General features: G+C 64.8%; 55 protein-coding genes, 1 pseudogene and 1 riboswitch (2 of these 57 cut by a window edge). Of the genes and pseudogenes, 28 read left to right on the forward strand and 28 right to left on the reverse strand.

Annotated elements, in window-relative coordinates:
• The 3 genes from ACIOVF_RS19455 to ACIOVF_RS19465 all read right to left on the reverse strand — a co-directional run.
• On the reverse strand, positions 1-1,570 hold the 5' portion of the coding sequence (locus ACIOVF_RS19455) for a U32 family peptidase (RefSeq protein WP_401291715.1). The gene continues 428 nt to the left of window position 1, outside the view; 1,570 of the gene's 1,998 nt are visible here — the first part of the coding sequence; it begins with the start codon at positions 1,568-1,570; its stop codon lies beyond the left edge, outside the window.
• A gap of 203 nt (positions 1,571-1,773) precedes the next feature.
• Positions 1,774-2,154, reverse strand: coding sequence for a RidA family protein (locus ACIOVF_RS19460; RefSeq protein ID WP_123567614.1), 381 nt, complete (start codon positions 2,152-2,154; stop codon positions 1,774-1,776).
• Positions 2,155-2,205: 51 nt separating this feature from the next.
• Positions 2,206-3,918, reverse strand: coding sequence for an amidase (locus tag ACIOVF_RS19465; protein WP_401291718.1), 1,713 nt, complete (start codon positions 3,916-3,918; stop codon positions 2,206-2,208).
• 333 nt (positions 3,919-4,251) lie between these two features.
• Between ACIOVF_RS19465 and ACIOVF_RS19470 the strand changes: the two genes are divergently transcribed.
• The 4 genes from ACIOVF_RS19470 (at position 4,252) to ACIOVF_RS19485 (ending at position 8,485) form a co-directional block, all read left to right on the forward strand.
• The gene (locus ACIOVF_RS19470; RefSeq protein ID WP_401291721.1) at positions 4,252-5,481 is read left to right on the forward strand and encodes a hypothetical protein; all 1,230 of its coding nucleotides are present in this window, start codon (positions 4,252-4,254) and stop codon (positions 5,479-5,481) included.
• 55 nt (positions 5,482-5,536) lie between these two features.
• On the forward strand, positions 5,537-6,529 hold the full coding sequence (locus tag ACIOVF_RS19475) for a GlxA family transcriptional regulator (RefSeq protein WP_045201301.1): 993 nt from the start codon (positions 5,537-5,539) through the stop codon (positions 6,527-6,529).
• A gap of 115 nt (positions 6,530-6,644) precedes the next feature.
• Entirely contained in the window at positions 6,645-7,847 is a 1,203-nt protein-coding gene (locus ACIOVF_RS19480) for an NAD(P)/FAD-dependent oxidoreductase (RefSeq protein ID WP_045201300.1), read from the forward strand.
• 83 nt (positions 7,848-7,930) lie between these two features.
• On the forward strand, positions 7,931-8,485 hold the full coding sequence (locus tag ACIOVF_RS19485; protein ID WP_045201299.1) for a UPF0149 family protein: 555 nt from the start codon (positions 7,931-7,933) through the stop codon (positions 8,483-8,485).
• A gap of 89 nt (positions 8,486-8,574) precedes the next feature.
• Here the strand turns inward: ACIOVF_RS19485 and katG are convergent, their stop codons facing one another.
• A complete protein-coding gene (gene katG / locus ACIOVF_RS19490) occupies positions 8,575-10,845 on the reverse strand; it encodes a catalase/peroxidase HPI (protein ID WP_401291726.1) in 2,271 nt (756 codons plus the stop codon).
• A gap of 203 nt (positions 10,846-11,048) precedes the next feature.
• Here katG and ACIOVF_RS19495 point away from each other — a divergent pair, with 203 nt between their 5' ends.
• Entirely contained in the window at positions 11,049-11,660 is a 612-nt protein-coding gene (locus tag ACIOVF_RS19495) for a hypothetical protein (RefSeq protein WP_401291729.1), read from the forward strand.
• A 43-nt stretch (positions 11,661-11,703) separates the two neighbouring features.
• Here ACIOVF_RS19495 and ACIOVF_RS19500 read toward each other — a convergent pair whose 3' ends face one another.
• Positions 11,704-12,207 carry a GNAT family N-acetyltransferase gene (locus ACIOVF_RS19500; protein ID WP_045201297.1) on the reverse strand — a complete coding sequence of 168 codons (504 nt, stop codon included), beginning with the start codon at positions 12,205-12,207 and terminating at the stop codon, positions 11,704-11,706.
• A gap of 120 nt (positions 12,208-12,327) precedes the next feature.
• Positions 12,328-12,741, reverse strand: a complete 414-nt coding sequence (locus ACIOVF_RS19505) for a RidA family protein (protein ID WP_401291733.1) — start codon at positions 12,739-12,741, stop codon at positions 12,328-12,330.
• Positions 12,742-12,886: 145 nt separating this feature from the next.
• Here ACIOVF_RS19505 and ACIOVF_RS19510 point away from each other — a divergent pair, with 145 nt between their 5' ends.
• Positions 12,887-13,312, forward strand: coding sequence for an SUKH-3 domain-containing protein (locus ACIOVF_RS19510; RefSeq protein ID WP_213601679.1), 426 nt, complete (start codon positions 12,887-12,889; stop codon positions 13,310-13,312).
• 90 nt (positions 13,313-13,402) lie between these two features.
• The gene (locus ACIOVF_RS19515) at positions 13,403-13,732 is read left to right on the forward strand and encodes a hypothetical protein (protein WP_045201294.1); all 330 of its coding nucleotides are present in this window, start codon (positions 13,403-13,405) and stop codon (positions 13,730-13,732) included.
• Here the strand turns inward: ACIOVF_RS19515 and ACIOVF_RS19520 are convergent.
• Positions 13,707-14,177 carry an NUDIX hydrolase gene (locus ACIOVF_RS19520; RefSeq protein WP_093384276.1) on the reverse strand — a complete coding sequence of 157 codons (471 nt, stop codon included), beginning with the start codon at positions 14,175-14,177 and terminating at the stop codon, positions 13,707-13,709. The genes ACIOVF_RS19515 and ACIOVF_RS19520 overlap by 26 nt on opposite strands.
• Positions 14,178-14,234: 57 nt before the next feature.
• On the opposite strand from ACIOVF_RS19520, the gene ACIOVF_RS19525 reads away from it, so the two are divergent.
• Both ACIOVF_RS19525 and ACIOVF_RS19530 read left to right on the forward strand, forming a co-directional pair.
• Positions 14,235-14,660: a GFA family protein gene (locus ACIOVF_RS19525; protein ID WP_045201292.1), complete on the forward strand. Its 426-nt coding sequence runs from the start codon at positions 14,235-14,237 to the stop codon at positions 14,658-14,660.
• Between the two features lie 31 nt (positions 14,661-14,691).
• The gene (locus ACIOVF_RS19530; RefSeq protein WP_401291738.1) at positions 14,692-15,084 is read left to right on the forward strand and encodes a lysozyme inhibitor LprI family protein; all 393 of its coding nucleotides are present in this window, start codon (positions 14,692-14,694) and stop codon (positions 15,082-15,084) included.
• A 45-nt stretch (positions 15,085-15,129) separates the two neighbouring features.
• Here the strand turns inward: ACIOVF_RS19530 and ACIOVF_RS19535 are convergent, their stop codons facing one another.
• From ACIOVF_RS19535 to ACIOVF_RS19575, 9 genes are all read right to left on the reverse strand, one after another.
• Entirely contained in the window at positions 15,130-16,266 is a 1,137-nt protein-coding gene (locus tag ACIOVF_RS19535) for an AAA family ATPase (protein ID WP_401291741.1), read from the reverse strand.
• A gap of 1 nt (position 16,267) precedes the next feature.
• The gene (locus tag ACIOVF_RS19540) at positions 16,268-17,137 is read right to left on the reverse strand and encodes an RNA ligase family protein (RefSeq protein WP_401291744.1); all 870 of its coding nucleotides are present in this window, start codon (positions 17,135-17,137) and stop codon (positions 16,268-16,270) included.
• 401 nt (positions 17,138-17,538) lie between these two features.
• Positions 17,539-18,885: an MFS transporter gene (locus tag ACIOVF_RS19545; protein WP_401291747.1), complete on the reverse strand. Its 1,347-nt coding sequence runs from the start codon at positions 18,883-18,885 to the stop codon at positions 17,539-17,541.
• Between the two features lie 71 nt (positions 18,886-18,956).
• Complete coding sequence (locus ACIOVF_RS19550; protein ID WP_258716848.1) at positions 18,957-19,889, reverse strand: 3-keto-5-aminohexanoate cleavage protein; 933 nt, start codon at positions 19,887-19,889, stop codon at positions 18,957-18,959.
• A gap of 59 nt (positions 19,890-19,948) precedes the next feature.
• On the reverse strand, positions 19,949-20,737 hold the full coding sequence (locus ACIOVF_RS19555) for an SDR family oxidoreductase (RefSeq protein WP_401291751.1): 789 nt from the start codon (positions 20,735-20,737) through the stop codon (positions 19,949-19,951).
• Positions 20,734-21,453: a GntR family transcriptional regulator gene (locus ACIOVF_RS19560; RefSeq protein WP_045201285.1), complete on the reverse strand. Its 720-nt coding sequence runs from the start codon at positions 21,451-21,453 to the stop codon at positions 20,734-20,736. The genes ACIOVF_RS19555 and ACIOVF_RS19560 overlap by 4 nt, the downstream gene beginning before the upstream one ends.
• A 427-nt stretch (positions 21,454-21,880) precedes the next feature.
• Complete coding sequence (locus ACIOVF_RS19565) at positions 21,881-22,138, reverse strand: hypothetical protein (protein WP_045201284.1); 258 nt, start codon at positions 22,136-22,138, stop codon at positions 21,881-21,883.
• A 204-nt stretch (positions 22,139-22,342) separates the two neighbouring features.
• Entirely contained in the window at positions 22,343-22,798 is a 456-nt protein-coding gene (locus ACIOVF_RS19570) for a GNAT family N-acetyltransferase (RefSeq protein ID WP_045201283.1), read from the reverse strand.
• A 55-nt stretch (positions 22,799-22,853) separates the two neighbouring features.
• The gene (locus ACIOVF_RS19575) at positions 22,854-24,242 is read right to left on the reverse strand and encodes an MFS transporter (RefSeq protein WP_401292062.1); all 1,389 of its coding nucleotides are present in this window, start codon (positions 24,240-24,242) and stop codon (positions 22,854-22,856) included.
• Positions 24,243-24,365: 123 nt separating this feature from the next.
• Here ACIOVF_RS19575 and ACIOVF_RS19580 point away from each other — a divergent pair, with 123 nt between their 5' ends.
• The gene (locus ACIOVF_RS19580) at positions 24,366-25,262 is read left to right on the forward strand and encodes a LysR family transcriptional regulator (RefSeq protein WP_401291756.1); all 897 of its coding nucleotides are present in this window, start codon (positions 24,366-24,368) and stop codon (positions 25,260-25,262) included.
• A 153-nt stretch (positions 25,263-25,415) separates the two neighbouring features.
• Positions 25,416-26,651 (forward strand): DUF1835 domain-containing protein, encoded by a 1,236-nt coding sequence (locus ACIOVF_RS19585; RefSeq protein WP_401291759.1) that lies wholly within the window; start codon positions 25,416-25,418, stop codon positions 26,649-26,651.
• Between the two features lie 25 nt (positions 26,652-26,676).
• On the opposite strand, the gene ACIOVF_RS19590 is transcribed toward ACIOVF_RS19585, so the two are convergent.
• Positions 26,677-27,432 (reverse strand): SDR family oxidoreductase, encoded by a 756-nt coding sequence (locus tag ACIOVF_RS19590; protein WP_401291762.1) that lies wholly within the window; start codon positions 27,430-27,432, stop codon positions 26,677-26,679.
• A gap of 151 nt (positions 27,433-27,583) precedes the next feature.
• On the opposite strand from ACIOVF_RS19590, the gene ACIOVF_RS19595 reads away from it, so the two are divergent.
• The 3 genes from ACIOVF_RS19595 to ACIOVF_RS19605 all read left to right on the forward strand — a co-directional run bounded on the left by ACIOVF_RS19595 (position 27,584) and on the right by ACIOVF_RS19605 (position 28,592).
• Entirely contained in the window at positions 27,584-27,919 is a 336-nt protein-coding gene (locus ACIOVF_RS19595; RefSeq protein WP_038994655.1) for a hypothetical protein, read from the forward strand.
• 175 nt (positions 27,920-28,094) lie between these two features.
• Positions 28,095-28,406 carry a hypothetical protein gene (locus tag ACIOVF_RS19600; RefSeq protein ID WP_045201278.1) on the forward strand — a complete coding sequence of 104 codons (312 nt, stop codon included), beginning with the start codon at positions 28,095-28,097 and terminating at the stop codon, positions 28,404-28,406.
• A 3-nt stretch (positions 28,407-28,409) separates the two neighbouring features.
• Positions 28,410-28,592, forward strand: a complete 183-nt coding sequence (locus tag ACIOVF_RS19605) for a DUF1289 domain-containing protein (RefSeq protein ID WP_045201277.1) — start codon at positions 28,410-28,412, stop codon at positions 28,590-28,592.
• 4 nt (positions 28,593-28,596) lie between these two features.
• Here the strand turns inward: ACIOVF_RS19605 and ACIOVF_RS19610 are convergent.
• The 4 genes and pseudogenes from ACIOVF_RS19610 to ACIOVF_RS19625 all read right to left on the reverse strand — a co-directional run.
• Positions 28,597-28,692, reverse strand: a pseudogene (locus ACIOVF_RS19610) (LysR family transcriptional regulator); the annotation flags it as partial.
• Between the two features lie 35 nt (positions 28,693-28,727).
• Positions 28,728-29,822, reverse strand: coding sequence for a carboxylate-amine ligase (locus tag ACIOVF_RS19615; RefSeq protein WP_045201276.1), 1,095 nt, complete (start codon positions 29,820-29,822; stop codon positions 28,728-28,730).
• The gene (locus ACIOVF_RS19620; protein WP_401291768.1) at positions 29,819-30,769 is read right to left on the reverse strand and encodes a methyltransferase; all 951 of its coding nucleotides are present in this window, start codon (positions 30,767-30,769) and stop codon (positions 29,819-29,821) included. Before ACIOVF_RS19620 ends, ACIOVF_RS19615 begins: the two co-directional genes overlap by 4 nt.
• Positions 30,770-30,782: 13 nt before the next feature.
• Positions 30,783-32,126 carry an iron-containing redox enzyme family protein gene (locus tag ACIOVF_RS19625; protein ID WP_401291771.1) on the reverse strand — a complete coding sequence of 448 codons (1,344 nt, stop codon included), beginning with the start codon at positions 32,124-32,126 and terminating at the stop codon, positions 30,783-30,785.
• 158 nt (positions 32,127-32,284) lie between these two features.
• On the opposite strand from ACIOVF_RS19625, the gene ACIOVF_RS19630 reads away from it, so the two are divergent.
• On the forward strand, positions 32,285-33,007 hold the full coding sequence (locus ACIOVF_RS19630) for a GNAT family N-acetyltransferase (RefSeq protein WP_401291774.1): 723 nt from the start codon (positions 32,285-32,287) through the stop codon (positions 33,005-33,007).
• Here ACIOVF_RS19630 and ACIOVF_RS19635 read toward each other — a convergent pair.
• Entirely contained in the window at positions 33,004-33,891 is an 888-nt protein-coding gene (locus ACIOVF_RS19635; protein WP_401291777.1) for a LysR family transcriptional regulator, read from the reverse strand. The genes ACIOVF_RS19630 and ACIOVF_RS19635 overlap by 4 nt on opposite strands.
• 111 nt (positions 33,892-34,002) lie before the next feature.
• Between ACIOVF_RS19635 and argC the strand changes: the two genes are divergently transcribed.
• From argC to ACIOVF_RS19650, 3 genes are all read left to right on the forward strand, one after another.
• Positions 34,003-34,935, forward strand: a complete 933-nt coding sequence (gene argC, locus ACIOVF_RS19640; RefSeq protein WP_401291780.1) for an N-acetyl-gamma-glutamyl-phosphate reductase — start codon at positions 34,003-34,005, stop codon at positions 34,933-34,935.
• Positions 34,936-35,114: 179 nt separating this feature from the next.
• Entirely contained in the window at positions 35,115-37,766 is a 2,652-nt protein-coding gene (locus ACIOVF_RS19645) for an excinuclease ABC subunit A (protein ID WP_401291783.1), read from the forward strand.
• A 58-nt stretch (positions 37,767-37,824) separates the two neighbouring features.
• Entirely contained in the window at positions 37,825-39,267 is a 1,443-nt protein-coding gene (locus ACIOVF_RS19650; RefSeq protein WP_401291785.1) for a SulP family inorganic anion transporter, read from the forward strand.
• Between the two features lie 6 nt (positions 39,268-39,273).
• Here the strand turns inward: ACIOVF_RS19650 and ACIOVF_RS19655 are convergent, their stop codons facing one another.
• Positions 39,274-40,125 (reverse strand): CAP domain-containing protein, encoded by an 852-nt coding sequence (locus ACIOVF_RS19655; RefSeq protein ID WP_401291788.1) that lies wholly within the window; start codon positions 40,123-40,125, stop codon positions 39,274-39,276.
• A gap of 134 nt (positions 40,126-40,259) precedes the next feature.
• On the opposite strand from ACIOVF_RS19655, the gene ACIOVF_RS19660 reads away from it, so the two are divergent.
• Complete coding sequence (locus tag ACIOVF_RS19660) at positions 40,260-40,874, forward strand: cell wall hydrolase (RefSeq protein WP_401291791.1); 615 nt, start codon at positions 40,260-40,262, stop codon at positions 40,872-40,874.
• Between the two features lies 1 nt (position 40,875).
• Here ACIOVF_RS19660 and ACIOVF_RS19665 read toward each other — a convergent pair whose 3' ends face one another.
• Both ACIOVF_RS19665 and ACIOVF_RS19670 read right to left on the reverse strand, forming a co-directional pair.
• Positions 40,876-41,571, reverse strand: coding sequence for a DUF1963 domain-containing protein (locus ACIOVF_RS19665; protein WP_401291794.1), 696 nt, complete (start codon positions 41,569-41,571; stop codon positions 40,876-40,878).
• A 96-nt stretch (positions 41,572-41,667) separates the two neighbouring features.
• Entirely contained in the window at positions 41,668-42,258 is a 591-nt protein-coding gene (locus tag ACIOVF_RS19670) for a TetR/AcrR family transcriptional regulator (protein ID WP_401291797.1), read from the reverse strand.
• Between the two features lie 89 nt (positions 42,259-42,347).
• Between ACIOVF_RS19670 and ACIOVF_RS19675 the strand changes: the two genes are divergently transcribed.
• Positions 42,348-42,947, forward strand: coding sequence for an NAD(P)H-dependent oxidoreductase (locus ACIOVF_RS19675; protein ID WP_401291799.1), 600 nt, complete (start codon positions 42,348-42,350; stop codon positions 42,945-42,947).
• A 6-nt stretch (positions 42,948-42,953) separates the two neighbouring features.
• Here ACIOVF_RS19675 and ACIOVF_RS19680 read toward each other — a convergent pair whose 3' ends face one another.
• Complete coding sequence (locus ACIOVF_RS19680) at positions 42,954-43,463, reverse strand: Rrf2 family transcriptional regulator (RefSeq protein WP_045201334.1); 510 nt, start codon at positions 43,461-43,463, stop codon at positions 42,954-42,956.
• 192 nt (positions 43,464-43,655) lie between these two features.
• Here ACIOVF_RS19680 and ACIOVF_RS19685 point away from each other — a divergent pair, with 192 nt between their 5' ends.
• Positions 43,656-44,861 carry an NAD(P)/FAD-dependent oxidoreductase gene (locus ACIOVF_RS19685; protein ID WP_401291803.1) on the forward strand — a complete coding sequence of 402 codons (1,206 nt, stop codon included), beginning with the start codon at positions 43,656-43,658 and terminating at the stop codon, positions 44,859-44,861.
• A 5-nt stretch (positions 44,862-44,866) separates the two neighbouring features.
• Here the strand turns inward: ACIOVF_RS19685 and ACIOVF_RS19690 are convergent, their stop codons facing one another.
• Positions 44,867-45,760: a GNAT family N-acetyltransferase gene (locus ACIOVF_RS19690; RefSeq protein ID WP_401291806.1), complete on the reverse strand. Its 894-nt coding sequence runs from the start codon at positions 45,758-45,760 to the stop codon at positions 44,867-44,869.
• Between the two features lie 164 nt (positions 45,761-45,924).
• On the opposite strand from ACIOVF_RS19690, the gene ACIOVF_RS19695 reads away from it, so the two are divergent.
• The 3 genes from ACIOVF_RS19695 (at position 45,925) to ACIOVF_RS19705 (ending at position 49,948) form a co-directional block, all read left to right on the forward strand.
• Positions 45,925-46,431 carry a sigma-70 family RNA polymerase sigma factor gene (locus ACIOVF_RS19695; protein ID WP_045201262.1) on the forward strand — a complete coding sequence of 169 codons (507 nt, stop codon included), beginning with the start codon at positions 45,925-45,927 and terminating at the stop codon, positions 46,429-46,431.
• On the forward strand, positions 46,428-47,411 hold the full coding sequence (locus ACIOVF_RS19700; RefSeq protein ID WP_401291810.1) for a FecR domain-containing protein: 984 nt from the start codon (positions 46,428-46,430) through the stop codon (positions 47,409-47,411). The genes ACIOVF_RS19695 and ACIOVF_RS19700 overlap by 4 nt, the downstream gene beginning before the upstream one ends.
• An 86-nt stretch (positions 47,412-47,497) precedes the next feature.
• A complete protein-coding gene (locus ACIOVF_RS19705) occupies positions 47,498-49,948 on the forward strand; it encodes a TonB-dependent receptor (RefSeq protein ID WP_045201260.1) in 2,451 nt (816 codons plus the stop codon).
• A gap of 267 nt (positions 49,949-50,215) precedes the next feature.
• Here the strand turns inward: ACIOVF_RS19705 and thpR are convergent, their stop codons facing one another.
• Positions 50,216-50,755 carry an RNA 2',3'-cyclic phosphodiesterase gene (thpR, locus tag ACIOVF_RS19710; protein WP_401291814.1) on the reverse strand — a complete coding sequence of 180 codons (540 nt, stop codon included), beginning with the start codon at positions 50,753-50,755 and terminating at the stop codon, positions 50,216-50,218.
• A gap of 245 nt (positions 50,756-51,000) precedes the next feature.
• On the opposite strand from thpR, the gene lpxO reads away from it, so the two are divergent.
• From lpxO to ACIOVF_RS19730, 4 genes are all read left to right on the forward strand, one after another.
• On the forward strand, positions 51,001-51,900 hold the full coding sequence (gene lpxO / locus ACIOVF_RS19715) for a lipid A hydroxylase LpxO (protein WP_045201333.1): 900 nt from the start codon (positions 51,001-51,003) through the stop codon (positions 51,898-51,900).
• 166 nt (positions 51,901-52,066) lie between these two features.
• Positions 52,067-52,411 (forward strand): carboxymuconolactone decarboxylase family protein, encoded by a 345-nt coding sequence (locus ACIOVF_RS19720; protein WP_401291817.1) that lies wholly within the window; start codon positions 52,067-52,069, stop codon positions 52,409-52,411.
• 92 nt (positions 52,412-52,503) lie between these two features.
• Entirely contained in the window at positions 52,504-53,061 is a 558-nt protein-coding gene (locus ACIOVF_RS19725; protein ID WP_401291820.1) for a GNAT family N-acetyltransferase, read from the forward strand.
• A 172-nt stretch (positions 53,062-53,233) separates the two neighbouring features.
• Positions 53,234-53,440: riboswitch (cobalamin riboswitch) on the forward strand.
• Between the two features lie 108 nt (positions 53,441-53,548).
• Positions 53,549-54,719, forward strand: the 5' portion of a protein-coding gene (locus ACIOVF_RS19730) for a TonB-dependent receptor (RefSeq protein ID WP_401291823.1). Its footprint extends 971 nt past the window's final position; 1,171 of the gene's 2,142 nt are visible here — the first part of the coding sequence; it begins with the start codon at positions 53,549-53,551; its stop codon lies off the right edge, out of view.

The following is a 54,719-nucleotide window of genomic DNA, read 5'->3' on the forward strand; positions in this document are numbered from 1 at the left end:
CGGCCTTGCGGCCACCGCGCGGGTGGGCCTGGATGCGCGCGGCGGTCAGCGCTTCGATGACCTCGCGGCGCAGGGCCTTGAGCTGCGAATTGGGAATGAAGTACGCCTGCGGCGCATCGAGCTGAACGGCGGTGGCATGGTACTCGGTGGTGCCCAGCTGGCCGAGCAGGTCGCGCAGTTGCTCCAGCGCCTGCTCCGGCTTGTTGGCCAGGCCGAACGGGCCGTCCAGGGCGACGCTGGCACTGATGCCCTCTTCGCTGGTGGCGGTCAGGGCCAGGCGCTGTTCATCAAGCTTGGCCACCCAGGCCAGGCCGATACGGCGCTCGGCCGAGGTCTTTTGCAAAGCCTGCTGCCAGTTGTGGTCGAGGTTGCGGCTCAGCGGGTGGTTGGGCCGCAGCTGGTGCATGCCCTTGGGCATCTCGTTGGGCTCGACGCGGTAGCGGTAGCGTTTTTCGCCGTCTTCATCGAACTCGCCTTTCGGCTCGGCGATGTTGGCGCGAAAGCCCACCACTTCGCGCTTGACCAGCACGTTGAGGCCGTCGCCGTTGGACAGCGGCTCGTGGGTGAGCACCTGCAGGTCGCGCTTGCCGACTTTCTCGACCACGCCCACCGGCAGGCCGGTGAAGGTCGGCGAGTCGAAGGCGCCGATGTCGATCTTACGCTCGCTGACGAAGTAGTCGGTGCTGCCGCGGTGGAAGGTTTTGTCCGGGTCGGGCAGGAAGAAGTGCGCGGTACGGCCGCTGGAGGCGCGGGCCAGGTCCGGGCGGTCTTCGAGCACGGCGTCCAGGCGCTGGCGGTAGTAGGCGGTGATGTTCTTCACATAGCCCATGTCCTTGTAGCGCCCTTCGATCTTGAACGAGCGCACGCCGGCCTCGACCAGGGCGCGGATGTTGGCGCTCTGGTTGTTGTCCTTCATCGACAGCAGGTGCTTCTCGTAGGCGATCACCCCGCCCTTTTCGTCCTTGAGGGTGTACGGCAGGCGGCAGGCCTGGGAGCAGTCGCCACGGTTGGCGCTGCGCCCGGTCTGGGCGTGGGAGATGTTGCACTGGCCGGAGAAGGCCACGCACAGCGCACCGTGGATGAAGAACTCGATCGCCGCGTCGGTCTCGTCGGCGATGGCGCGGATTTCCTGCAGGTTCAGCTCGCGGGCCAGCACCAGCTGGGAGAAGCCGGCCTGGTCGAGGAACTTGGCCCGGGCCAGGGTGCGGATGTCGGTCTGGGTACTGGCGTGCAGCTCGATCGGCGGGATGTCCAGCTCCATCACCCCCAGGTCCTGGACGATCAGCGCGTCGACGCCGGCATCGTACAGTTCGTGGATCAGCTTGCGCGCCGGCTCCAGCTCGTTGTCGTGGAGAATGGTGTTGATGGTGGTGAACACCCGCGCGTGGTAGCGGCGGGCAAATTCCACCAGCTGGGCGATATCGCTGACTTCGTTGCAGGCATTGTGGCGCGCACCGAAGCTCGGGCCGCCGAGGTACACGGCATCGGCGCCATGCAGAATGGCCTCGCGGGCGATGGCGACATCGCGGGCGGGGCTGAGCAATTCCAGGTGATGCTTGGGCAGGGACATGTTTTTTTAGTCAGGCTGTCACGGTCGAGGCGCGCATTGTAGCGGCGAAACGCCTGAACGGCACCCGTAGCCTGCCCGGTGGCCTGTGTAGGTCTATCGCTGGCAAGCCAGCTCCCACAGGTTCGGCGCTGTTCCCAGGATTAGCGCAAGACCAGTGGGAGCTGGCTTGCCAGCGATGAGGCCAGTGCAGCCACCGCAACAACTCAGGCCTTGGCCGCCATCGCAGTCACTTCCACACGCATGCCTTCCACCGCCAGCGACGCCACGCCCACTGCAGCGCGCACCGGCCAGGGCTTGGCGAAGAAGCGCTGGTAGACCTCGTTGAACGCCGCCCGCTCGGCCATGTCGGTGAGGTAGATGGTCAGGTGCAACACCCGGTCCATGGAGCTGCCAGCACGCTCCAGAGCGACTTTCAGCGCTTGCAGGGTACATTCGCTCTGGGCGGTGATGTCGCCCAGTTCCAGGCTGCCGTCGGCACGCGTGGGGATCTGGGTCGAAACCAGGATGCCGCCGAAACCGGCGACGTCGGAAGAGATCGACTCGGCGTCCGGGTCGGGGATGAAGCTGATGTCTTGGTTAGCCATGGGTATCTCGTGTCTGGGGAATAAAAAAGGGCGGTTACCCGCCCCTTCTGCTTACTTGCCGCCGGCCAGCGCTGGCGTGCGCGGTGGCACCAGGCGCCTGGAGCCGGTCGACTCGAAGGCAGCCGCCAGGCGCAGCAATGACGAATCGTCGTAGGCGCGACCGGCAAAGGTCAAGCCCACCGGCATGCCGATATCGGCCATCACGCCCATCGGCACGGTCACCGTCGGCACGCCCAGGTGACGGATCGCCAGGTTGCCGTTGGCCACCCACACGCCGTTGCTCCAGGCAATGTCGGCCGATGCCGGGTCGACATCGGCATTGGCCGGGCCGACGTCAGCGACGGTCGGGAAGATCACCACGTCGAGCTTGAGCGCATCCATCCAGTCTTCGAGGTCTATGCGCCGGGTCTGTTCCAGGCCGCGCAGGCCGTCCGGCACAGTGCTGATCTGGTCCCACGGGGTGATGCCGCGCTCGGCCATGCGCACGTATTCGTCCATGCCCGCGGCCAGGTCGCCTTCGCGGTTGGGCAGCGTACCCGGATCATGCGGGAAAATCTTCGGCCCGTCGACATCGACCAGGCGGTTGAGCTTGGGGTCGCCGTTGGCCTGGAGGAAATCATCGAAGGCCCAGGCAGTCAGGTCCCACAGTTCGTGGTGAAGGAACTCCTTGGACACCAGGCCGCGATTGAACACGGTCGGCGCGCCCGGGCGGTCGCCCTCGCAGTTGGACACCAGCGGGAAATCGACTTCGATGACGTCGGCACCGGCCGCTTCCAGCGCCTTGCGCGCCTGCTCCCAGAGGGCGATCACCGATGGCCGGGTGTTGATCCGCTGGCCGGTCGGGCCACCGATGCCCGGGGCTTCGCTGGTGCCGGCTTCAGGGTCGGCATTGATGTACATGCGCGGCACGCCGAAACGCTTGCCCTTGAGCGCTGCGGCATCGGCTGCAAGCTCGTGGTAGGAGGCCGGGCGCACCGAGTCGACGCTGGGGATTGGCACCCAGGGCTGCAGGCGCCACAGATCGCCGCGTTTGTCCGGGTCTTGGGCGACGACGATGTCGAGCACTTCGAGCAGGTCGGCCATGGTCCGGGCAAAGGGCACCACCACGTCCATGGTCGGCGTCAGCGGCCAGTTGCCACGCACCGAGATCACCCCACGCGAGGGCGTGTAGGCGCACAGGCCGTTGTTCGAGGCCGGGCCGCGACCACTGGACCAGGTTTCTTCGGCCAGGCCGAAGGCGGCGAAGCTGGCCGCCGTGGCAGTACCGGCGCCGTTGGACGAGCCGGAGGCAAACGGTGCGGTCAGGTAGTCGGCGTTGTACGGGCTTTCGGCGCGGCCATAAACGCCGCGCTGCATGCCGCCGTTGGCCATCGGCGGCATGTTGGTCTTGCCCAGGCAGATGGCGCCGGCAGCGCGCAGGCGCTCGATGGTGAAGGCGTCGCGATAGGCCACAAGGTCAGCGAAGGCCGGGCTGCCGGAGGCGGCGGTCAGGCCCTTGACCAGGTAGCTGTCCTTGGCGGTATACGGGATGCCGTCGAGCGGGCCGAGGGTCTGGCCCTGGGCGCGGCGTTCGTCAGAAGCCTGCGCTTCGTTCAGCGCTTCGGGGTTGCGCACCACTACAGCATTGAGCTTGGTGGCAGTGTCCGCGCCATCGTAGGCGTCGATGCGCGCCAGGTAGGCCTTGACCAGCTCCACCGCGGTGGTCTGGCCGGACTCGAGCGCAGCGCGCAGCTGGGCAATGGAAACCTCTGTGACTTCGATCATGCTGCTACCGCCGAGGGTTGATGGCTGACTGGGTTAAGGCTTGCACCACACGGGGTCTGGAGCACGGGGATTTCACGGCTTTGAAGATGGGTTCGCATAGTTGTTCTCATTGCACGGCATGACGCTGCAGGGTCTGGACGAATTACCTGAGCGGCCTATTTAGCACCAAAATTGCCCACAGCGGAACGGGGAGCCAGCGGGCAGCGGTGCATTCAGCCGCGTGCGAAGGTGCAAAATCGGCCGCCAGGCCTGGGCGAGGCGCAGATATTCAGCTTTACCCCTCCCACCACCACGAGCATCATGCGCACTTCGCGTTCACGGAGGATTTCGCACATGTTCAGGGCACTTTTCGACACGCTGTTCAAGCGCACACCTACCGAGGAAGGCTTTGCCCGTACCTTCATCAAGGCCGCGCGCGCCGGCGGTTATGCCGAGCCACTGGACTATCAGGCCGACGACTTTCGCCTGCGCTACGGCGCCGGCAGTTACTTCAACCTGCACAACGCCTACCGTGACTACCTGAACGCCGACAAGGGCCGCAAAACCGAGGTACTCAACAGCTACCTGCGCGGCCTGATCGACAGCCGCAACAGCAGCGCAGTGCAGCCCCTGGAGCAGGTTAGGCCGCTGTTGCGGCCGGTGATCCGCAACCTGGCCATGCTCGAAGAGATCCGCCTGCATCAGGTCCGTCATCAAGGCTGGGACTCGCCCTGCCCCATGGCCTGGCAGCCGTTCTGCGAAGACTGCGTGACCTTGCTGGCCATCGACTACCCCGACACCACCTCGACCCAGACCGCCGGCCCGCCACAGGACTGGGGCATCAGCCTGGAGCAGGCGCTGGCGATTGCCCTGGACAACCTGCGCGACGCCAGCCCCGATGCCTTCGAGGCGATCCTCCCCGGTTTGTACCAGGGCGCCTGGAAGGACGGCTATGACACCAGCCGCGTGCTGCTGCCCGACGTGCTGCAGCGCTTGGCGCTCAAGGGCCAGCCGGTGTTCATGATGCCCAGCCGCGATTTGCTGATGGTCACCGGCGACAAGGACGCCGACAACCTGCGGCAGATGGTCGAGCTGAGCTTCCAGGCGCTGGAGCACGGCCGCGCGCAGTCGAGCCAGATCTATACCTATCACGACCGCCGCATCGTGCCCTTCCAGGTCCAGGACGCGCACCTGCAAGCGCGCCTGGGCGACCTGCAGCGGCTGCTGCGCCACGGCATCTATAGCACGCAAAAAGAGTTTCTCGACAAGATCCACGAAGCCCATCCCGAGGACATCTTCGTCGCCACCCACAGGCTTTACAGCGACACCGAAAACGGCAATAGCAGCTTTTCGATCGCGGCCTGGACCGAGGGCGTGTTCACCTCGTTGCCGCAAACCGACCGGGTGATCCTGGTCCAGCCCCAGGCAGACGGCTCGGCCCAGACCCAGGTGGTGGCTTGGCACGAGGTCGAGACGCTGCTGGGCGAGCTGCTGGCTAAAGACGGCGAGCTCTATCCGCCACGCTTTCGCACCCTCGGCTTTCCCAGCGCCGAGCAGTTGAGCCAGCTGACGCCCATGGGCTGAAGCCGCCATTCTGGTAAAGTTTGCCCACCGCTATTAACAACCAAGAACAATCGCGATGAAGCCCCTGAACCAGCCTCGCCTCATTGTGTTCGTCGCCTACCCGCAGATGGGCCTGCTTGACCTGACCGGTGCGCAAACGGTGTTCTGGGCGGCGTCCAGGGCCATGCAGGCGCGTGGCCTGCCCGGCTACCAACTGCATACCGCCAGCCTTGAAGGCGGCCTGATGGCCAGTGCCGAAGGCCTGGCCGTGGATACCTCGCGCCTGGAGCAACTGGCCGCAGCAGCCGTTGATACCTTCATCGTCCCCGGCGCCCCGGCGATCTGCCAGACCCTGGGCGACTACGGCGCGCTCACCACCTGGCTGCAGGCCAATGCCGCTCGCGCCCGGCGCATCGCCTCGGTGTGCAGCGGGGCCTTTCTGCTGGCCAAGGCCGGCCTGCTCGACGGTCGCCGCGCCGCCACTCATTGGGCCATGTGCGACAGCCTCAGGCAGACATTCCCGGCCATCGAGGTGGACGCCGATGCGATCTTCATCCAGCACGGCACGGTGTGGACCTCGGCCGGGGTCAGTGCCGGCATCGACCTGGCCCTGGCCCTGGTAGAAGCCGACTGTGGGCGCGAGGTGAGCATGGCCGTCGCCCGTGAACTGGTGGTGTACCTCAAGCGCCCCGGCGGCCAGGCCCAGTACAGCACCCTGCTGCAATCACAAAGCCAGGACGCCGCCGCGTTCGAGCAACTGCACCTGTGGCTCGGCGAAAACCTCGGCGACCCGCGCCTGAATGTCGAGCGCCTGGCCGAACAGGCGTGCATGAGCCCGCGCAATTTCACCCGCCTGTACAAGCTCAAGACCGGCCGCACGCCGTCCAAGGCCATCGAACTGTTCCGCCTGGAAGCCGCCCGGCGGCTGCTGGAAAGCTCGACCCGCAATATCGAACAGATCGCCCGCCAGTGCGGTTTTGCCGATGAAGAACGCATGCGCAACACCTTCCAGCGTCACCTGTCGATCTCGCCGCGCGACTACCGCAGCCGCTTCAGCGCTACGGTCTGAACAACCTGGCTGAAACTCAGGGGTATTTGGCCTGGGGCCGCCGCCGCCCTGCCCTTACGATCATGCCATCGGCAGTCAACCTGCCCCGTGGTCACTCGTCGTCAGGAGCTCTCCCATGCAACAGCACATTGTGGTTATCGGCGCAGGTTTTGCCGGCGTCTGGAGCGCCTTGAGCGCAGCACGGCAGCTGGACCTGCAAGACCGGCAGGACGTCACCATTTCGGTACTCGCCCCGCAAGCCGAACTGCGCATGCGCCCGCGCTTCTACGAAGCTGACGCGCATACCCTGTTCGCCCCGCTGGGGGCGTTGTTCGAGGCGGTTGGCGTGCGCTTTGTCCAGGGTTCGGCAACAGCCATCGACACCCAGGCCAGGACCGTCGGCTACCGCAACGCAAGCGGCGCCCTGCAGCAACTGCGCTACGACCGCCTGGTGCTGGCGGCCGGCAGCCAACTGATGCGCCCGAACCTGGCCGGCATGCACCAGTACGCCTTCGATGTCGATGAAATCGAATCGGCAGTGCGCCTTGAGCAGCACCTCAAGCGCCTCAAGTCCCAGCCCTCGAGCCTTGCGCGCAACACCGTGGTGGTCGCCGGCGGCGGCTTTACCGGCATCGAAACCGCCACTGAAATGCCCGCACGCTTGCGCGCGGCGCTGGGTGACGACAGCGAGGTGCGGGTGATCATTGTCGACCGCGGCAGCAAGGTGGCCGCAGCCATGGGCGAGGCCATCGCCCCGGCGATTGTCGAGGCCAGCGCACAACTGGGCGTCGAGTGGCTGCTCGATGCCATGGTGGAGTCGGTCGATGCCCACGGCGTGACCCTCGCCGATGGCCGGCGCATCGAGGCCAGCACGGTGATCTGGACCGTCGGTTTTCGCGCCAACCCGCTGACCGCGCAAGTGCCTGGCGAGCGCAACGGCCAGGGGCGCCTGCAAGTCGATGCCAACCTCAAGGTCATCGGCCAGGAGCATGTGTATGCCGCAGGTGATGTCGCTTGCGCCGCCACCGATGAGCTGGGCAATTACTCGCTGATGTCCTGCCAGCACGCCATCGCCCTTGGCCGTCACGCCGGCAACAATGTCGCCGCCGACCTGCTTGGCGTCGCCCCGCTGCCCTACCGCCAACCCAAGTACGTGACCTGCCTCGACCTTGGGGCCTGGGGTGCGGTGTTCACCGAAGGCTGGGAGCGTCAGCTGAAGTTGGTGAAGGAAGAAGCCAAGGCCCTCAAGACCCAGATCAATACCCTGTGGATCTACCCGCCGGTGGCGGATCGCGCTACCGCCCTGGCCGCCGCTGATCCGATGATTCCGGTAGCCTGAGGTACGGGGGCTGGATAAAAGCGGTGCAAAACGGCATCCTCCCGGCCTTTTGCCCGCCTGCCTGACCGGCCAAGGAGTTACCCATGCACGACCAGCCACTCGCCGCTGCCGACTTCGCGTTCCTCGACGCCACTTTGCAGCAGTACGGCGATGACCACTCGGTGCTCAACGCCTCGGAGCTCGACGGCTACTTCACTGCGCTGGTGTCAAGCCCGGTGCAGGTGGACATCAGCGAGTGGTTCCCGGCGATCTGGGGTGGGCAGATGCCGGAATGGCAAAACGCTGCTGACTGCCAGCGCTTCGTCGAGCTGTGTGCCCGTCACCTGAACAGCCTGGCCACCCAACTGGTTGAAGCGCCGCAGGCATTTGCCCCGCGCCTTGAGCAGACCGAACACCAGGGCCAGCCGCTGCCATTGGCAGAGGAATGGTGCTTTGGTTATTTGCGCGGTATCGCCATTGCCAACTGGCCGGTGCTGCCTGAAGCGCAAATGCAGGCCTTGCAGGTGATTACCGGCTGGGCCGAGCAGGATGAATTCGAGCTGCCGGCGAACCTGGACGTAGCCTTGCATCGTCAGCGGGTGGTGGCGATTGCCCCGGCGGCGCGGGCGCTGCATGACTACTGGCTGGCGCAGCGCTGATTGGCTCTGTGGTGCATTACGACCGCTTTGCGCTCGATCGCGGGCAAGTCCCGCTCCCACAGGGGAGCGGAATTGACCCGCGATGAGGCTTACTTGAGATCGAACCGGTCCAGGTTCATCACTTTCGTCCAGGCCGCGACAAAGTCCTTGATGAACTGCTCCTTGGCGTCGCTGCTGGCATAGAACTCCGCCAGCGCCCGCAGTTGCGAGTTGGAACCAAACACCAGGTCGACCCGGGTGCCGGTCCATTTCACCGCGCCAGTCTTGCGGTCACGCCCTTCGAACGTTTCGTTGGCCGCCGACACCGGCTTCCACTCCACGCCCATGTCCAGCAGGTTGACGAAAAAGTCGTTGCTCAGCGTACCCGGCTGCTGAGTGAAGACGCCGTGCTTGCTTTGCCCGGCATTGACCCCCAGCACCCGCAGGCCGCCCACCAGCACGGTCATTTCCGGCGCGCTCAAGGTCAGCAGTTGCGCTTTGTCGATCAGCAAGGCCTCGGCCGGCACCCGGTAGCTGTTCTTCAGGTAGTTGCGAAAACCATCGGCATTGGGCTCAAGAAAACCGAACGACTCGACGTCGGTCTGCTCCTGCGAGGCATCCATGCGCCCCGGGGCAAACGCCACGCGGATATCGACCCCGGCGTTCTTGGCCGCCTGCTCGACCGCGGCGCTGCCTGCCAGCACGATCAGGTCGGCCAGGGAGATTTTCTTGCCACCGGCCTGGGCACTGTTGAAGTCGTTCTGGATGCCTTCCAGCACGCTCAGCACCTTGGCCAGTTGCTCAGGCTGGTTGGCCTGCCAGAACTTCTGCGGCGCCAGGCGCAGGCGCCCGCCATTGGCCCCGCCGCGCTTGTCGGAGCCGCGGAAGGTCGAGGCCGCCGCCCAGGCCGTGGACACCCGTTCGGCCACCGACAGCCCCGAAGCCAACAGCCTGGCCTTCAGTGCGGTCACGTCGCTGTCATCGACCAGGGCATGGTCGAGCGCCGGGATCGGGTCTTGCCAGAGCAGCTCTTCGCTGGGCAGTTCCGGGCCCAGGTAACGCGACAGCGGGCCCATGTCGCGGTGGATCAGCTTGTACCAGGCACGGGCAAAGGCATCGCTCAATTGCTCGGGATTGGCCAGAAAGCGCCGCGAGATCGGCTCGTAGATCGGGTCGAAGCGCAGCGACAGGTCGGTGGTGAGCATGGTCGGGTTGCGCCGTTTGTTCGGGTCGTGGGCATCGGGGATGATCCCGGCGCCAGCGCCGTTTTTCGGCGTCCACTGGTTGGCCCCGGCCGGGCTCTTGGTCAGTTCCCACTCGAAGCCGAAGAGGTTTTCCAGGTAGTTGTTGCTCCAGCGCGTTGGCGTGGTGGTCCAGGTCACTTCCAGGCCGCTGGTGATGGTGTCGGCGCCCTTGCCCGTGCCAAAGCTGTTGCGCCAGCCCAGGCCCTGTTCTTCAAGACCGGCGGCTTCCGGTTCCGGGCCGACGTTATCGGCAGGGCCGGCGCCGTGGGTTTTACCGAAGGCATGGCCGCCGGCGATCAAGGCCACGGTTTCTTCATCGTTCATGGCCATGCGTGCGAAGGTTTCGCGGATGTCCTTGGCGGCGGCGACCGGGTCGGGGTTGCCTTCCGGGCCTTCCGGGTTGACGTAGATCAGGCCCATTTGCACCGCGGCCAGGGGGTTTTCCAGGTTGCGGCCCTGGTCGGTGCGGCTTTCTTCGTTGCCATGCTGCTCGGGCTCGGCCACCAGGGTACCCTCGCCCGGCTCCTGCATTGGCTGCGGGCCCTTGCCGTAGCGGGTATCGCCGCCCAGCCACTTGTTTTCCGAGCCCCAGTAGACGTCTTCATCCGGCTCCCAGACATCCGCGCGCCCGCCAGAAAAACCAAAAGTCTTGAAGCCCATGGACTCCAGCGCAACGTTGCCGGTGAGCACGATCAGGTCGGCCCAGGAAATGCTCCGGCCATACTTCTGCTTGATCGGCCACAGCAGGCGCCGGGCCTTGTCCAGGCTGACGTTGTCAGGCCAGCTGTTGAGCGGCGCGAAGCGTTGTTGTCCTGAGCCTGCGCCGCCACGGCCATCACCAGTGCGGTAGGTGCCGGCGCTGTGCCAGGCCATGCGGATGAACAGCGGCCCGTAATGACCGAAATCCGCTGGCCACCAGTCCTGGGAATCGGTCATCAGCGCATGCAGGTCTTGTTTCAGGGCTTGAAAGTCCAGGCTCTTGAAGGCCTCGGCATAGTTGAAGCCATCGCCTTGGGGATCGGACTGCGGCGAGTGCTGGTGGAGGATCTTCAGGTTCAGTTGGTTCGGCCACCAGTCGCGGTTCGTCGTACCACCGCCAGCGGCATGACTGAACGGGCATTTCGATTCAGTAGACATGGGTGAGCTACCTTTGTATCCAGCGTTTTAGTTATCTCCACATCAGGTCCGGCCGGCACCCGCCAGCGCATCATCAAGGCTAGTCCCGGCCCCGGCAGTCAGCAAATAGACGCAGTATTGCCCGCCGATAGCCATAATCTCTTATACCAACCCCAGGGAAGGAGCAGATCGTAGCGATAGCCGCCTCACCTGAGGTCATGACCATGAACAGCCGTCCGCGTCGCACCGCCTACCACGAAGCCGGCCATGCCCTGGCCTTCTGGTGGAACGGCCTGGCGATCCGGCGGGTAACCGTGCGCACCCGGGCAGAAGCGCTGATCGGGCCGATGGTGGATTTGCGCGGCAACCTGCAGGCGGTCAAGGGCCTGGTCGAGGCGGACTACCTGGTGCCCCTGCCCGCCTTCGAGCCGCCAGGCATCGCCGAACACCTGCCGTCGATGATCGAGCTGATCGAACGCGACCTGCTCAACTGCTTCGCCGGCCCCGTGGCCGAGGCAATTTACCGTCACAGCGCCGATGATCGCTTTCTCACCACCAGTGGCGCCGGCGACCTGCGCCGGGCCCATGAACTGATCGCCCTGCTGCCGGCGCGCCAGGTTGCGCAGGCCGGGCCCGTGGCCCTGGTTCGCTGTCACAGCCTGCTACGCGCTTACTGGCCGGTGCTGCGGGTGCTCGCCGAACGGCTGCGCGAGCAAGGCGTACTGGACGGCGAAACACTGATCGAGCTGCTGTGCCAGTTGACCGGCGAGACCCCGCAACGGCTCGGCAATCCGCTGGCAAGCCTGGACAGGCGCTGGCAACAACGGTCGGTGTGAGCTTCAGCCCGAGGGCGGCGCAGATGCTGGCGATCGTGCCAGCTCAGTGCAAGGCCCGGGTCACGAGGAAGTTCACCAGCTCCGGCTCGTCGTCCAGCTCGATCGAGCGTACCGGCCGCGGCAGCTTGTCGAGCACCGCGCGCCAGAAGGCATGGGCGGTTTCGTCCTGGTCGTAGTAACGCACCAGCCACTGGTTCTGCCCGCTCGCCAGCACCTGGCTGGCCAGGGCGCTGGCGATGCCCTTGCGCCGGTAGCGCTTGAGGATGAACAGGTCGGCCAGCTCCAGGGCGTCTAGGCCGGGCAGTTCGCTGCGCTCGATCAGCAGGAAGCCGGCGATGTAGCCATCGACCAGGATCAGGTTGGCGCTCCACTGCAGCTCTTGCCAGTAGCGTTGCAGGTGCTCGTCATGCACATAGAAACGGCCATCGACCTCAACGTCTTCCTGTTCCCAGTCCGACGACTCGTAGGCGTAAAACTGGTAGAGGTTGCGGATCAGCTCGATCTGCTCGGGGCCGGTTTGCAGGAGCTCGACAGTAAGGTCGCTCATGGCTGGACCTCATACAGCGGAAGAATCGACGGCATTGGTATCTCGATAAGTGAACGAACAGCGCGTTTTGCGGGCGCTATTGTTTACAAAAGCCGGGGCCAATGCCATCGCTAAAACATGTCACCCGGCAGCTAGCGCGGCGACCGCGTCGATTTCGATCATCATGCCGTCGAGCGCCAGGCGCGGCACCGGGGTCAGCGTGCAGGTCGGGGTCATGTTGCTGCCCCAGGCCCGCTTGGCCTCGCTACCCCAGATACGCAGCCTGGCCTCGTCGTGGTCGACGATCAGCAGGGTCAGCTTGAACACATCGGCCAGGCTTGCGCCTCTGGATGCCAGGGCAATCTGCAGATTGCCCAGGGCCTGGCGTGCCTGCTCGGCAAAGTCACTCGACAAGCGGCCTTCAAGGTCTTCACCACCCTGCCCGGCGATGTACAGCAGCCGGGCATTGGCGGCGACTTCAGCCACATGGGAGTAGGCATTGGCGCTGGGATCATAGAGGCCTTCGGGGTTGGACAGGTGGAAAGCTGCGGTCATGGTGCTGCTCCGAATGATGGGAGCGGCGAGTATCAAACCTCGACTTAAGTAGAGGTCAAGCCTGATGTTGCCAGCGCTGCGCAGGGGGCAATGATGACTGGCGTGTTAATCTGGCCCCTCGCACGGATTCGACCAGAGAGCAGACATGCCAATCGACCTACCTGACACCCTACGCCCACTGTTCATTGCCGCCGGATGGCCGGCCAACAACCCGCTACCGGCCAGTGTGCCGACCAACCATCCGGCGGCCACGCTGCTGCTGAGCCTCAACGGCCTGTGCGTCGGCCACTGCGGCGCCGGTGAAGAATGCGCTGCCGGCGACATCGAGTTCAGGGCCAAGCCCGCCCTGCACGACGACAAAGTCATCGTGAGGATGCAACACAAGCTCAACACCACCCTGGTGTGCATCGGCGATGTCCACCACGGCCATGGCGCGCTGTTTGTCGACAGCCAGGGCGCCTGCTACCTCATGAGCCAGGTTCACGATGCCTTCTGGCTGCTGGGCAGCACCTTCGTCGTTGCTGCAGAAAGCCTGCTGCTGGGCCGTCAGCCACAAGCGCAACTGCTGTGAAATTCAGGCGCAAATAAGGCAAATTGCTGGCCCCCTGCTAGCCGCTTCGTTGGCAAACTCGCTTTCTTTTCAGCAAGTTAGGTAGGTGCTATGCGGGCTTATGGATTAACCCTGGCAGCGTTTTTTCTGCTCGCCCTCCCGCTCGGTGCCCAAGCCAAGGCCCTGGGCAACAATGACCGCTACATGTGCAGTTGGGGTTCGCAGATTGCCGCCGGCGCGCAGCAGTCGAAGCTGTCCGGAGTGACCCTGTACGCCGCGCGCAAGCGCCTGCAGGTGCGTAAGTTCAACAAGCCGTGGATGCGCATGACCGCCATGGGCATCACCGAACAGACCTACAACAGCCAGTCACGCCTCAAGCCCGCAGCCATCCAGCAGACCTACTACGAGCAATGCGTCAGCCATGCGCTGGCGCGGCGCTGAACACCCCGGCCGACTCAAGGGTTTCAATCAGCCGCTCGGGCCACACTATGTCGGTGGTTTGCCGCAGTTCCTCGGCCGACCACCAGCGATGATCGGCCATTACCTCGACCTCCGAAGCCGTCCAGCCCTGGCGGCACAGCTGCTGGTTTTGCGCCTGGATCAGGTAGTACTGCTCGACCGACGTGACCCACTCGCCGCTGGGTAGCTGCATGGTAAAGCGCCGCTCGCTCAAGTGCGCGCCCACGGCGTCGACCTCGATGCCGGTTTCTTCGCGCAGCTCGCGAATGGCGGCCTGTTCGAAGTTTTCGCCCTCCTCCACACCGCCTCCGGGCGTTGCCCAGTAATCGTCACCGGCCAGCGCGCCGTTGCGATGGACGAAGCGAAACAGCAACACGCTGCGGGAGGGGCTGATGACTAACAGCCGGGCTGATTTACGTTCACGCATCGTGGTGTTCCTGTCCTTGGTTTATGATCGCGGGCGAAATTCTACCGGGCTCCAGGGATGAACAACGACAAATCTGCGCCGACAACCAGCGATTTTCACGGCAGCTGCCTGTGCGGCGCCGTCAGCTACCGCATCAACACCCCGCTAAAAGCCGTCAGCCACTGCCACTGCAGCCAGTGCCGCAAAGCCCATGGCGCAGCCTTCGCCACGTACGCCAGCGTGCCGGCTGCGGCCCTGAGCTGCAACGATCCGCAGGGCATGTTGCAGGTGTTCAAGTCATCACCCACGGTCAGCCGCAGCTTTTGTTCAGGCTGCGGCGCGAGCCTGTTCTGGGCCAATGCCAGTGGCGAGTATCCGGACTGGATCAGCGTTGCGCTGGGCACCCTGGATACGCCGTTCGAGCCTGCCCGGCAAAAACATGTGCATGTACAGTCCAAGGCCTGCTGGCTGGTAATTGGCGATACCTGGCCGCAACACCAATAAACTGAAATAACTTCAACGCAAGGACGCCCCCATGTATCGCTTGATTTATGCCGGTTTCAGCGTGCTGCTGGCGCTGGCTACCCCGGCCCAGGCAAGCAGCCTGTGCCCCGGCGCCAACACCGAAGTGCAGATGCTTGAATGCATGCAGCGCTCGCTGAAAAAATCCGATCGGCAATTGAATCAGCTCTACCAGGAGCTGGTTACACGTTTCAAGGACGAGGGCGCGTCACCCGGGCGCCCGACCCAGGACGTGGCGCTGAAAAAAGCCCAGCGCACCTGGATTGCCTTTCGTGATGCCAGCTGTGAACTGGAGACGTATGAGTCGGTTGGCGGCAGCGGCTACGCCACCATCCATACCCATTGCCTGTTGAAGCAGACGCAAGCCAGAGTCCAGTACCTGAAGCGGATTTCCGGGATGCCCTGATGGGTCATGGATGGCTGCCTGCAGTCCCACATAACCTGCATGGCCTCACACCTGGTACTCAAGCCGATCCGCTTCCACCGGCGTCGGCACTTCCCAGCGAAAGTACATGCGCTCGATGTCCTTGTTGCGCAGCGTGGTGTCGCGACGGGCGTTGCGGCGCATCAGCTCGCGCTCGCTCTGCTCCAGGTACACCAGGCGCACGTCGGCGTCATAGCTGTAGAGCAGGTCGAGGGTCTTCTTGCGCATCTGTTGCGACAAGTGCGTGCTGTTCCACACGAAGGGCTCACGGCGCCGTAGCAAGGTCTTGGCCTTGTCGATCGCGTACTGCGCCACCGGGCCTTTGTCACCATGGCTCAGGCCCAGCTCCTGGCGGGCATCGTCGAACGACACCACGGCCAGATCCGCTGCGTGCTGGTTGACCCAGGTGTCCTTGCCGCTGGCCGGCAGTCCCGCCAGCATGATCACCTGCGAGCCCTGCACCTCGCGGTACAGGCTGTACTGCGGCAGCACCGAGGCACCGCGAAAGTAGCAGCGCCGGGTGTAATCGTCGGCAAAGGCCTTGGGTCGATCCAGGCAGCCTTCGTCTTCGGCCAGCAGGCGAAATACTTCGATGTCATCGAGCAGCCCCTGCTTGCCGGCAAAGCCGCGGCCCTGCATGTCGGCGCTGGCCACGGCGCAGAGCATCCACACCGGCAACTCCCACGACAGGCGATGAAGGATCTGCTCGGCCGAACGCCCGCTCTTGTCCCCGGCCAGGGCAAAGAACGGCAACTGGTGCACGCTGATGATCCGGCAGATGCTTTCGCGCAGCTCAAACGGCGTCCCGGCCTGCCACAACAGGATGCGCGCATCTACCGCGCCGCGGCGCGAATGCCCGGGCTGGCCGATCTTGCCGGTGACTTCATCGATCACCGTGCACGACGGCTTGGCGATGTCGTGCAGCACTGCGGCGTAAAACAGCACGAATTGCTGCTCTGGGGTGGCGCGTTGGTAGGCAGGGTCGGCGAGCAAGGCATCGACCACCATCATGGTGTGGGTCCAGACGTCGCCTTCCTGGTGGTAGACCGGGTCCTGCGGGGTTGCCGCCAAGGCGCGCAGAGACGGGATCGCCTCGAGCAGTGCCGGGTAGTCGACCGCGCGACCGGGGCCGGGCATCAGCGCTCGCAATGTGTTCATGTCCATATCATTCAACTCCTTGTTCGGCGGCCTGCAGGCTGGCCCAGGTGACCTGGGGCTCGGGCGCATACAGGTCGACACCGGCGGCCAGCAGGTTGGGGATGTAGGGCTGGCGCAGGTGGTGCTCATCGGCTTCGAGGATGGCCTGGACAAAGTCGTGGCGCACCCATTTGATCCGCCCGGTGGTGTGCTCGGCGGTTTCGATTTTCAGGTACAGGCCCTCCATCAGGTCAGAGCGGTCGCCCTGGCTCCAGGCCTTGGCAAAGTCCAGTTGCTGACGGGCGATGACCTCGGCAAACGCGTCTTTCCAGCGTTGCGACTTGGCCTGGGAATGGCCGACCAGGGCGAGCAGGTCCTTCAGCCGAGGCGGCGCGATGCCTTCGAACAGCACCGGTACCGACAACACCGGGCCGCCTGCAAGCAACTGCTGGCGCCGTGCGGTGGAGAGGAACACCTGCGCCTCGCGGTCCCAGATATCGAACTCGAAGAACAGGTGCGGGAGCTGGTCGTAGAACACGCTGTGGCGCTTGCTCATCACCTCGCCGAACAGCACGTAGCGGTCTTCCAGGTGCTCGAGCAGCCAGTGTTCATGGCAGGCCGCCCATTGCTTGAACTGGTTGAACTGGCGCTCGCGGCTACCGCCGGCCAGGTAATGGCCACGGGACTGCAGCAACAGCTCGCCGGCGGCAGAAAAACTGATCGCGGCATTGGCGCCGTCGAGCTTTTCCTCGACCACCAGGTACTGGCCCTTCAGTTCGCTGTAAGGCAGTTGGTCATGGTCGCTATCGCCCGATTGCAGGCGAGAACTTTGCAGGTGTGGGGTGCGCGGGTACTTGAACAGGTCGAGCTGCGCGAGCTCGCGGATATCGAGTGTCATGGGTCTTCTCCAAAAGGGCGAAAACCGACGACAGCGGGCAGGTGAAAGTGCGTGCGCAGGCAGGCACCAACAGGCTTAAACGTCCGTCGTCGGCATCAGGCGTGTTGGTTGGCGTGGGGCACTGGCTTCACCTAAATAATGAGGGGTGGTGGATCTGAGGGGGCGGATTGGAAACGAGATGGGGGTGGGCTGTCAAGCGCTGTGTTGTCTGGGATGGCCTCATCGCGGGTCAAGTCGGGTCGCCGCACCGCCGCTCCTACAGGTACTGCGCCCATCCTGTGGGAGCGGGTCTTGCCCGCGATCGAGCGCGCAGCGGTCGTAATCCAGTCAACACTTCATGTGCTGACTGCATTGGCCTCATCGCTGGCAAGCCAGCTCCCACAAATGTATCGGTGAAAACCTCAGGCAGATTGGCGCTGCGCGTCGTTGAGCGCTCCCCCCTTCGCGCTGTTACGCTCATGCCCCTGGCGCAAACGCAGCGCCGCCAAGGCCGCCACCACCAGCACCACGGCGATGAACTTCAAACCGTTCACGGCATTGCCGGTGCTTTGCTCGATCATGCCCATCAGCGACGGCCCGAAGAAGCCGCCAAGCAAGCCGCAGGAGTTGACGAAGCCCAGGCCACCCGCCAGCGCCGCACCTTTGAGGCGCGAGGCCGGATACAGGAAGATGATCGACTGGACCACAAAGAACATCAGCGCCGACAGGCAAAAGCCCAAGAGGCTGAGTACCGGCCCCGCCTGGGAGGCAATGGCCAGGCCCAGGGCCATGGTCAGCAAACCGCTGACCAGGATCCGTCGCGCCCGTTGCGCCGTGCTGGCAAACCGCGGCAGGACGATCGCCCCGGCCGCTGCCGCCAGCCACGGCAAGGAGGTGAGAAAACCGATCTGCAGCACGCTCAGGTCGCCGTACTTGCCGATAATCCCCGGCAGGAAAAAGATCACCGTGTAGATGGTGATCTGGTGGCAGAAATAGACAAAGATCGCCAACAGGATCTGCGGCGTCAGGCACTGCTTGAGCGAGTGCCCGCTGTGGCCGGCGCCCTCCTCGGCCTCGCTGGCCAGTTGGCGTTCGATCTGCTCGGCTTCAGCGCTACTCAGCCACGGCGCCTTGCTCGGCCGGTCGGGCAGCTTCTTCCACACCACGTAGGCGAAGAACACCGCCGGCAAGCCTTCGAGCATGAACATCCACTGCCAGCCATGCCAGCCCATCAGGCCGTCCATCTGCATCAACGCCGCGCCCAACGGCCCACCGATGATGTTGGCAAAACACACCCCGAGCAGGAAGTAGCCGGTAGCGCGGGCGCGCTGTTCGCGGCCGAACCAGTAGGTCAGGTAGAGCATCACCCCGGGGAACAAGCCGGCCTCGGCGATGCCCAGCAACAGGCGCAGCACGTAGAACGAAGTCTCGCCCTGGACGAAGGCCATGGCGGCGGAAATCAGGCCCCAGGTCACCATGATCCGGGCAATCCAGAAGCGTGCGCCGACCCTGTGCATGATCAGGTTGCTGGGCACTTCCGACAGCGCATAGGTAAGGAAAAACAACCCGGCGCCCAATCCGTAGGCGGCCGCGGAAATGCCCAGGTCGACATCCAGTTGATGCTTGGCCAGGGCGATGTTGGTGCGGTCGAGAAAGCTCAGCACATAGGCGGCGATCAGCAACGGCATGAGTTTGACGAACAGCAACCGGTTGAGGGTTGCAGAATCACGGGGCACAGTCAGTTCTTCGGGCGATCTTGTAATTGTCATGGCACGAATCTCTAGTGTGGCGACAGCGGTGGGAACGCCCCGGCTAGCTCTGGCCGGGGCATGCAGGCAAGCTAGAAGTCGACTGCGTAGCGGCCCTTGAGGCTGAGCATTTCCCTGGCCTCATCGGGGCTGGCGACACGCCCGCCGAGGGCTTCGATCACCGTGCGGATGCGCTTGACCTGGTCGGCATTGGACGCCGCCAGCTTGCCCGGGCCGTCCCACAGCGAGTCCTCAAGGCCCACGCGCACGTTGCTGCCCATGGCCAGGCCCATGGTGCCCAGGGGGATCTGGTTGCGCCCGGCGCCGAGGATCGACCACTCATAGTTGTCGCCAAACAGGCGGTCGGCGGTGCGGCGCATGTGCGCCAGGTCTTCGGGGTGGCCACCGATGCCGCCGCGCAGGCCGAACACCGACTGGATGAACAACGGCGCCTTGAGCAGCCCGCGCTGGAGGAAATGCGCGGCGGTGTACAGGTGACCGATGTCGTAGCACTCGATTTCGAAGCGTGTGCGGTTCTCGGCGCAAGCGTTGAGGATGTAGGTGATGTCGCGGAAGGTGTTGCGAAAGATGCGGTCGTCGCTCTCTTCCAGGTACGGCCGCTCCCAGTCGTGCTTGAACTCGGTGAAGCGCTCGAGCATTTCGTACAGGCCGAAATTCATCGAGCCCATGTTCAGCGAGGCCAGCTCCGGCTTGAGCTGGGCCACCGGCTGCAGGCGCTCTTCGACGCCCATGGTCGGCGCGCCGCCGGTGGTGATGTTGATCACCACATCGCTCTGCGCCTTGATCTGCGGCAGGAACTGGCGAAACAGCTCGACGTCCTGGCTGGGCTTGCCGTCGAACGGATCACGGGCGTGCAGGTGAACGATTGAAGCACCCGCCTCGGCGGCACCGATGGCGGCGTCGGCGATTTGTTGCGGGGTGATCGGCAGGTGCGGCGACATCGACGGCGTATGGATGGCACCGGTGACGGCGCAGGTGATGATGACCGGGCGTTTCTTGGACATGCGTGTTCTCCGTTTTTATTCTTGGCGAGAAAGCAGTGCGGTAAAAGCGCAGGTACAGCTCAGAGGTATTCGACGTTGCCATCGACGCTGATGGCTTGCCCGGTGATGTTGCGGGCAGCTGGCGAGCAGAGGAACAAGGCGGTGGCGGCGACGTCTTCGGCAGTGACCATGCGCTTGAGGGAAATCTTCTTCAGGTACTCCTCGCGCATCAGCGCCTCGGATACCCCCACTTGCGCGGCACGGGCGCGAATCACCCCGTCCATGCGCGGCCCTTCGACGATGCCGGGCAGCAAGGCATTGACGCGGATATCGCTGTCGCCAAGCTCCGAAGCCAGGGATTTCATCAGGCCGACGATGGCCCATTTGGTCGCCGCATACGGCGTGCGCCAGGCGTAACCGAGGCGCCCGGCCACCGAGGCGATGTGCAGCAGGTGGGCGTTGGGCGAGTCCTTGAGCAGCGGCACTGCGTGGTGGGCGAAGCGGTATTGCGCGGTCAGGTTGATGTCGATGGTGCGCTGCCAGTCGTCGTCGCTGATGGCGTCGATACCGGCGGTAGGCCCGGCGATGCCGGCGTTGTTGACCAGCACATCGAGGCCGCCGAACTGCTCGCGCTGAACCTTGAACAGCGGCTCTATCTGCGCCGCATCGCCGACGTCGGCGCGGGTGGCGACGCTGCCTGGGTAACGGTCGCGAAACGCCGCCAGGGCCGCCTCGCTGACATCACAGACATGCACCCGGGCCCCGGCTTCGATATAGGCCGCCGCCAGCACTTCACCGATACCGGCGGCGCCGCCGGAAATCAACACCCGCAGGCCCGGATACGGCGTCAGACGCTTGAGAACGCTCATGCTTTTTTCACTCCAGAAACAGACCGCGCGCGGTCGTTGTTGACCAGCAGGCGCGCCAGGGAGTCGGCGGCCTGCATGATGTCGTCGGTCACCGCCGCCCGCGCCGCCGCCGCATCGCGGTCGGCCAGGGCAGCGACGATGCGGTCGTGGGCTTGCATCGAGCGCTGCAGGTGGGCTTTGTCCGGGGCGACCAGGGCAAAGCACGGGCCCATATGCAGCCAGAAATTCTCCACCGCGGCGACGGTCAGTTCAGCCTGGGCCACGGCATAAATGCGTCGGTGAAAGGCAAAGTTGCCCCACAGGTAAGCCGGCACGTCGACCTTGTCGGCGGCGGCCTGCATCTGCACGCAGAGCTCGGTGATTTCAGCCAGGTCGGCATCGCCCAGATGGGCCACGGCCTTCTCGGCCAGCAAGCCTTCGAGGGCCACCCGCGCATCGCGGATTTCGCGCAGGCGTTCAGTGGTCATCACCCGTACCCGCAGGCGCGAGGTTTCGGTGACTTCAAAGGCATTTTCGGCGCTCAGGCGCTGCAGTGCTTCACGTACCGGCATGGGGCTGGAACCCAGCGCTTCGGCCAGGCCACGGATGGTCAGCTTCTGCCCGGGCTGAAAACGCCCGCTCATCAGCGCTTCGCGGATCTGCCGGTAGACCTGGTCTTGCAGGGTATCGCGGGACACCTGGCGCAGGGCCGGCAACAGGACGGGACGGTCGGTCATGGAAAAAAGCCTGTGTTGTCGTTCTTGTGATACGAATATGTGATCACAAATCAAATATGTCAAATGATATCAGCGACAACGACGAAACGCCCTGACGGTTAGGGGCAGGGCATCTGTCAGGCTCGGGTAATGATTATCGTGGTGTCGGCGGCGTCGCCAGGTCACTCGGCCAGCGCTGCTGCAACCGACCGTCAGCCCGCATCTGCTCCAGCGCCTGTTGCCAACGCTGCACGCGCTGGCGAGTATTGCGTGCAGGCAGGTGGCGATCAGCTTCATGTATCGATCTCAGGGTCAACCAGCGCAGGCTGATCGCGAATTGATAGCGACCAGTTACAACATACGCTTGACAGAGCTGACCGCCTCCAAAAGCGCCGCGCCCACAACGCCTTCGTTGAAAGCCGGCGTGGGTACGGCGTGGGTACGGCACTTACTCTTCTTCGTACACCTTGCATTCAAGCTTGATGTCTTCAGATTGTTTTTCCTTGTTGGATGGATCCGCCCGCGATTGCTTCTCGGCATCCTGGACACTGGATGCTTTATAAGAGTCGTATCCAAAATCCTTTTTCTGGTTGTCCTCCATCTTGCTGTATTCACAAATGTACTTTTCAGTCTCGGCCCAGCCTGCCAGCGGCGACGCCATCAAGATCAACCCGCAGACCAACACTGCTTTTCTGGATGTATTCATCAGCTTGTGCTCCTGCACAAATTCGATTTACAGGGTGGTTGTTGCCCGGTGCCTGAAACCTTCGCTGACTGCCTGCAACCAAACACCTCGGCCCCGTTGATGCTATCGATCGAGAACAACAGCGTCACCTGACATAAATGCCAGGTACCCCGCGCGCAAAGAGGGGTGCAAACGGCGGCGAGTACCGCTATTGCGCCATGAATTTCAATGACCTATAACGCGCTCCATGACGATGATCCGCTCCTCCCCCTCCATCACCTCGCGGACTTTGGCGTAGCCGAGCCGGGCATAAAACCCCTCTGCAGTGATTGATGACGGCACCCGCAGCACCATCTGCCCCGCTTGCCGGGCCAGGTTTTCAAGCGCCTGCATCAGCGCGCGACCCACGCCGGTGCCCTGCACCCCTGGCGCCACAAACACGCTGCGCAGCACATTGCCGTGCAGGCTGGCAGTGGCAACCAACTGCTGGTCGAGCAGCGCCACCAGCACCTGGCGCTGCTCAAGCAAGGCCAGTATTCGCTCTGCAGTAAAGCTCTGCTCGACCTGGGCGATCAGCGCCGCCGAATAATCGGCGGCGTTGGTCTGCTGCAAGGACTGGATGATCACCGCGCTGATGGCGCTGGCGTCGGCGGGCGTGGCGGGGCGAATGTGCAGGGGCATCGGCTCGTTCCTTGAGTCAGGGTCGGGACACCAGTGTGCCGTGTGTCAAAGCCGGCTAACAGCCTTGAGCCTCTGTTGAAGTGCTGCGAACCTTGCCAGGCAACGCCAGGGCGATCAGCACACCCAATAGCGCGATCCCGCCGCTGACCAGTACTGCACGCTGCAAGCCCAGCGCGTAGCCTTGCTGCCAGGCAGCTCCGCTCAAGCCGTCGAGCCCCTGGTTGGCCAACCCCACCAGCAGCGCCAGGCCCAACGCCCCGCCAATCTGCTGGACGGTAGACGCCATCCCTGACGCCACGCCCTGCTCGGCCGCCGCAACTCCCTGCCCGGCGCACACCCACATGGCCGTCCAGGTCATGCCCTGGCCGATGCTGAGCAAGGCAATCGGCGCCAGCAGGCGGGCAAAAGCGCCATCCCCGGGCAACATCCAGCCGAGCCAGAGGATACCCAGGCCGCCGGCCAGTAAGCCGATAATCAAGGTGCTGCGCAAACCCAGGCGGGCCAGCGCCCGTTCGGCAATGCCGATGCCCAGGGTGCACACCAGGGTCGCCGGCAAAAACGCCAGGCCGCTGGCAAGCACGCTGTAGCCGTAGACCTGCTGGAAGTACAAGGCCAGGAAGTAGTACTGCACGCTGAAGCTGGCCATGAACACTGCGGTCAGGCCCATGGCCGCGCGCAGGCCCGGGGTGCGCAGCAGGCGCAGCGGCATCAACGGGTCGCGGCTGCGGCTTTCGATCACCACAAACACCGCCAGGCAGATGAGTGCGGCCGCCAGCACGGTCCAGAACAGCGGCCGTTGCCAGCCCCAGCTCGGCCCTTCGATCAGCGCCAGCACCAGCAGGCTGCCGCCGAGGGTGATGGTCAGGGCACCGGCCAGATCAAACGAGCGCCCCTGGGCCCGTGGCGGGTCGATCGGAATCCAGTAGCCGGCGGCCCAGGCGCAAGCCCCCGCCAGCGGCACGTTGACCAGAAATACCGCCTGCCAGCCCAGCCACTGGGTGAGGATGCCGCCGAGCAAGGCGCCGAGGGCCAGGCCCGCGGCCGAGGCGGCGCTCCAGATCGCCAGGGCGCGGGTGCGCGGCGCACCTTCGGCGTACTGGCTGTTGATCAGCGCCAGGGTCGCGGGGAACAGCAAGGCACCCGCCACACCCTGCAGCGCCCGCGCCAGCACCAGGATCTCGGCCTGATGGGTCAGACCGCCGGCCAGCGAGGCGATGGCGAACAAGCCCTGGCCAAGCCGATACAGGCGCCTGCGGCCGAGCAGGTCGGCGGCGCGTCCGCCAAGCAGCAGGCAGCCGCCAAAGGCCACGCCGAAGGCGCTGATGATCCATTGCAACTGGCGCGGGCCGATGGCCAGGTGCTCGCCAATGGTCGGCAAGGCGACGAAAACAATGGTGTAGTCCAGGGCAATGATCAGTTGGGCGCACGCCAGCAACAGCAGCATCAATGCAGGGTGGCGCGGGGTGGGAGTCGACATGCGGGGCATCCTTGGCAAGAAGGCGCCAGTGTCTTTCATGCGCCAGGCATGATAAATACGCTGCCAGTTCTTTCAGTAATGACTTTAATCATGGATCTGAACACCGTTGCCCTGCTGCTCAAGGTCGCCGAGCTGCGCAGTTTTACCGCCGCAGCCGCCAGCACCGGCTTGACCCAGTCAGGCTTGTCGCGGGCAATCCGCCGTCTGGAAGAGCAACTGGGGGTCAAGCTGCTGCACCGCAACACCCGCAGCGTCAGCCTGAGCGCCGACGGCCTGCTACTGCGCGAGCGTTGCGCCCCCTTGCTGGCCGGCTTCGAGGAAGCCGAGCAACTGCTGCTCGACCGCCGCTGCGAACCCAGCGGCACCCTGCGCCTGAGCCTGCCCTCGGCCTTTGGCCGCATTGTCATCCTGCCGCTGCTGGGTGAACTGACCCAACGCCATCCGCAACTGGTGGTGGATGCGACCATGACCGATCGCCTGGTCGACCTCGCCGAAGAAGGCTTCGACGCCGCGCTGCGCATCGGCCCGCTCAGCGATGTGCGCCTGGTGGCCCGGCCGCTGGCACCGATGCACTGGGTGACCGTCGCCTCCCCCGCCTACCTGGCCCGCCACGGCATGCCGCAAAGCCTCGAAGACCTGGCCCGGCACAACTGCCTGGTGGTGCATAACCCCTACCTCGGGCGCCGCGTCGACTGGCAGTTCGTCCGGGACGGCAAGCGTGTCGACGTGCAGGTCAGCGGGCAGCTGCTGTTCGATGTCGGCGACCCGCTGATCGATGCCGCGCTGCAGGGTTTCGGCATTGTCCAGGTGATGGATTTCGTCGCCCGCCAGGCCCTGGCCGACGGCCGTCTGGTGCCGGTGCTGGAGCCGTTTTCCGGGCGCTGGCGTGAACTGGCATTGGTCTACCCGCCGTCGCGCCAGCACTCGCCGCGCCTGAAGGTGTTCAGCGACTTGCTGCAGGAGTGCTGGCCGCGCGCCTGGAGCTGACGATTGCCTTTTGCCGGGCGCCGGGCCTATAGTCGCAACCGGCGTCAACCGCGCCACCCGTCCGCGGGAAGGGCTGCGCCCAGGCTGTACACCCCACATTTTTGTCTACGACTCCCGGCCTGACAGCGGACAAGGCTCGCACAAGGAGTTCGTATGCCTGCTCGACTGTCGTCGCCGTCCCATGACGGGCGCATCAATCTTGAACAACAACGCAAGCGCGCCAAGGAGCTACTGCAGCGCCTGCGCAGCGGTACCGCGCCCGAGCAACTGGCGCTACTCGGCCCTGCCTCACCGCGCCTGGCCGATGCCCAGTGGCTGATTGCCCGCGATCTGGGCTTTGCCAGCTGGCCCAAGCTCAAGGCGCATATCGACGCTATCGACTTTGCCGCCCGCCACCCGCAATTTATTGCCGATGACGAAGCCGCCACCCAGCATTGGCGCTGCGGCAACGACATCAGCCACAGCCTGCGCCTGGCCGGCTTTACCGGCGCCTTTCAGATGCTCAGCGACCCGCTGGTGATGGGCCCGGTGCGTGACGTGCCGACAGCGCCTTACCGCGCCCTGCGCAGCGACTACATCAGCCAGGCCTATGGCCTGGAGCTCGCCGAAGTACAGCGCAAGATGGACACCGAATACGCCCACCTGGCCCGCCTCGACGGCTGCCCCAGCGCGGTGCTCTGGTGCGAGGCGGATGCCTATGACCAGCTGTTTTTGATCCGCGTGCTGGCCGGCTTGGCCAAGCCGCCGCAGCGCCTGGAGCTGATCGAGATTGACAGAATGCCCGGGGTCGAGCGGTTTATCGGCATCGGCCAGTTGGCCCCGGACGTATTGGCCTGGTTGTGGCCGCAGCGCCGGGCAGTGGATGGGCCCATGCTGCAACTGGCGCGCGAGGCCTGGGCAGCGTATTGCGCCCCCTCGCCACTGGCCTGGGCACAGTTGGCCCATCGCCAGGACCTGGCCCTGCCCTTGCTCGCCCCGGCGCTGCTACGCCAGTTGCAGGAACTGCCGGGCGTGGACGACGGTCTGTCGCTGAGCGAACGCCTGGCGCTGCAGATCATCAACGAGTTCGGCGAGGTGCCGTTCGGCCGGGTGTTTGCCGAACTGATGGGCAAGCGCGAGCCGCTGCCCTACCTGGGCGACATGATGTTCCATGCCTTGCTGCGCCCGCTGATCGATTCGCCGACGCCGCTGCTCATCCAGGCGCAGGCTGAGCTGGACTGGCCGCGCCGGCCCCTGAGCCTCACCCCGCTGGGCGAGCAGGTGCTGGCGGGCCAGGCCAACTGGCTTGAGCAGCAGGCCCCCGAGCGCTGGGTCGGTGGTGTGCGCCTGCTGCCCGGGCGAGGGCATTGGGCGCTGGGCAGCGACCTGTGGCCGGTGTGGCGCGGGTAAAGAAGTCAGGTCCCTGTGCAACGGCTCAGCGTTGCACGGCGGTGGTTTTCAACCAGGTCTGAAAGTGCAGCGAGCCAAGGATCGCACCTTCATCCGGGGTCAGTGAACGGTCGTCGATCGGCGCCCCGAAATAGGTGGCCTCGGGGTCGGCTATCACCTCGCGGGCATCTTGATTGTGCTGCAGGTAGCTGTGCACGAAATCAGCCAGCGGCAGGCGATCAGGGCCGGCGATTTCGAGAGTGCGGTTGGCCGGCGCCTGCTCGGCAAGGTTGGCCAGGGCCAGGGCCACGTCGGATGAGGCCACCGGCTGCAACGCGGCGTTGGTCAGGCGCACGCGGTTGCCGTCGGCACCGGAATAAGCGATGGCGCCCATGAACTCGAAAAATTGCGTAGCGCGCAGGATGGTATAGGGCCTGCCTGAGGCCTTGATCAGCTCTTCCTGGGCCAGCTTGGCGCGAAAGTAGCCACTGTCCTGCATGCGCTCGGTGCCCACCACCGAGAGGGCGATGTGGTGCCGGACCTCGGCCTTTTGCTCGGCGGCCAGCAGGTTGCGCCCGGAGCTCTGGAAAAACGCCAGCACGGCAGCGTCGTCAAAGGACGGCGAGTTGGCCACATCGACCACTACATCGGTGCCCTGCAGCGCTTGCTCCAGGCCTTCGCCGGTGAGGGTATCGACGCCAGTCTTGGGCGAGGCGGCGAGCACCTTGTGGCCGTTGGCGCGCAGGTTGTTGCACAACTGGGTGCCGATCAGGCCGGTACCACCGATCACGACGATTTTCATGGGTGCTGCTCCGCGGGAGGGTCGCAACCCAGTATTTTACGCCGGGTAGCGGTAGGCCGCGCGCCAGCAGACGAGCGTGATCCTGGCTGATCCGGTAAAGTATGCGCCGCTCGAGAGATGGATCCCGGGCCAATTGTCATGGAGTTATGCAGTGAAAAACCTGAGCAAAGTTGTCGCCTGCGGCCTGTTCGTCCTGGCCCTGGCAGGTTGCACCGGCACCCCGATGAAAACCCAGCACTACAACGCCGACCAGTACACCGTGATCGGCCACAGCGAAGCCAGCGCCACCGGTCTGCTGGTACTGGGCGTCATTCCAGTGCGTCAGAACAGCCGCTTCGTGCGCGCCCAGAATGCCGCGATCAAGGCCAAGGGCGGCGACGCGATGATCAACACCCAGGTCCAGGAAAACTGGTTCTGGGCCTGGGTACTGACCGGCTACACCACCCGTGTCTCGGGTGATGTGGTCAAGCTGCACAACGTTCAGTAAGCCCCGCAGCCACCGGTGTAGGAGCGTGCCTGAACCACGACCGCTTCGCGCTCGATCGCGGGGCAAGCCCGCTCCCACAGGATTGGCGCAAGACCCGGCACCGCTGCGCCCAGTTCCGGGTGGCGCGCTCAGATAGCGTATGATCGCCTCTCCTCCCGCAAAGACCCTTACCGCCATGCCACTGAGCAAACGCCAACAGGCGCAGCTTGACCGCCGTCTGGTCGCCACCCTGACCGAAGCCTGCGAGACCGCCAAGGCCGAAATCGTCGGTTTTGCCTGGCTCACCCACCTGGTCGATTACACACGCTTCCCTTCCAGTTTGCAGGTGATCTGGGTTTTCGAAACCCGGGCTGCCAAGGAACACGCCCTGGCCAGCGGACAAGGTGAGCGGATGATCGAGCTGACGGCTTTGGCTTTGCAAGAAGCCGACGTCGAATTGCATCCGCTCGCACCTCACGTGCAGTTCGACATCGAACAGCGCGGCTGACACATGGCCAAGGACATCGAAAACCCCTGCATCGCCGTGTGCCAGTTGAGCGGCGACCTGTGCCTGAGCTGCGGCCGCAGCAAGGACGACATCCGCAAATGGAAGCGCATGAAACGCCCGGAAAAAATGGCTGCCGTGCAGCGCGCCAAGCAGCGGATGAAAAGCCTGAAAAAAGCCAAGGGCTAGCGTTTCAGCCAGCGGCATCTTGAATCAGGAAATCAATAAAGGCCCGCACCCGCAGCGGCACATGCCGGGCGTGGGGGTAGAGCAAAATGAACGGCCGAGCGGCGGTGCGACGCCTCGACTTGAGCCGCGATGGCGTCAACACGATTTGACCTCTTGCAACAACCCCTGCACCACCGCCAACATCCCCTGCTGCGCCATCGCCAATTGCCGGTCGGCACTGCTCCCCTGGGCAACAATCACCTGCGCCCGGGCAAAGCTGCGATCAACGTCAACCCCCTGCGCAGCATCGGCAAACAGCGCTTGCGCCCGCGCCAGCCACTGCCCGGCGCTGCCCTGCCCTTCGTCCTCCAGGCAAATGAACTGCCCATGGCGGCCATGGCGCATGGCCCGCCAGTAGTTCTCCTGGGCAATCCAGTGGGCTTCGCGGCTCAGGTGCACGGTGGTACGTGGTTGCGCCAGATAATGCTCGACCATACAGCGGAACAACCCGGCAATGCACAATGCATCGTCAAGGTTCGGGCAGGCATCGGCGATGCGCAGCTCCACCGTGGGGAAACGCCGCGACGGGCGGATCGCCCACCAGCAGTCAAACCCTTCGCGCAACGACCCGGTGCGCCGCAGCAGGGCCAGGTAGCGCTCGAAGGCCTGCCAGTCATTCAAGCGCTCCGGCAGGCCCATGTGCGGCCATTCCCCGCAGGCCACCTGGCGATAGCTCATGTAGCCGGTCGGCTGGCCTTCCCAGAACGGCGATGAAGTACTGAGCAGCAACACCAGCGGCAACCAGGGTAGCAACTGGTTGATCAGCTGGATGCGGTCGTGTCCGGGCGGTACCCCGACGTGCACATGCAGGCCGCACAACAGGCTGCGCCGGGCCACCTGCTGGTAGTCGTCGAACAACTGGCGAAAGTGTTCGTCGTCAGCAGGCTGCTGCTTGCGCCAGCCGCCCATGGGGTGACTGCCGGCGCTCAACAGGCCGATGCCTTCTTCGGCCAGTACCTGTGCCAGTTGCGTGCGACTGCCGGCGAGAAATTCCCGCGCCTGGGCCAAGCTGCTGAACACCGGAGATGCCACCTCGATCTGGCCCTTGAACATCTCCTGGGCAAAGTGTGCACCAAGTACCTGGCGGCACAGGTCGATCTGCGCCGCCGACGGCGCGGCGAGCATGCGCCCGCTGGCGAGCTCGACCAGCAGGTATTCTTCCTCGATGCCAAAGCCGCAAGGGCTGTTCATCGACGTGTAACGCTCAAGGCCACCGCAGCGATGCGTTCGACCTGCTGGTAACCGGGCTCGAGCAGTTGTTCGCCGAACACGTCGGGGTCCAGTTCATGGTAATGCCAGGCCCAGTCGGCGGACGCCAAAGGCGCTTGCAAAGCTGCCAGGAACGGGTCGCGACCATCAACCATGGCCACCCCGGTGTACAGTAGCAAGGTGCCGCCCGGCGCCAGGCGTGGCAGTGCTTGTTCAACGATCCGCAACGACAGCCCGGCGCCCAGGGCGCCGCCACCATGCCGATAGGCGCGCTCACTGGCGTCGAGCATGTACGGCGGGTTGGCGACAATCAGGTCGAATCTGCCGCTGATGCCCTGGAGCACATCGCTGTGCTCGACCGAGACGTTGGCCAGCTCCGCCAGGGCGACGTTGATAGCGGTCAGGCGCAGGGCCTGCGGGTTGATGTCCACGGCGCTGACCTGCGCATGCCGGCGGGCACGGGCGATCAGCACCGCGCCGACCCCGGCACCGCAACCGATATCCACGGCGTGGTTGATGCTGGCGAAACTTTGCTGCAGGTGCGCTTCGATCAATTGGGCGAAGCGGTAGCTGTCCGGGCCGAAGAACACCGCGTCCGTACTGTCGGTGGGAAAACCGGAGTGAACGAACAGCAGATCATGCAGGCTCGACCAGCGTACCCGGCTGCGCAGTTGCTGTTCATGCTCGTCGAGGATCTGCGCCCGTTGCAGCTGCGCCAGCTCGTCCGCTGACAACAGCGCGGGCGCAAAGGGCCGGTTCCAGCCGAAAATATCGCGCAGGGTATGAGAGTGTTCTGCACCCTCGCGCTGGTTATTGCGCCACTGGGTCAAGGGCGTGACGCTGGTAAAGCGATAGCCATCGGCCAACAATCGCCGCCCCAGTTGCAGCAGGGCCTGATCGGCCTGGCGTTGCGCCTCGGTCAATTGCATGGTCAGCCTCCCACTAAGATTTAAGCCCGGTCATCTGCGCATATTTGCGCGTCGCCGCCAGGCCCTGAGGCAAGGCGTGACGAGCCCCGGCCATTTCGCTGATCAGGTAGGCGATCCGCGCCTGCGGCGGCAGGTCATGGAGCTCGCGCTCAAGCGCGCTCACCAGCGCCTCGTCGTGCATCGACACCTCGGCCTTGGCCGGCCCGTGACGAGGGCGGCGCGGCTGCCAGCTGAGCGCGATCCAGTCATGCAGCAGCTGTTTTTCATAGGGGCTGAAGACGCCGAACATCGCTGCTGCCGGGCCGTCGATCAGTTGCCAGAAACGGCTGTCGGCCGGGTCCTGGCCGCGTTTGATCCAGCCCTTTTCCTGCAGGGCGGCGAGAAACCCCGCAATGCTGCCGGGCTCGGCCAGCCACTGGTTGACCGTGCGTCCTTCGATACGGCAGTAATCGGAATGCATGTGCTGGCCAAAACTGCGCTTGCGCTCGAAGGCGACCAGCAGCTCGGCTTCGAGGTCAAACTCGGCAATGATTGTCGCTGAGCCCGGGCCCAGGTCGTTGAGCCGATAGCCTCGCGCCACCCGCCGATAGAACTCGCTGGCACCCTGCGCCGGCCACAGTTGCATCAGTGCCTGCACCGCCTTGCAGGCGTGGCCGCTGCTGGCATTGTCGATGGTCACGTGCAGGCGAAAGTACTGCGGGTCGATGCCCAGCTCGTCCAGCTCGTAAGCGCTGATCAGCAAATGCAGGGGCAGTTGCTCATAGCCCAGGTTGTAGCCGATCACTTCGGGCAGGAACGCCTCGGTGTTAAAGCCCAGCGCCAGTTGCAGCGCACCTTGCAGGTAGCGGTTTTCGCCCAGCGGCAGCTGCTCATGGCAGCCCAGTTCGCTGAGCAGGCGCCGGTAGATCAGCACATGGTTGCAGGCCGGGTCGCCATCACCGAGCTCTTCCAGGTAGATGCGGATCAGGCCGTGGTAGCGCGGGTCGGCCCAGTGCCGGAGCATGCCGAACAGCCAGGCACCATCCACCGCCTTGGTCGGGGCGACGTGCTGGAGAAAATACAGCGCATGGGCGCGGTTGCTGAAGTAACGCCGGGCAGCGCCGGCTTTGCGCTCGGCCAGGTACTGGGCGTATTGCCCGGCCACGGCAGCAGCGCGCTCGGCAGTCCATTGGCCAAGTTCGACGGGGTTGGCCGGCAGTTCATCGGGCAAGGCCTCTGCCTGTTGCAGTTGCTCGCCGAGCCAGGCGGCGCTGTCGCTCAGCTCGCCCTGCAACAGGGCGTGATAACGCGCTGCATGGCCTGCTCGGCTATCGATGACATGCGGGTCAAGCACGGGTGCGGCGGTCATCACGGTCATGGCGGCAGCCTTCGGCAGTCGGGCGAGAAGTGCCCTCTATGCAAGGGAGCGGTGCGCCGCAACTGAAGTTCAGATCATCTGCGCGGCAAAGGGACGGATGGCAGGCCGGCGCGGTAGAATCGCGCCATTGCCGTTTTTGCCTGGAGTCACCCCTGCCGATGCCCGCCCTCCACCACTTCGTCGCGCCGCCCGCCGAGCCGATCAAAAGCCAGATCCTGCAGATGGTGGTCGACTACCTGACCGACATCAGCAGCGTCGCCCTGGCGCCGAGCAACCCGCTGTACAGCCTGTACCAGTACGGCATCGGCTTCGAAGTGCACCTGTACCTGCAGGCCATAGACGGTTCGCGCGGCATCCCGGTCGAACTGATCGTGGCCCTGGACCTCGACGACCCGGAGCAGGTGGTGGGCTTTTTGCTGTACCTGCCGCTCAAGGATGACCCGCAGGCCTGTTCTGTGGCCTACCTGGCCGTACACGCCAGCCACCGCCGCCAGGGGATTGCCCGGGCCATGCTGGCACAGATGACCGCGCGCTACCCGCAGGCCGAGCTCGGCTGCGTCGCCAGCAAGGTGCCGGTGTTCGAGGCCCTGGGCTTTCAGGTCACCGGCGCGCGCGGCCCGCAGGTGTTGATGAACACCCACGCCGAGCCCAGCGCCGGCATGGCGGCGGTGCTCGACGTAGCGCCGATCTACCGCACCCTGGAGGTGCAGCAGATCCACAGCTACCTGCTCAAGCAACATGGCAAGCGGGCGATGGTCGATGCCGAGAAACAGCGCGACCGCCATCTCGATCAGCTCAGCCGCAAAGCCCGGGCCCTGGCCTGCGAACGCCTGGGTGAGGGGCCGTGGCTTGAGGGTGGCCGCGGGCTGCGGCTGGTCTAGCTTTTCGCGCCCTGGCTCATCAGCACCTGCAACACGAAGCGGGTGCCCTGCTCCACCTCGCCCTGGCGCCAGGCGATACCCAGGTGCCGCCACAGGCCCGGGCGCAGCGGGCGCATGCAGATCCGCGGATCATGCTCCGGCGCTGCCGACTCATGGGGCAGCAAGGTCGCGCCATAGCCCGCGGCCACCAGACTTTTCACCGCGTCGTTGTAGTTGAGCTGGATACGCGCCGGCGGCTGCAGGCCGGCGCTGGCAAACCATTCGCTGGTCACCCGCGACAACTGGGTACTGCTGTCGTTGAGGATCAGCGCCCGGCTGGCCAGCCACGCCGGGCTGATCCGCGCCGGTGGCGACCAGCTGGCGGGGATGAAGGCCATGATCGGATCGCGTCGCCACGGGCGGATCTGCAGGCCCTTGATCGCCGCCTGCGGCAGCGCCACCAGGCCGATGTCGAGGCTGCCGTCGTGCAGGCGCGCCAGCGACTCGCTGGAGGTCAGCACCTGCACCTGCACATCGATGCCAGGGTGCTGCACGCCGAGGATATCCAGCGCCTGCGGCAGCAAATGGGCGATGGCACCGGTGGAAGCGCCCAGGCGTACCCGCCCGGCCAGGCCCTTGACCTGTCGCTGCACATCATCCAGCGCCTGTTCGGCATCGGCCAGCAGGCGCCGGGCGCGTTCGAGCAGGGTTTCACCGATGGCCGTGGGGCGGATCTGCCCGCGCTTGCGCGACAGCAGCGGCGCACCGATGCGCGCCTCGAGGTCGGCAATGTGCAGGCTGACCGTCGGCGGCGCCAGGTTGAGCGCCCGCGCCGCCTGGGCAAAGGAGCCGAGGTCAGCGATCACCACCAGGGTACGCAGACGGTCGAGGCTGATCTCGCGCATGGTTGTATCGTTCAGAAAAGATGAAGTTGAGCATCATGATATTCAAATTTTCTTTCGTCCAGCCGCAGGTGAAGATGGCTGCACATTTGTCACCTATGCACGAGAGCCCCCATGCACCAGCCCCTGGTTTTTATCGACGGCGACCAAGGCACCACCGGCCTGCAGATCCACGCCCGCCTCAACGCTCGCAACGACCTGCGCCTGCTGACCCTGCCGGCGGGCGAGCGCAAGAACCTGCACCTGCGCGCCGAAGCCATCAACAGTGCCGACGTGGCGATCCTGTGCCTGCCCGATGACGCCGCCCGTGAAGCGGTGGCGGCCATCGTCAACCCGCAGGTGCGGGTGATCGACGCCAGCTCCGCGCACCGCACCACCCCGGGTTGGGTGTATGGCTTGCCGGAGCTGGATGAAGAGCAGGCCGAGCGCATTGCCCAGGCCAAGCGGGTCAGCAACCCAGGCTGCTACCCGACCGGCGCCATTGCCTTGTTGCGGCCATTGATTGGCGCAGGCCTGGTGCCAGCGGACTATCCGCTGACGGTGAACGCGGTGTCGGGCTATTCCGGTGGCGGCCGGGCGGCGGTCGAACGTCATGAAGGGCCCGATGCACACACGGCCCAGGGTGTGCTGGTGTATGGCTTGCACCTGGACCACAAGCATGTGCCGGAGATCCAGCAGCATGCCGGTTTGTCGCAGCGGCCGGTGTTTGTGCCCAGCTATGGCAGCTACCGCCAGGGCATCGTCCTGACCATCGCCCTGCAGACCCGGTTGCTGCCGGCGGGCGTGAGCGCCGCGCGGTTGCAGGCGTGCCTGGCCGAGCATTACCACGGCGCCCGGTATGTACAGGTGGCGCCGCTGCAGTTGGGCGCCTCGGCAGTACAACTGGACCCGCAAGCAGTCAACGACAGCAACGACCTGCGCCTGGCGGTGTTTGCCAACGAGGAGCATGGCCAGATACTGCTGACGGCAGTGTTCGACAACCTCGGCAAGGGTGCGTCGGGGGCGGCGGTGCAGAACCTGGAACTGATGCTGGCGGCGATGGGCTGAGTAACGGGGCTGCTAGGCCAGTTCCCACAGGTCTGGTGCACACAGGACTATTGTGGAAGCCAGCCTTGCCGGCGATGGAGCGCGCAGCGGCCCCTCATTTGTTTGAAAATCGACGGCACTGGCGCCATGCTCAGCGGTCTGCCACTTACGCGGATCGCTCAGCAGGGAAGAATATCGTCATGTGTGCAAAACCAGTAGTCAGTGCCAACCCCGCCGGTTGTGTGCGGGTGCGCGGCGCCCGTGAGCACAACCTGAAGAATGTCGACGTCGACATTCCCCGCGACGCGCTGGTGGTGTTCACCGGGGTGTCGGGCTCGGGCAAGTCGTCGCTGGCGTTCTCCACCTTGTATGCCGAAGCCCAGCGCCGCTATTTCGAATCGGTGGCGCCCTACGCGCGGCGCTTGATCGATCAGGTCGGGGTGCCGGCAGTGGATTCCATCGAAGGCCTGCCGCCGGCGGTGGCCCTGCAGCAGCAACGCGGCACGCCCAGCGCGCGCTCGTCGGTCGGCAGCGTCACCACCCTGTCGAGCCTGATCCGCATGCTCTACTCGCGCGCCGGCAGCTACCCGGCCGAGCAGCCGATGCTGTTCGCCGAAGACTTCTCGGCCAATACCCCGCAAGGCGCCTGCGCCGAATGCCATGGCCTGGGCCGGGTGTTCGATGTCAGCGAGGCGTCGATGGTGCCCGACCCGTCGCTGAGCATCCGCGAACGGGCGGTGGCGTCCTGGCCCATGGCCTGGCAGGGGCAGAACCTGCGCGATATCCTCGTGACCCTCGGCTATGACGTCGACATCCCCTGGCGCGACCTGCCCCAGGCGCAGCGCGACTGGATTCTCTTCACCGAAGAAACCCCGACGGTGCCGGTGTACGCCGGCCTGACCCCGGCGCAAACCCGCCAGGCGCTCAAGCGCAAACTCGAACCCAGCTACCAGGGCACCTTCAGCGGTGCCCGGCGCTATGTGCTGCACACCTTCACCCATTCGCAAAGTGCGCTGATGCGCAAGCGCGTGTCCGCCTTCATGCGCGCCAGCCCCTGCCCGGCCTGCGCCGGCAAGCGTCTGAAAGCCGAGGCGCTGACGGTGACCTTTGCCGGCAAGGACATTACTGAGCTGTCGCGCCTGCCACTGCTTGACCTGGCCGAACTGCTCAAGACCGTCGCCAATACCGATTACCTCAAGCAGCCTGAAGAAGCCGGCGCTGTGCTCAGCCACGCGCAAACCCGACAGGCCCGCGAGCAACGCGCCGCCCGCGGCGACAACCCCCATGAAGGCGGTGCGGATGTGCGCCACACGCCCAACCTGTCGGTGGAAAAACGCCTGGCCGCGCAGCGCATCGCCGCCGAGTTGCTGGAGCGCATCAGCACCCTGATCGACCTGGGCCTGGGTTACCTGGACCTGGAACGCAGCACACCGACCTTGTCGTCGGGCGAGCTGCAACGCCTGCGCCTGGCCACCCAGCTCAACTCGCAGCTGTTCGGGGTGATCTACGTGCTCGACGAGCCCTCGGCCGGGCTGCATCCGGCTGATAGCGAAGCGCTGTTCACGGCCTTGCAGCGGCTCAAGCAGGCGGGCAACTCGGTGTATGTGGTCGAGCATGACCTGGACACCATGCGCCGCGCCGACTGGCTGGTGGACGTCGGCCCGGACGCCGGCGAGCACGGCGGCCAGGTGCTGTACAGCGGCCCGCCGGCAGGCCTGGCCAAGGTCCAGGCCTCGCGCACCCGCACTTACCTGTTCAACGAACATCCCCCCCAGGTTCGCCCGCCGCGCACGCCCCAGGCATGGCTGCAACTTGAAGGCATTACCCGCAACAACCTCGAGCAACTGGCGGTGGCCTTCCCGCTCGGCTGCTTCAGCGCGGTCACCGGGATTTCCGGCTCGGGCAAATCGAGCCTGGTCAGCCAGGCGCTGCTCGACCTGCTCGGCGAGCACCTGGGCCAGGCCCGCAGCCAGGAGGACGTCGCAGAACAGAGCCTGGAAGACCAACCCGAACAAACCAGCGACGGCTGGATCAGCGCCGGCCTTGAGCATATCCGCCGCCTGGTGCCGGTGGACCAGAAGCCCATCGGCCGCACGCCGCGCTCGAACCTGGCGACCTACACCGGCCTGTTCGATCACGTGCGCAAGCTGTTTGCGGCAACCCCCGATGCACAGGCGCAAGGTTTCGATGCCGGGCAGTTCTCGTTCAACGTCGCCAAGGGCCGCTGCGAGACCTGCGAAGGCGAAGGCTTTGTCAGCGTCGAGCTATTGTTCATGCCCAGTGTCTATGCGCCCTGCCCGACCTGCCATGGCGACCGCTACAACCCCCAGACCCTGGCCATCACCTGGCAAGACTTGAACATCGCCCAGGTACTGCAACTGACCGTCGACCAGGCCAGCCAGCGCTTTGCCGAACAGCCAGCGATCAGCCGCGCCCTGCGGGTGCTGCAGGACATCGGCCTGGGTTATTTGCGCCTGGGCCAGCCGGCCACCGAGCTGTCGGGCGGCGAAGCCCAGCGCATCAAGCTGGCCACCGAGCTGCAACGCCTGGCCCGCGGCGCCACCCTCTACGTGCTGGACGAACCCACCACCGGCCTGCACCCGCAGGACATCGACCGCTTGCTGGTGCAACTGCAGCGCCTGGTCGAGGCCGGGCACACGGTGATCGTGGTCGAGCACGACATGCGCGTGGTGGCACAGAGCGACTGGGTGATCGATATCGGCCCCGGGGCCGGTAGCGCCGGCGGCAAGGTGGTGGTCAGCGGGCCGCCAGCGCAGGTGGCGGCGTGCAAGGACAGCCACACGGCGGGATTCCTCGCCAGGGCGCTGGCTTGCGATCGGCAAATTACGTAGCATCCTGCGCTTTTTGCCCCGGCAGCACCCCGCTGCCGGGCCGCTCTTCAGGTAGGTCATGAGAACAACCCCGCTACGCGCCGATGTCCTGGCAGGACTCACCACAGCCTTCGCCCTGGTGCCCGAGTGCATCGCCTTCGCCCTGGTGGCGCACCTCAACCCGTTGATGGGCCTGTATGGCGCCTTCATCATCTGCACCCTGACCGCCCTGCTCGGCGGGCGCCCGGGGATGATTTCCGGCGCGGCCGGGTCCATGGCCGTGGTCATCGTCGCCCTGGTGGTCACCCACGGCGTGCAGTACCTGCTGGCGACAGTGCTGCTCGGCGGCCTGATCATGACCGCCTTCGGCCTGCTGCGCCTGGGCAAGCTGGTGCGCATGGTGCCGTATTCGGTGATGCTCGGCTTCGTCAACGGCCTGGCGATCATCATTGCCCTGGCCCAGCTTGAGCACTTCAAGGCCGATGGCGCCTGGCTCAGCGGTGCACCGCTGTACCTGATGCTGGGGCTGGTGGCGCTGACCATGGCCATTGTCTATCTGCTGCCACGCCTGACCCGCAGCGTGCCGCCGGCGTTGATCGCCATTCTCGGCGTCGGTGCCGGCGTCTACCTGCTCGACCTGCCGACCCGCACCCTCGGCGATCTTGCCCACATCGCCGGCGGCCTGCCGGCCTGGAGCTGGCCGCAGGTGCCGTGGAACCTCGAAACCCTGCAGGTCATCGCCCCCTACGCACTGCTCATGGCCCTGGTCGGCCTGCTGGAAACCCTGCTGACCCTGAACCTCACCGATGAAATCACCGAGACCCGCGGCCACCCCGACCGCGAATGCGTAGCCCTGGGCGTGGCCAACATGACCAGCGGGCTGTTCGGCGGCATGGGCGGTTGCGCGATGATCGGCCAGACCGCCATCAACCTGAGCTCCGGCGGCCGAGGGCGGCTGTCGGGAGTGGTTGCCGGGGTGATGATCCTGATGTTCGTGCTGTTCCTGTCTCCGCTGATCGAGCGCATTCCGCTGGCAGCGCTGGTCGGGGTGATGTTCGTGGTGGCCCAGCAGACCTTCTCGTGGGCGTCGTTGCGGGTGCTGCACAAGGTGCCGGTCAACGATGTGCTGGCGATCATCGCCGTGACCCTGGTCACGGTGTTTACCGACCTTGCCACTGCGGTGCTGTGCGGCATCGTCATCGCCGCGCTCAATTTTGCCTGGCAACAGGCCCGTGAGCTGTATGCCGACAGCCACGACGAAAGCGACGGCAGCAAGCTGTACAAGGTCCACGGCACCCTGTTCTTCGCCTCGACCACGCCGTTCCTCAACCAGTTCGACCCGGCCAATGACCCGGCCCAGGTGACCCTCGACTGCCGTCACCTGAACGTTGTCGACTACTCGGCGATCGCCGCGCTCAAGACCCTGCGCGAGCGCTATAGCAACAACGGCAAGCACCTGCGCGTGGTGCACCTGTCCGAGCGCTGCAAGCAGTTGCTCAAGCGCGCCGGGCTTGAGCACTAGGGCGGTTTACGGCGCGCCGAACATCGCTGTCCAGTAGATCCCGGCGTCGCTTTTGGGGTCGACCGCGTAAGCTGCGCCCAGCTCGCTGAACTGCGGGTTCATCAGGTTGGCGCAGTGGCCGGGGCTGGCCAGCCAGCCATCGACCACCTTGCGCGGGGTGTCCTGGCCGGCGGCGATATTCTCGCCGACCTGCTGGCCGGTATACCCGGCAAGCTCGGCGCGATCCCCCGGAGTGCGACCGTCGCGGTCCTTGTGATCGAAGAAGTTGTTGTTGGCCATGGCCCGCGTGTGGCTTTCGGCGGCGCCGGCCAGGGTAGTGTTCCAGGCCAGCGCCGTGGTCGCATTGAACGCTTGGCCGCCGCACTGGCGGGCCTGGCTACGCGCTGTGTTGATCATCTCCAGGACCTTCTGCCCTTCGCCCTGCCAGTCGCCCAGGCGCCCGGCCAGCAGCGGCCGCGCCAGCACGATGCGCCAGTCGCGGCCCTCGCGGCTGACGCCGACATCGACGAACTGCGGGTCGAGTACCACCTGGCAGAAGCTTTCGCGCACCGCCTGCATCGCCGCCTGCGCATCGCGCGGCCCGGACAGGCTGATGGCCTGGACGTTGACCATCGGGTAGCTGTTTTGCGCCAAAGCCTCGCGCAGGTCGCCCATGCTGTTGGCCGGCAGCATCAGGCGCGGGTCGCTGGCCAGCGGCGGCAGCTCCATCGACCCCTGGCCTGCGCAACGCTGGGCCTGGCTGCGGTAGGCGTTGATCGACTCGATCAGCTGCGACTCGTCGCTGGCCTGGGCGGTCACGCTAAACGCCAGGCCCAGCGACAACAACGCCAGCGGTGCAACAGGTGAAGTGACGCGCATGGAAATCTCCCTTGAACGGACTGCGTAGATGATGCCCGAAGTTGCCCGTCGTCTGACAGCGGGAATGTTTTGAGTTCCTTGCGGTCGATCCTGTAACGGGAAGTTCCACTCCCAGGCCAATCAAAGGTTCGAGCATGCGCCTGCTAACAATTGCAACTTGCCTGGTACTGACGTTTTCCAGCGCCCTGACATTGGCGGCCGACTCCAAGGCCCAGGTGGCCGAAGAAAAAGCCCAGGTGCTGGAGCAAAAAGCTGCCAGCCACCCCGATGCCCCACCCGCGCCCAAATCCCAAGCCATCACCAAGACCGAAGTCCAGGCCGTCGACCCGGCTGGTGCAGCCGCGCTGGATGATGCCATCACCTGCCTGGCGCGCAGCATCTACTGGGAGTCCAAGGGCGGCGAATCAGCCGACATGGAGGCGGTGGCCAACGTGGTGATGAACCGGGTCGGCCACGCGGGCTTTCCCGATTCGGTCTGCGGCGTGGTCAAGCAGGGCTCGGAGAAAGGCGCCTGCCAGTTCTCCTGGTGGTGCGATGGGCGCTCGGACGCTGTTCAGGAAGAGGTGCGCTACACCCTGGCCAAGGAAATAGCGCGCAAGGCGCTTAACAAACAACTGCCGGATCGCACCGGTGGGGCCCTGTACTTTCACGACCGCCATGTGCGCCCCGACTGGTCGAAGACCTTTGCCCGAACAGCCGAGACCAGCGAGTTTCTGTTCTACAAGCCGCGCAACGGCGAGTCGCACTAGCTCAATAGAAGTCGTAGTAGATCGTCCACTCGCCGCTGTCGCGGTGCTTGAAGAACATCAGGCTGCCGCTGTCGATCACGTTGAGGTTGATCTTGGCATCGGATGAGACCTGGAAGACGAACTCAAAGCCGTCGCCCGGGTCCACGCCCGACTGACAGAACGACGGATAACCGCCAATCTTGTGCTCGTAGGCGTGGGTGATGACTTCGTAGTAGCACTCGATGTCCCCTGCCCGTTCGAGCTTGACGATTTCCGTGACCAGCTCATCCGGCACACCGCCGCCGTCCCACAGCGGATAGTCCTCGGCGAGTTTTTCAGCGCGCAGCGGGAAGGCCTTGAGAAAGGAGTTGGCGACCGGCAGGTCCTTGCGCACCAGCTCGTCGTCGGCGCGGTATTCGCGGATCAGCCAGTTGTTGCCCATGGGCTCGAATTCATCCGGGAACGGGTAACCGACGAACAGGGTGAGAACGCGGATGTCCTTGAGCAGCGGGCTGCTGAACGGCAGGCTCGGCAGGTGGAACTGGGCCACGGGCAACAGCGGCTCGCCAGCGGCGTTGGTCGGTACACCTTCGTCGGGGCCGTAGAGGAACACTCGGCCGAGCCAGCTTTCTTCATCGCTGTCGGCCGGGCGAAAGCCGCCGGCAAAAAAGCGCGTGGCGGGTTTGGCCAGGCGTTGCTTGATTTCTTGAATGTCCATATTTCTCGTCCGCTTAATAAGGCCCTATCGCGGGTCAAGCCCGCTCCTACAGAGGGGTGAGCAGCCTGTGGGAGCGGGCTTGCCCCGCGATGCAATTTAACTGCGCAGCACCATCGCCTTGATGGTTTCGAACAATTCGCGCTGCGCCTGCTCGGCGCTAATTTCAGCATTCGCCGCCGCATGCGACAACGCCTCCGCCGCGCCGATCATCGCCCGCAATCCGGCCACGCCAATCGCGCCACTGGCACTGAACGGCGCCAGCAGCGCCCGGCATTTTTCCATGAACACCGCCTCGTACTCGCGCTTGATCTGTTCAAGCTCTGGCGAGCTGGCCAGCGCAGCAATCACTCCGGGTATCTCCCGGCCCTGGGTCAACACGCAGTCGACGTAGCAATTGGCAAGCACTGCAGCGCTGCTCTCAAGCGTCGGCTCGCAGGCGGCCAGGGCGGCGTCCATCACCGCAGTCTGGCGCTCGTCGTAACACTGGTACAACGCCGCCAGCAAGCCTGAGCGGGTACCAAAATGGTCATACACCACCGGCTTTGTAACCCCGGCCAATTCCGCCAGTCGGCCCAGAGTCAGCGCCTCGGTACCCTCTTCGCGGACCAGGCGCCAGGCCACCTCAAGCAGTTGTTGCTGACGGTCTTCGCGCGACAGACGCCGACGAGGTTGCGGATCGCTTGACATGCTTACCTACCAAAAGTAACTTACCAAAGGTAACTTGTGCTCAGTTTACAAGCCTTATCCTTTCCCCGCAATCCGCAGGAGCCCTTGCCATGCACGCGCTTGTTGTTGTCGCTCATCATGACCCGCAGTCACTCACCCACAGCCTGGCCGCCAAGGTGGTCGAAGGCCCGGCACAAAACGGCCATAGCGCCGAGCTCGCCGACCTGTTCGCCGAAGGTTTCAACCCGGTGTTCGCCGCCGCCGACCACGCGGTTCATCACCGCACCGCAGCACCTGGCGCCGATGTGCTGGCCGAGCAGGCGCGCATCGACCGCAGCGATGCGCTGGTGCTGGTGTTTCCGGTGTATTGGTGGTCAATGCCGGCGCTGCTCAAAGGCTGGATCGACCGGGTATTCAGCAATGGCTGGGCGTTCGACTTCAGCACCGAAGCGCCGATGGTAAAAATGCTGGGCCGCTTGAACGTGCACCTGGTGGGCGTTGGCGGCGCCGATGCCGCAACCTTCAGCAAGCATGGCTACGGGCAGGCGATGAAGACCCAGATCGATCACGGCATCTTCGATTATTGCGGCGCCCGCGTGGTGAGCTCGACCCTGCTGCTGGAATCGGAAAGCGCCGACCCCGGCGCCCACCTGCAGCGCATGTTCGAGCACGGCCGCAGATTGTTCGCCGAGGTCGCCGAACCCGCCTGAAGTGCCTTACTTGCTGTCGCGGCGCTCGTTGATCCACTTCACCACCTGGGTGGAAAACTCCGCCGGTGCCTTGCGCCCCAGGCGCCGCGACAGGTCGAGGATAGTCTGCTGGGCCAGGGCTTCTTCCATGCGCTTTTGCGCGGTGAGCATCACCGCGTGAATGGCGCAGGTGCCATCGATGGCCCAGGCCGGCGGCGCGCCGTCGAACAGCGTGCAGCGGTCACGCACGTCGCGACAATCAAAGATCGCCTTGTGCCCGTCGATGGCCGTGACGATATCCAGCACGGTGATTTCATCCGCCGGCCGGGCCAGCCGGAAACCACCCCGCACACCCTCGGTGGCCACCACCAGCCTGGCCTTGGCCAGCTTGGTAAAGACCTTGGCCAGGTATTCATGGGGCACCCCCTGCAGCTCGGCCAGGTCACGCACACTGGCTTCACGGCTTTCGCCCAGGTCGTCGACCAGAAACAGCAGGCAGTGCAAGCCGTACTCGACGCCGGCGCTATACAGGGACATGACCATCTCCGACTTGATTTGTCGCCAATACTAGCAGTTCATCCTGACCACCAGCAAATCCAAGGCTTAACGCATAGGCATTAAGAAAATGCTTGCACCATTTAACTGCGACCAATACAGTCGCAGTTATCCGGTGCGGGCAACAACACCCTGCGTCCGGCAAACAACAGCCCTTTTTTCTCGGAGCAGAACATGAAACAGCACATCCTGATCATCGGCGCCGGCTTCGGCGGTATGTGGAGCGCCCTCAGCGCCAGCCGCCTGCTGGACCAGCACGGGCGCAACGATGTCACTGTCAGCGTGCTCGCACCGCAAGCCGAACTGCGCATCCGCCCGCGCTTCTACGAAACCGCTGTGCAGCAGTTGAAAGCGCCGCTGGCCGAGCTGTTTGCCGCGGTGGGGGTGAACTTCATCCAGGGCGCTGTGGACCAGATCGACGTCGCCGAAAAACGCGTCGGCTACCGCGACGGCCAGGGCCGTCCGCAGGTGCTGGGCTACGATCGGCTGGTCATGGCCAGCGGTAGCGGTGTGGTCCGCCCAGCGCTGGCCGGGCTTGAGCAGTACGCCTTCGACGTCGACCAGATCGAATCGGCCAGCCGCCTGGAGCAGCACATCGAAGCCCTAGCCCTGCGGCCTGCATCAAAGGCGCGCAATACCGTGGTAGTGGCCGGCGGCGGCTTCACCGGCATCGAGACCGCCACCGAAATGCCCGCCCGCCTGCGTGCGGTGCTCGGCGAGGATGCCCAGGTGCAGGTGATCATCGTCGATCGCGGCAACAAGATCGGCGCCGCCCTGGGCGAAGGCATCAGCCCGGCAATCATCGAAGCCTGCACGGCGCTGGGGGTGGAGTGGCGCCTGAATGCCTCGGTGGCTGGCGTCGATGCCGACGGCGTGACCCTCTCCGACGGCCAGCGCATCGAGGCCGCCACCGTGGTCTGGACCGTCGGCGTGCGCGCCAGCGCCCTCACCGCACAAGTCCCGGGGCAACGCGATGGCCATGGCCGCCTGCATGTCGATGACAACCTCAAGGTCATTGGCCAAGCGCATGTATTCGCCACCGGTGACGTCGCCTACGCCGCCACCGACGACCTGGGCAACCACGCCTTGATGACCTGCCAGCACGCCATCGCCCTGGGCCGCCACTCGGGCAACAACGTCGCCGCCGACCTGCTTGGCGTCGAGCCGACGCCATACCGCCAGCCCAAGTACGTCACCTGCCTGGACCTGGGGGCCTGGGGCGCGGTGTACACCGAGGGCTGGGAGCGTGAGGTGAAGCTGATCAAGGACGAAGCCAAAGCCCTCAAGCAGCAGATCAACTCGGTGTGGATCTACCCGCCGGCGGCCGATCGGGCGGTTGCCCTTGCGGCGGCCGATCCGCTGATTCCGGTTGTGGCCTGAACGGCTCAGGCGTGTGACAGCAACGGGAACATCAGCCGGGCGTCTTCGATGAATTGACCGGCCTGGCCGAGCACGAACAGGCTGTCATCCGACACCAGCGGCTGCGCCTCGAAGCCGCTGCTATCCAGCGGCGCAAACCCCAGCACCACCCGGGTGGTCTGGGGTGTGCTCAGTTCTGCAATCAGTGCCTGCAGGTCGAGTGCACGCCTTGCGAACACCTCATAGAGCGTCATCACCCCGTCGACGATTTCCATCACCACATAGGCCTGCAGCGCTGGCGAGTAGTGAACGCAGTCTTTGAAAAACGAGGTGCAATAGAACATCGTCTGGTCAGGGTTGCTGCGCATCGCCAGGCGTGCAACGGGCACGGCACTGTCAACCGCGCTGATGAAGCGCTGGCGCTCGAGCAGGTCGTCCATGTCGACCCGGTTGAAGCTGCAAGGCCTGTCCGCTGGGGTTAGCGACGCGCTGTATTCATATTCGAGCACCCGCGCAAAACCGAATTTCGGGTAGTAATCCAGCACCGTGTCGTTGGCAAACAGGTAGATCAGTTCGCACTGGCCCTGCCATCTGTCCAGCACCCGCTCCAGCAACACGCGGCTCAGGCCCTGGCCGCGATACTCCGGTGCGACCATCACCGTGCCCAACTGGATGCCACACCTGGGATCGCCGAGCACATCAAACTGCATCAGGTTGACCGAGATGTTGGCCACGATGCGCCCGTCATGGGCCAACGCCCACGGCTGGTAGCCTTCGCCCCAATAGCCGTCCTGGTACCACTGTTCGAAATCAAATTCGAAGGTCTGGTGGGTCAAGGCGTTGAAGCTGGCGCGCAGCCGGGTATCGTCCTTGAAGTTTTCCAGCAGGCTGAACTGCTGGCCTGCGATCGACAGGTCCATGCGCATTTCTCTTGGTTTTTGTCTGGCCGCCACCCTATTACTGCGGCCAGGAACAATCTGTAGGTAAATTGTAAAGCTGGCCGGACGCGGGTGATTGCACCTTGCCTCTCCGCACAGGTAAGATTGAGAACGATTCACACTCACACCTTCGGGAACGCCAACCGGTGCCAACCTCTTCCACCCGCAAGCTGGGCTTTTTTTTCAGCGACCATCACCGGTGGCTCCTGCAGCATATCCATAAGCGCCTGCGCAACCGCGCCGACGCCGAAGACACCGCCGCCGAGACCTTCTGCCAGATGCTCGCCGCCCAGGTCGACCCGGCCAGCATCCAGCAGCCGCGCGCCTACCTGTCGACCATCGCCCGCCGGCTGATCTTCGACCGCCATCGTCGGCGCCAGCTGGAGCTGGCCTACCTGGAACGCTTGTCGGCGCTGCCCGAGCCCCTGGCGCCCTCCCCCGAAGAGCAACTGCTGCTGATCGAGGCGCTGGTGAGCATCGACCAGGTGCTCGACGGCCTGCCGATGATCGTCAAGGCCACCTTCCTCTACAGCCAGCTCGACGGCATGAGCTACGTCGATATCGCACGCAAGCTCGACATCTCCGAGCGCACGGTCAGCCGCTACATGAAGCAAGCCCTGAGCCAGTGCTACCTCAGCGAGTTGGCGCCATGAGCCAGCGCCGCCTCGAGCCCAGCGCCGAAGCCGCTATCGACTGGATGGTGCGCCTGAGTTCGGGCAACACCGACGCCCAGGTGCACAGCGAGTTCAGCCAGTGGCTGGGCAGCGACCCGGCCCACGCCCAGGCTTGGGCGCGCTTGCAGGAGCGTCTGGGTGGCGCCTGCCAGACCGTGCGCAACTTCGAACGCCGCGCCCCGGGCCAGGCCGGTGAGGCGCGCCAATTGCTGCTGCAAACCAACGGCTCGCGGCGCGAGCTGCTGCGTGCCTTCGTCGGTATCGGTGTGCTCGGCGGCGGCCTGTGGCTGGGCGCGCGCAGTGAGATCGGCCAAGAGCTGCTGGCCGATTTGCGCACCGCCAAGGGCGAGCGCCGCGACTTTACCCTCGCCGATGGCAGCCGCCTGAGCCTGAATGCCGGCAGCGCCGTCGACCTGCAGTTTGATGGCCAGCAGCGTTTGGTGATATTGCGCCGTGGCGAGCTGATCATCCAGGTCGCCGCCGACCCGCTACGGCCGTTACGGGTGCGCAGCGCTCAGGGCGAAATGCGCGCCCTGGGCACGCGCTTTCTGGTCAGCCAGCAAGCCCAGGCCACGCGCCTGGTGGTGCTTGAGCACTCAGTGCGCGCGCGGCTGTTCAACGGCAGCGAGCTGGACGTGCAGGAAGGCCAGGCCGCGCTGCTCGGCGGCGAACGCATCGAAGCCCTGGGCAACGGCGAGCGCCAGCGCGCCGACTGGCTCAGTGGGCGCCTGAACGTGCTGGATGACTCCCTCGAGTCGGTGGTCGAGGCGCTGCGCCCTTACTACCGCGGCTTTGTCCGGGTCGAACCCGAGGTGCGCGGGCTGCGCGTGCAAGGGGTGTTCCCGCTGGATGAACCGCAACGGGCCTTCGCCGCACTGGCTGAAACCCTGCCGCTCACGGTCGATCACTACAGCCCGTGGCTGACGTTGATTGGGGCGAAAACCCCGGCGCAAAAATAATTTATGCAAATCACTCGTATTTGTGTCCGGTTTTCATTTCTCATTGCACCTATCTCCTGACACGCCAACATAATCAGGAGAATTCCGTGCTCAACCCTTGGTCCCACGCCCTTCCTGTCGCCGTGGCCCTGGCCACGCTGGCCAGCGCCGCCCAGGCCCAGGAACAGGCCCTGAGCTTCAACCTGCCCGCCGCCGCCCTGGCCAGCACCGTCAATGCCATCGCCAGCCAGAGCGGGCGCATCGTGTCCCTGGACCCGGCGCTGGTACAAGGCAAGCAGGCACCGGCGATCGTCGGCCGGATGAGCGCCGTGCAGGCCATGCAAAAGGCCCTGGCCGGCAGCGGCCTGCAGTTGCTGGTCACCGAACAGGGCAACTTCAGCGTGCTGCCGAGCATCGACGCCGGCAACGCCCTGGAGCTGGGTGCGACCAATATCAACGGTATCGGCAGCGGTCTGGACCCAGCCACCACCGAGGGCACCGGCTCCTATGCGGCGCGGGCCACGACCATTGGCAAGGGCAGCCATACCCTGCGGGAAATTCCGCAGTCGGTCACGGTCATGACCCGCCAGCAGATGGACGACCAGAACATCGTCGACCTCAAGGACGCGGTCAACCAGACCACCGGCCTGGTCGGCCTGCAAGGCGTGGGCCCGGGCCTGATCATTACCTCGCGCGGTTTTCAGATCGACGACTGGCAATACGACGGCGTGGCGATCCCGCGCAACAACTATTCGCTGGGCAACTGGGCGACCCAGGACCTGATCTTCTTCGACCGCATGGAAGTACTGCGCGGCTCCTCCGGCCTGCTGCAAGGCACCGGCAGCCCGGGCGGCGCCGTCAACCTGGTGCGCAAGCGCGGCCAGGCTGCGCCCACCGTGACCGTCACCGGCAAGGCCGGCAGCTGGGACCACTACGGCCTGCAACTGGACGCCGGCGGCCCGTTGAACGATGCCGGCACCGTGCGCGGGCGCTTCGTTGCCGACGAGGACCAGAGCGATTCGTTCGTCGACTACGAATGGAGCAAGACCCACTCGCTGTACGGCGCGCTGGACTTTGACCTGAACGAGGCCACCACCCTGGGCCTGGCGATCAGCCAGTCCAATGCCGAGTCGCGGCCGATGCTGCGCGGCCTGCCGCGCTATGTCGATGGCAGCGGTCTGGATGTATCGCGCTCGACCTTCACCGGCTCGCGCTGGAACCACCTGGAGATCGACGTCACCACCCTGTACGCCGACCTCGAGCACCGCTTCAACGACGACTGGAAATTCCACGTTGGCGCCATTCGCATGAGCGAGACCAACAAGTCGACCCACCAGCGGGTACAAAGCACCGGCGACGGCATCAACCTTGACGGCAGCGGCCTCACCTATGCCGACTGGATCACCGATTTCGACTCCACCAAGGTCGGTGTCGACATGAACCTGGTGGGCAAGTTCGACGCCTTCAACTTCGAGCAGGAACTGACCCTGGGCGGCAACTACTCGAAACTGACCACCGATGACCGCTTTGCCCGCGCCTTCAATCCCACCAGCGACAGCATCTTCGGTATCGACCATCATCGCCCGGAAATCAGCACCGAAAGCCTGCTGGCACAACGCACCGGGCGGGGCCTGACCGGCGCCTACGACATTCGCCAGAAAGGCCTGTATGGCGCCTGGCGGGTCAAGCTGGCAGAGCCGTTGACCCTGGTACTCGGTTCGCGGGTCAGCTGGTTCGACTACCGCTATGATGCGAGCGACTACTTTGGCGGCACCGGTGTCGTCTCTGTCAACCCGACCAGCACCATGACCGAAAGCGGCGAGGTTACCCCGTACGCCGGCATCATCTACGACCTGAGCCGCGAATGGTCGCTGTATGCCAGCTACACCGACGTCTTCGTACCCCAGACCGAACGTGCAGTCGGCGGCGCGGCGCTCAAGCCGATCATTGGCAGCAACTATGAAATGGGCATCAAGGGCGAACTGCTCGATGGCCGCGTCAACACCTCGCTGGCGGTGTTCCGCTACGACCAGGAAAACCGCGCGATCACCGACGTTGCCTCAGGCTTTGCCTGCGATGACTGGTATTGCTCCACCGCCGCCGGCAAGGTGCGCAGCCAGGGTATCGAGGCCGAAGTCAGCGGCGAAGTGCTCAGCGGCCTGCAGCTGTTTGCCGGCTACACCTACAACACCACCACCTACCTCGACGACCCGGACAACAAGGGCAAGGTGTTCAGCACCTGGACGCCCAAGCACATGTTGCGCATGTGGGGTAACTACCAGCTGCCGGGTGACTGGAGCAAGGCCAGCGCCGGCCTGGGCTTCACCGCGCAAACCCATACCCTGGGCTACGAGCACACCTACGACGTGCCCGGCTACGCCGTGTGGAACGCGCGCCTGGCGTACCAGCTGACGCCGGAAGTGGGCCTGGCGCTGAACGCCAACAACCTGTTCGACAAGCACTACTACATCGCTGCCTACAACCAGCTCAACGGCAACAACAACTTCGGCGACCCGCGCAACTTCACCTTCAGCGTGAAGTACACGCCGCAGTTCTAGGTTGCTAGTGCCTGCCTCATCGCTGGCAAGCCAGCTCCCACAGTGGATCTGTGTACGCCAGACTTGTGGGAGCGGGTCTTGCCCGCGACCGAGCGCGCAGCGGTCGTAATCCAGGCACCATTTGATGTGCTGGCTGTACCGGCCCCATCGCTGGCAAGCCAGCTCCCACAGTGGATCTGTGTACGCCGGACTTGTGGGAGCGGGACTTGCCCGCGATCGAGCGCGCAGCGGTCGTAAAACCAGGCAACGCAGATAGCCGCCGTGACGCTACAACGGCCACTGCGCCAGCGGCCAGTACTGCCCCTTGCGCGACTCGAACAAGCTGAAGTGCCGTGCGCGTAGCACAAATTCTGCCGGCACCAGCGCTTCGGGCTCACTGCCACGGTAGTCGCGGGCCAGTGTCAGGTGCGGGCGGTAGTCCTGTGGGTCCTCGGTAAAACCCAGCGCCAGCATCGCCTGCTGCAGGGCATACGCCAGCTGGCGCAACGCCGCCGGCGTCTGGCTGGGCACCAGCACCAGCGCCTTGGCCGGGCGCCACACCTGCAAACGGTCGAGCACCACTGTCAGGGGTTCGCCCGCCACCTTCACGCCCGCTGCGCCGGCCAGAATCGCCGGTAACTGCGCAGTGCCCGCCGCACCGACGAACATCAACGTCAGGTGAAAGTTCGCCGACGGCACCGGTCGTGCGCTTTTCAGTTCCAGCTCGCTGCGCCAGCGGGCAATCGCCCGGCGCTGTTGCGGTGCGCAATCGAGGGCAAAAAACAGCCGCTTGAACGGCTCACCGGTATCGCCATTGCCTGGGTCCATGCCTCGTCATCCTGTGCGTTTTGGGACTGTTGAGACTCTACCGCCAGTTACGCCATGGCGGCGAGGACTGGAATTCTCACGAACTTATCTGCGTTAGCCACCCGCTGAATCGTTCACGCAAACACTTGCGCCTAGCACTATGGTCGGACACATAACCGGTAACAATTACTACAAACCGTGATCACGATTGTTTATGCTGGCCGGCTTATGCCATGGCGCATCGCCACATCGACAAGTATCCGCCCATGAAAATCTTCTTCGTTTTACTGTTTGTTTTCTCGATTGCCTACGTTCATTTCAGAGGCAAAGTCAGGCACAAAGTCACCCGCCAGTTGGGTGATCACTCAAGCTTCCTGGCCCCGGTCAACGTCTTTCTGTACCTGTTCTCCAAGCTGCCGGCCAAACCGTACCTGCCGGTCGAGTCATTCCCCGAGCTCAAGCCGCTGCAGGACAACTGGCAGGAAATTCGCGCCGAAGCCCAGCAGCTGCTGCACGTCGGCGAAATCAAGAGTTCGCAGAACTACGACGACGTCGGCTTCAACTCGTTCTTTAAAAGCGGCTGGAAGCGCTTCTACCTGAAGTGGTACGGCGAGAGCCACCCTTCGGCAATGAAGCTGTGCCCGCGCACCACCGAGCTGCTGCAGGGCATCGGCACGGTCAAGGCGGCGATGTTCGCCACCCTGCCGCCGGGCTCCAAGCTGGTGCGCCACCGCGACCCCTATGCCGGCTCGTATCGCTATCACCTGGGCCTGGATACGCCCAATGACGACGGCTGCTACATCTGCGTCGATGGCCAGAACTACGCCTGGCGCGATGGTGAAGGGGTGATTTTCGACGAGACCTACATCCACTACGCCTCGAACCAGACCGAGCACAACCGCATCATCCTCTTCTGCGACGTCGAGCGCCCGCTCAAGTACCGCTGGGCCACGGCGTTCAACCGCTGGTTCAGCAAGAACGTGATGGCAGCCGCCGCGGCGCCGAACGATGCCGGCGACAAAACCGGCGGCATCAACCGCCTGTTCACCCGCATCTACAAGATCCGCGAACGCGGCAAGGCCCTGAAAAAACGCAACCGCACCCGCTACTACCTGGAGAAATGGGCAGTGGTGGCGGCCTTGGTGCTGGTGTTCATCTACATCTGATTCAGACCACTGTCGCTGGCAAGCCAGCTCCTTGCAGGAGCGGGCTTGCCCCGCAATGGCTCCCCTGCCAAAGTCCTGCCTTTCCCCGACCATCGACCAACGGCGCCCCGCCGGCAAAAAAACTAGCTTCACTGTTCTAGTTGCCAACCACACCAAGGTGAAGACAATGAGCATGATGGACTGGGATGCCTACCGTAAGCAGTTGATGGCCGGCATCGGCGATCTCAAGCAACTCTCTCCCGACACGGTCAACGGCTACATGACCGCCAGCGGCGCCGGGGCCAAGACCAACCACCTGGATGCCAAGACCCGCGAGCTGATCTCGCTGGCCGTGGCGGTCACCACCCGCTGCGACGGCTGCATCGCCGTGCATTCGGCCCAGGCGGTCAAGCACGGCGCGAGCCGCGAGGAAATCGCCGAAGCCCTGGGCGTGGCCGTGGCCATGAACGCCGGGGCGGCGCTGGTGTACTCGGCGCGGGCACTGGATGCCGTGGGCAAGGTCGGGCAGTAAGGCCGACCCTGAGTGCGCGGCCTGCGCCGCGCCTCACCCACTTCCTGGCGTTTTCGCATAAGCTAGCGGGCGAACCGTTTCCAGGACACCCCATGATCCACATCCGCCCCATGACCGCCGCTGACTTCGAGCTCTTCTGGCCGACCTTCCAGGCCATTGTCAGCGCCCGCGAAACCTACGCCTTCGACCCGGCCATGAGCCAGGAGCAAGCCCGCCAGCTGTGGCTCGACGCACCGCTGCAGACCCTGGTGGCCGAAGAAGATGGCGTGCTGCTCGGTTCCTACTTTCTCAAGGCCAATGCCGCCGGCCCCGGCAACCATGTCAGCAATTGCGGCTACATGGTCTGCGACGCCGCCCGTGGCCGCGGCGTGGCGCGCTTGATGTGCGAACACTCGCAGCGCCTGGCGCGGCAACTGGGTTTCCTGGCCATGCAGTTCAACTCGGTGGTGTCCAGCAACGAGGTGGCGGTGGCCTTGTGGCAGAAGCTCGGCTTTGCCATCGTCGGGCGCTTGCCCAAGGCCTACCGGCATGCGCGCCTGGGGCTGGTGGACAGCCTGGTGATGTACAAGTGGCTTGAGGAGCCGAAGCAGCCAATGCTGATCGGGCGCAAGAACATCGAGGCGGTGGTGTCGCGCAAGCGCGGGCGTTGAGACGTCGCTGTCTGAGCTGGACTCATCGCTGGCAAGCCAGCTCCCACAGCTACGGTGCACACCGAACCCTGTGGGAGCCGGCTTGCCGGCGATGCTGTTGACCTAGAAGCGCCACCCAAAAACTGATCTGTTCAGATACGCAAGCCGTTGACTGCAAAGGTTTTCGGTGTTCAGATGCGCGCCAGTTTCAGGTGTCCTGCGCCGCCGTGCGCAGGGTGAAACGGGAAGCCGGTGCGTCATGTAAATGACTAGTCCGGCGCTGCCCCCGCAACGGTAAGCGAGCGAAGCCTTCGAAACACCACTGTGCCTTGGCATGGGAAGGTGAAGGCCTTCATGACCCTCGCAAGCCCGGAGACCGGCCTGAAGCTTCTGTTTGGCAACCCCGCGGTGGGCGGGCGCAGGCCGGTTGGCGTCCGCCTGCGCGTGCGCCATGCCTCCATGCGTTGTTCCCTCCGGGATTCATTCTTCCTGTTGACTGTGGAACGACATGTCCCGTACTTCCAAGCTTCACACCCTGGCGGCCAATGCCCTGGCCCCCTGCCTGGCCTTCTCTGCGCCAGCTTTCGCCGATGACCCCAGCCCCTCTGCGCTGGCCCTGCCCTCGACGGCCATCACCAGCAGCAGCGACAACCAATCCGTCAGCCTGGCCACCCCGCTGCCCGCCGGCTCGCGCCTGAACCTCAGCGCCATGGACACCCCGGCCAGCACCAGCAGCCTGGGCAGCGAGGCCATCGACGGGCGCAACAACCTCACCGTGCAGGATGCCGTGACGCGCTCGCCGGGCATCACCTCGGTGGCCACCCCGGGCAACGGCAACACGGCGCTGTCGGCCCGTGGCTTCAGTGGCCACGGTTCGGTGATGACCCTGTTCGACGGCGCGCGGATGTACACCGGCGCCGGCACCCAGAGCTTTCCGGTCGACCCGTGGATGATCGAGCGCATCGACGTGATCCGCGGCCCGGCCTCGGTGCTGTATGGCGAAGGCGCCACGGGTGCGGTGATCAACGTGATCCCGAAAAAGCCCTTTGCCGGCGAGATCCGCAACCACCTGCGCCTGGGCTACGGCTCGTACGACCGCCAGCAACTGGGCCTGGACAGCGGCGGTTCGCTGAGCGAGCGGCTGAGCTACCGGATGACCCTCAACCGCCAGCAAAGCAACGGCTGGATCGACCGTGGCGACTCGAAGAACCTGGCCATGAGCGCCGCCCTGCGCTTCGACGCCAGCGACGACCTGAGCTTCACCCTGGCCCACGAGCGCGGCGACGCCGAGCCGATGAACTACTTCGGCACGCCGCTGATCGACGGCCACTACCGCGACAGCCTGAGCAAGAAGAACTACAACCTCAAGGATTCGGCCCAGCACTACCACGACGAGTGGACGCGCTTTAACACCGACTGGAGCATCAGCGACTCGATCAGCGCCAGCAACCAGCTCTACTACCTCAAAAGCCGCCGGCACTGGCGCAACGCCGAGGACTACAGCTGGAACAGCGGCGTTGGCCAGCTTGAGCGTGGCAGCTACCTGGAGATCAAGCACGACCAGGAACAGCTCGGCGATCGCCAGAGCTTCACCTTCGACCACTCGCTGTTTGGCCTGGCCAGCAAGACCGTGGTCGGCGCCGAGTACAACCGCATTCGTTTCGGCATCGACAGCAACT

Origin of the sequence: Pseudomonas sp. NPDC087612, assembly GCF_044743505.1 — a bacterium.
Lineage (GTDB): Bacteria > Pseudomonadota > Gammaproteobacteria > Pseudomonadales > Pseudomonadaceae > Aquipseudomonas.

Excerpts from the sequence above, each read along its gene's own strand:
- ACIOVF_RS19560 (WP_045201285.1), bottom strand. The coding sequence starts at position 21,453 with ATGACCGACCGTCCCGTCCTGTTGCCGGCCCTGCGCCAGGTGTCCCGC.
- ACIOVF_RS19670 (WP_401291797.1), bottom strand. The coding sequence starts at position 42,258 with ATGTCAAGCGATCCGCAACCTCGTCGGCGTCTGTCGCGCGAAGACCGT.
- ACIOVF_RS19510 (WP_213601679.1), top strand. The coding sequence starts at position 12,887 with ATGCCAATCGACCTACCTGACACCCTACGCCCACTGTTCATTGCCGCC.
- ACIOVF_RS19500 (WP_045201297.1), bottom strand. The coding sequence starts at position 12,207 with ATGAGCGACCTTACTGTCGAGCTCCTGCAAACCGGCCCCGAGCAGATC.
- ACIOVF_RS19660 (WP_401291791.1), top strand. The coding sequence starts at position 40,260 with ATGCGCCTGCTAACAATTGCAACTTGCCTGGTACTGACGTTTTCCAGC.
- ACIOVF_RS19540 (WP_401291744.1), bottom strand. The coding sequence starts at position 17,137 with ATGACACTCGATATCCGCGAGCTCGCGCAGCTCGACCTGTTCAAGTAC.
- ACIOVF_RS19700 (WP_401291810.1), top strand. The coding sequence starts at position 46,428 with ATGAGCCAGCGCCGCCTCGAGCCCAGCGCCGAAGCCGCTATCGACTGG.
- ACIOVF_RS19485 (WP_045201299.1), top strand. The coding sequence starts at position 7,931 with ATGCACGACCAGCCACTCGCCGCTGCCGACTTCGCGTTCCTCGACGCC.
- katG (WP_401291726.1), bottom strand. The coding sequence starts at position 10,845 with ATGTCTACTGAATCGAAATGCCCGTTCAGTCATGCCGCTGGCGGTGGT.
- ACIOVF_RS19460 (WP_123567614.1), bottom strand. The coding sequence starts at position 2,154 with ATGGCTAACCAAGACATCAGCTTCATCCCCGACCCGGACGCCGAGTCG.
- ACIOVF_RS19625 (WP_401291771.1), bottom strand. The coding sequence starts at position 32,126 with ATGACCGTGATGACCGCCGCACCCGTGCTTGACCCGCATGTCATCGAT.
- ACIOVF_RS19580 (WP_401291756.1), top strand. The coding sequence starts at position 24,366 with ATGGATCTGAACACCGTTGCCCTGCTGCTCAAGGTCGCCGAGCTGCGC.
- ACIOVF_RS19720 (WP_401291817.1), top strand. The coding sequence starts at position 52,067 with ATGAGCATGATGGACTGGGATGCCTACCGTAAGCAGTTGATGGCCGGC.
- ACIOVF_RS19545 (WP_401291747.1), bottom strand. The coding sequence starts at position 18,885 with ATGACAATTACAAGATCGCCCGAAGAACTGACTGTGCCCCGTGATTCT.
- ACIOVF_RS19630 (WP_401291774.1), top strand. The coding sequence starts at position 32,285 with ATGCCCGCCCTCCACCACTTCGTCGCGCCGCCCGCCGAGCCGATCAAA.
- ACIOVF_RS19680 (WP_045201334.1), bottom strand. The coding sequence starts at position 43,463 with ATGTCCCTGTATAGCGCCGGCGTCGAGTACGGCTTGCACTGCCTGCTG.
- ACIOVF_RS19550 (WP_258716848.1), bottom strand. The coding sequence starts at position 19,889 with ATGTCCAAGAAACGCCCGGTCATCATCACCTGCGCCGTCACCGGTGCC.
- thpR (WP_401291814.1), bottom strand. The coding sequence starts at position 50,755 with ATGGACCCAGGCAATGGCGATACCGGTGAGCCGTTCAAGCGGCTGTTT.
- ACIOVF_RS19535 (WP_401291741.1), bottom strand. The coding sequence starts at position 16,266 with ATGGACATGAACACATTGCGAGCGCTGATGCCCGGCCCCGGTCGCGCG.
- ACIOVF_RS19525 (WP_045201292.1), top strand. The coding sequence starts at position 14,235 with ATGAACAACGACAAATCTGCGCCGACAACCAGCGATTTTCACGGCAGC.
- ACIOVF_RS19470 (WP_401291721.1), top strand. The coding sequence starts at position 4,252 with ATGTTCAGGGCACTTTTCGACACGCTGTTCAAGCGCACACCTACCGAG.
- ACIOVF_RS19620 (WP_401291768.1), bottom strand. The coding sequence starts at position 30,769 with ATGCAATTGACCGAGGCGCAACGCCAGGCCGATCAGGCCCTGCTGCAA.
- ACIOVF_RS19685 (WP_401291803.1), top strand. The coding sequence starts at position 43,656 with ATGAAACAGCACATCCTGATCATCGGCGCCGGCTTCGGCGGTATGTGG.
- ACIOVF_RS19575 (WP_401292062.1), bottom strand. The coding sequence starts at position 24,242 with ATGCTGCTGTTGCTGGCGTGCGCCCAACTGATCATTGCCCTGGACTAC.
- ACIOVF_RS19555 (WP_401291751.1), bottom strand. The coding sequence starts at position 20,737 with ATGAGCGTTCTCAAGCGTCTGACGCCGTATCCGGGCCTGCGGGTGTTG.
- ACIOVF_RS19495 (WP_401291729.1), top strand. The coding sequence starts at position 11,049 with ATGAACAGCCGTCCGCGTCGCACCGCCTACCACGAAGCCGGCCATGCC.
- ACIOVF_RS19515 (WP_045201294.1), top strand. The coding sequence starts at position 13,403 with ATGCGGGCTTATGGATTAACCCTGGCAGCGTTTTTTCTGCTCGCCCTC.
- argC (WP_401291780.1), top strand. The coding sequence starts at position 34,003 with ATGCACCAGCCCCTGGTTTTTATCGACGGCGACCAAGGCACCACCGGC.
- ACIOVF_RS19665 (WP_401291794.1), bottom strand. The coding sequence starts at position 41,571 with ATGGACATTCAAGAAATCAAGCAACGCCTGGCCAAACCCGCCACGCGC.
- lpxO (WP_045201333.1), top strand. The coding sequence starts at position 51,001 with ATGAAAATCTTCTTCGTTTTACTGTTTGTTTTCTCGATTGCCTACGTT.
- ACIOVF_RS19565 (WP_045201284.1), bottom strand. The coding sequence starts at position 22,138 with ATGAATACATCCAGAAAAGCAGTGTTGGTCTGCGGGTTGATCTTGATG.
- ACIOVF_RS19605 (WP_045201277.1), top strand. The coding sequence starts at position 28,410 with ATGGCCAAGGACATCGAAAACCCCTGCATCGCCGTGTGCCAGTTGAGC.
- ACIOVF_RS19480 (WP_045201300.1), top strand. The coding sequence starts at position 6,645 with ATGCAACAGCACATTGTGGTTATCGGCGCAGGTTTTGCCGGCGTCTGG.
- ACIOVF_RS19600 (WP_045201278.1), top strand. The coding sequence starts at position 28,095 with ATGCCACTGAGCAAACGCCAACAGGCGCAGCTTGACCGCCGTCTGGTC.
- ACIOVF_RS19475 (WP_045201301.1), top strand. The coding sequence starts at position 5,537 with ATGAAGCCCCTGAACCAGCCTCGCCTCATTGTGTTCGTCGCCTACCCG.
- ACIOVF_RS19520 (WP_093384276.1), bottom strand. The coding sequence starts at position 14,177 with ATGCGTGAACGTAAATCAGCCCGGCTGTTAGTCATCAGCCCCTCCCGC.
- ACIOVF_RS19645 (WP_401291783.1), top strand. The coding sequence starts at position 35,115 with ATGTGTGCAAAACCAGTAGTCAGTGCCAACCCCGCCGGTTGTGTGCGG.
- ACIOVF_RS19655 (WP_401291788.1), bottom strand. The coding sequence starts at position 40,125 with ATGCGCGTCACTTCACCTGTTGCACCGCTGGCGTTGTTGTCGCTGGGC.
- ACIOVF_RS19530 (WP_401291738.1), top strand. The coding sequence starts at position 14,692 with ATGTATCGCTTGATTTATGCCGGTTTCAGCGTGCTGCTGGCGCTGGCT.
- ACIOVF_RS19585 (WP_401291759.1), top strand. The coding sequence starts at position 25,416 with ATGCCTGCTCGACTGTCGTCGCCGTCCCATGACGGGCGCATCAATCTT.
- ACIOVF_RS19505 (WP_401291733.1), bottom strand. The coding sequence starts at position 12,741 with ATGACCGCAGCTTTCCACCTGTCCAACCCCGAAGGCCTCTATGATCCC.
- ACIOVF_RS19725 (WP_401291820.1), top strand. The coding sequence starts at position 52,504 with ATGATCCACATCCGCCCCATGACCGCCGCTGACTTCGAGCTCTTCTGG.
- ACIOVF_RS19570 (WP_045201283.1), bottom strand. The coding sequence starts at position 22,798 with ATGCCCCTGCACATTCGCCCCGCCACGCCCGCCGACGCCAGCGCCATC.
- ACIOVF_RS19590 (WP_401291762.1), bottom strand. The coding sequence starts at position 27,432 with ATGAAAATCGTCGTGATCGGTGGTACCGGCCTGATCGGCACCCAGTTG.
- ACIOVF_RS19675 (WP_401291799.1), top strand. The coding sequence starts at position 42,348 with ATGCACGCGCTTGTTGTTGTCGCTCATCATGACCCGCAGTCACTCACC.
- ACIOVF_RS19650 (WP_401291785.1), top strand. The coding sequence starts at position 37,825 with ATGAGAACAACCCCGCTACGCGCCGATGTCCTGGCAGGACTCACCACA.
- ACIOVF_RS19690 (WP_401291806.1), bottom strand. The coding sequence starts at position 45,760 with ATGGACCTGTCGATCGCAGGCCAGCAGTTCAGCCTGCTGGAAAACTTC.
- ACIOVF_RS19615 (WP_045201276.1), bottom strand. The coding sequence starts at position 29,822 with ATGAACAGCCCTTGCGGCTTTGGCATCGAGGAAGAATACCTGCTGGTC.
- ACIOVF_RS19465 (WP_401291718.1), bottom strand. The coding sequence starts at position 3,918 with ATGATCGAAGTCACAGAGGTTTCCATTGCCCAGCTGCGCGCTGCGCTC.
- ACIOVF_RS19635 (WP_401291777.1), bottom strand. The coding sequence starts at position 33,891 with ATGCGCGAGATCAGCCTCGACCGTCTGCGTACCCTGGTGGTGATCGCT.